This window comes from Streptomyces sp. NPDC050145, assembly GCF_044460245.1.
Lineage (GTDB): Bacteria > Actinomycetota > Actinomycetes > Streptomycetales > Streptomycetaceae > Streptomyces.
The window spans coordinates 1-52,706 of sequence record NZ_JBITJS010000031.1; the positions used below are offsets into that span (position 1 = coordinate 1).

Sequence of the window (52,706 nt, forward strand, 5' to 3'; positions counted from 1 at the left end):
CCGCTTCGCCCAACCCACCGAGCTCGACCTCAGCCCCTACACCGGCCGCCACCCGGTCGAGCTGATCGGCGGCGTCCGCTTCCCCGCCGTCGGCGAACTCCCCTACCTGCTGACCCTGGCCGGACACGGCTTCTACTGGTTCCGCCTGTGCGAGAGCGTGCCTCCGCGCCTTCCGGCGGAACCCGGGATCCGCCTGTGAAAGGACATCGCTCATGCTGATCACCGCACCGCACACCAAACCCGGCCCGCCGCCGCACCTCGCGTCCGTGGCCGGGCTGCTGGAGGGGTGGCTGCCCGAGCAGCGCTGGTTCGCGGGCAAGGGGCTGCCGCTCACCGACCTGTCGGTGGTGTCACTGACCGAGCTGTACCCGGGCTGCCTGCACCTCCTGGTGCGGGCCACGCACGCGGGCGACCACAGCGGCTGCTACCAGATCCTGCTCGGGGTGTCCGAGGGCCTGCCGGGCCGCCTCCGGCACGCCGTCATCGGCCGCCCCGCCGTCGGCCCGCTCCGTGGGCTCACCGTGTACGACGCCCTGCACGACCCCCGGGCCACGGGGACGCTGCTCGAGCGGCTGCGGGTGCCGGGCGCGGCGGGCCCGCTGCGCTTCGAGCGCGACGGACGGACCGAGGTACCGGCGGGGCTGCGCCCCCGCCTCCTGGACGGGGAGCAGTCCAACACCTCGCTGGTGTACGGCGACGCGTTCATCCTCAAGCTGTTCCGCCGCGTCCAGTACGGCGTCCACCCCGACCTGGAGGTCCCCTCCGCGCTGTCCCGGGACGGCTGCGCCCGGGTCCCGGCCCCCGTCGCCTGGTTCTGGACCACCGAGCCGCGCCGCGCGACGCTCGGCGTGCTCCAGCCGTTCCTGCGCGGGGCGACCGACGGATGGAGCCTGGCGCTCGACTCCCCCACCGGCGAGGACCTGGCCGAGACCGCGTACGAACTGGGGCGGGCCACCGCCGAAGTACATCTGGCGCTGGCGCGCGCCTTCCCCGCCGACGAGCCGGGCCGTGACCACGACCGTGACCGTGACGGCGCCGACGGGCTCGCGGCCGCGATGTCCGCCCGGCTGGACGCGACGGCGCGCCAGGTCCCGGAGCTGGCGCGGCACGTGCCCCGGCTGCGGGCCGTCTACCAGGCCGCCGCCGGGCACCACTCGCACCCGGCGGACCAGCGGATCCACGGTGATCTGCATCTCGGGCAGGTCCTGCTCGACGGGCGCCGGTGGCGGGTCATCGACTTCGAGGGCGAGCCGTCCCGCCCGCTCGCGGAGCGCCGGCGCGTGCAGTCCCCCGCGCGGGACGTCGCGGGGATGCTCCGCTCCTTCGACTACGCCGCGCACGCGCGGGGGCCGGGCCACACGGAGTGGGCCCGGCGCTGCCGCGACGCCTACCTGGCGGGGTACGCCCGGGAGGCGCCGTGGGACCCGCGCGAGCACACCGCGCTCGTCCGGGCCCACGAGACGGACCGCGCCGTGTACGAGGTGCTGTACGAGGCCAGGCACCGTCCGGACTGGCTGCCCGTTCCGATGGCCGCGATAGCGCGCCTCGCGGAGGAGTCCCGATCGTGACGCCCACCGAGCAGATGCCGAAACCGACAACGCCGCCGCCGCTCGACGCCGACACCCGCAAGCGCCTGCTGGCGGGAAGCCATCACGACCCGCACGCGGTGCTCGGCGCGCACCCGGCCCCGGGCGGCGGCGTGGTCGTCCGCGTCCTGCGCCCCTACGCACAGGCGGTGGCCCTCCTCGTGGAGGGGCGGGTCGTGGACCTGGCGGACGAGGGGGACGGGCTGTTCTCCGTCCTGCTGCCGCTCACCGCGGTTCCCGCGTACCGGCTGCGGATCACGTACGACGGGCGGGACACGGAGACCGAGGACCCCTACCGGTTCCTGCCGGCGCTCGGCGAGCTCGACCTGCATCTGATCGCCGAGGGCCGGCACGAGGAGCTGTGGACGGTGCTCGGCGCACACCCGATGACACATCAGGGCGTGGCCGGCACCCGCTTCACCGTGTGGGCACCGAACGCGCAAGGTGTGCGCGTGTGCGGGGAGTTCTGCCGCTGGGACGGCGCCGCCCACCCGATGCGTTCGCTCGGCTCGTCCGGGGTATGGGAGCTGTTCGTGCCCGAACTGGGCGAGGGCGCGCTCTACAAGTTCGACATCACCCGGCCCGACGGCACGCACACCGTGCGCGCGGACCCGATGGCCCGCCGGACCGAGGTGCCGCCCGCGACGGCCTCCGTGGTCACGCGCTCGGCGTACGTCTGGACGGACGCCGCGTGGCTGGCCCACCGCGCGGAGCAGCCCGCGCACCGGTCGCCGATGTCGGTGTACGAGGTCCATCTGCCGTCCTGGAGGCCCGGTCTGGGCTACCGCGAGCTGGCCGGGGAACTCACCGCTTACGTGAGCGACATGGGGTTCACGCACGTGGAGTTCATGCCGGTCGCCGAGCATCCCTTCGGCGGGTCCTGGGGCTACCAGGTCACCGGCTTCTACGCGCCGACGGCCCGCCTCGGCACCCCGGACGACCTGCGGTACCTGATCGACACGCTGCACCGGGCGGGCATCGGCGTGATCATGGACTGGGTGCCGGCCCACTTCCCGAAGGACGACTGGGCGCTGGCCGAGTTCGACGGCCGTCCGCTGTACGAGCCCGGGGACCCGCGGCGCGCCGAGCACCCCGACTGGGGCACCCTCACCTTCGACTACGGCCGCACGGAAGTACGTAACTTTCTCGTGGCGAACGCGAGTTACTGGTTCGAGGAGTTCCACGTCGACGGCCTGCGCGTGGACGCGGTCGCCTCGATGCTCTACCTCGACTACTCGCGTGAGGAGGGCGGCTGGACTCCGAACGAGCACGGCGGCCGCGAGAACCTCGACGCGGTCGCGTTCCTCCAGGAGATGAACGCGACCGTCTACCGGCGCTACCCGGGCATCGTGACGCTCGCCGAGGAGTCGACCGCGTGGGAGGGCGTCACACGGGCCACGCACCACACCGGCTCGGGCGGCTTCGGCGGGCTCGGTTTCGGGCTGAAGTGGAACATGGGCTGGATGCACGACTCGCTGGAGTACATCCGGCACGAGCCGGTGCACCGCCAGTACCACCACGGCGAGTTGACCTTCTCCATGATCTACGCGTACAGCGAGAACTATCTGCTGCCGATCTCGCACGACGAGGTCGTCCACGGCAAGCGTTCCCTCGTCTCGAAGATGCCCGGCGACTGGTGGCAGCAGCGCGCGAACCACCGTGCCTACCTGGCCTACATGTGGGCCCACCCCGGCAAGCAACTCCTCTTCATGGGCCAGGAGTTCGCGCAGGGCGCCGAGTGGTCGGAGGCGCACGGCCCGGACTGGTGGCTGCTCGACCCGGCGTACGGCGCGGAGCCGGACCACCGGGGCGTACGCGACCTCGTACGGGATCTCAACCTGGGCTATCGCGCGGCGCCCGCGCTGTGGGAGCAGGACACCGTCCCCGCCGGGTTCCAGTGGGTCGAGGCGGACGCGGCGCAGGACAACGTGCTGGCCTTCCTGCGTTTCGGGACCGACGGCAGGCCGCTGCTCGCGGTGAGCAACTTCTCCCCCGTGGTCCGGCACGGGTACCCGGTCGGGGTGCCCGATGCGGCGGGTTCGTGGCGGGAGGTGCTCAACACGGACGCGGCCCGGTACGGCGGCGGTGACGTCGGCAATCCCGGACCGCTGAGCGCGCTTCCCGAGCCGGTCGGGGTGTTCCCGGCCCGGCTGTGCCTGACCCTGCCACCGCTGGCCACGCTGTGGCTGCGCCCGGAGTGATGGCCCGCGCGACGGCGGGTACCCGGACGCCCTCACACAGGCCACCGACCCGAGGAGGAGCCGTGCACCAACGACGATCCGGAACGCCGGACCCCGAGAAGTCCGGGCATCCCGACGATGCCCGCGAGCCCACACCGAGGGACCTGCCGGACCAGCAGGCGGGCTCGGGCGGGCCCGAGGAGGACCCCTGGGAGCCCGACGACGCGACCGGCGAGGAAGAGCAGGCCCGGCCCGATCCCACGCTTCCCGACACGGACGAGGCGGGGACGGGACGCCGGGGCGCACCGCACGCGGCGAGCCCCAACCCGGAGCATCCCGTGCCGGACGAGCCGGCCGGCTGATCGGCGGGCCTGGACGCGGAAGCGGAGGCACGAGAGAGAGGCGGCCTCCTGACGTGGAGGCCGCCTCTTGATCCTCTGTGGGGTGATCCTTTCTGGGGGTTTCCCTGGGGGTTGCCGCCTCAGATCCTGCCGAGGCCGCCACTGCCGAAGGAGCCGCTGGCACCCGGAGTCCACTTCTTGGGGTGCTGGTCCTTGCTCCGCTTCGTGCGGGCCGGATGCAGCTGGTACGGCATGAGGCGCTCGCTCTCGTCGTGGGCCAGCGGCATCTCGTCCGGCTCACGCACCTCCCGCTCCTCGTGCACCGGCCATTCCTTGGGCAGCTTCGGCTGCTCGTCGGGCCGAGGCCGCCTCGACTCCCGCTCGACCACTCTCTTCCCGAACTTGAACGCCACGATCAGGAACCCGGCGATGAACAGGCCTCCGACGAAGGCCCCGACAGCGTTGAGCACGGTGTTCGCTGCAGCCAATTCGAAGAATGTCTCGTTCATACCCTTTTAGTACCCCCAAACGGGGTGTTACCACCCCCGAACGGGGCGATTCTCACCGCTGAGGGGCCCTGTCCTCCACATGCTCCGCGTCGTGCCGCGCCAGCACGCCGAGGAGATCCGACACGCTCAGCCCCGCCTCGGCCGGATGACGCAGGATCGTGCCGTCCGAGACGCGGTAGGTGTTCGAGCGGCCACGCCGTGTGTGCGTCAGATAGCCGTCCCTCTCCAGGTCCGAGACGATCTTCTGGACGGCGCGCTCCGTGAGCCGGCAGTACGCGGCGATGTCCCGGATGCGAATCGTCGGCTCGGCCGCGATCGCGGACAGCACGCGAGCGTGGTTGGTGAGGAAGGTCCAACCGGTGTGCGGTTCGGGCGCTGCAGTCATGTTCGCCAGATTAGGCCGTTTGATTCCGGAATTCAAAAGGACGAATTGCAATTCCGGTATCGCTTGACGTGCATACGGCTTCGGGGCGACCCTGGAGGCACGGCCGAAGACCGACCGAACTCTCTGGAGTGACCGGCATGTCAGCACCCGCATCCCTGTTGGGCGTCGAGACGAGGCATCGGGGCGACCGCACGCTCGTGGCGCTGTCCGGCCCCCTCGGCGCCGGCACCGAGCAGGCCCTCCTCGACAACCTGACGCAGTTCCTGAACAGCTCGGGAACAGGCCTGGACCTGGACCTGAGCCAGGTGGACCACTGCGACTGCGCGGGGCTCAACGTCCTGCTCAGCACCCGCCGCCGCGCACTGGACGACGGGAAGAGCGTCGTCCTGCACGCCTCCAGCCCCGCGGTGCGCGGCGTCCTCGTGGACACCGACACACTGCCCCTGTTCACGGGCGTCGGCGGCGCCGCCCGCCTCACCCCCTCCGCGGTGGGCGCGGACGACGAGGACGTACGGGCCGAGATCGGCCAGCTCCGGCAGGCCATGCAGACCCGGCCCGTCATCGACCTGGCCCGCGGGACGCTGATGGCCTCCTTCCGCCTCACGCCCGAGGACGCCTGGACGGTCCTCGTCTCCGTCTCCCAGCACACGAACACGAAGCTGCGGCAGGTCGCCCACGACCTCGTGCACGCGGTCACGGGCGAGGGCCTGACCGACGACATGCGCCGACAGCTCGCCGTGGCCGTCACCGAGGTCCGCCGGACACCCGCCGCGTCCGGATCGACGGCGGATTGACCGTCCCGCGAACCGGGAACCCGGCAGCCCATGCCCCATGACATCGACCAATCCCAGGCCCCCGTGCTCGAAGCGCTGGCCGAGCACCGCAGGCTGCACCGGCTCGGCTTCACGCCACCCGGCCACAAACAGGCCCGGGGCGCGGACCCGGCGGTGCGGGCGGTGCTCGGCGACTCCGTGTTCCAGGGTGACGTCCTCGCCTCCGGCGGCCTCGACGACCGGCGCACCCGCGGACGCGTGCTGGAGCGCGCCGAGGAGCTGATGGCCGACGCCGTGCACGCCGAGCACACGTTCTTCTCCACCTGTGGCAGCTCACTGTCGGTGAAGGCGGCGATGCTCGCCGTCGCGGGCCCGCACGAGGAACTCCTGATCGGACGCGACGCCCACAAGTCGGTGGTGTCGGGGCTGATCCTCTCCGGGATCCGGCCGGTGTGGGTCGAGCCGCGCTGGGACGCGGAGCGGCATCTCGCCCACCCACCGGGCGCCGAGGACTTCGAGCGCGCCTTCCGCGCCCACCCCGACGCGAAGGGCGCCCTGGTCACCAGCCCGACACCGTACGGGAGCTGCGCCGATCTGCGCGGCATCGCGGAGGTCTGCCACCGCCGCTCCCGGCCGCTGATCGTGGACGAGGCCTGGGGCGCGCACCTGCCGTTCCACTCCCGGCTGCCGTCCTGGGCGATGGACGCGGGCGCCGACATCTGCGTCACGAGCATCCACAAGATGGGCAGCGGTCTGGAACAGGGCTCGGTCTTCCACCTGCGGGGCGAGCTGATCGATCCCGCCGTGCTGAGCTCCCGGGCCGACCTGCTCGGCACCACCAGTCCGTCCGTGCCGATCTACGCGGGTCTGGACGGATGGCGACGGCAGATGGCCCTGCACGGCGCGGAACTGATGGGGCACGCGCTCGACCTGGCCGGCGACGTACGGACCGCGATCGAGAAGATCGAGGGGCTGCACGTGAACGACCGGGAGGACTTCTGCGGCCCGGGTCTCGCCGACGACTTCGACCCGCTGCCCGTCGTCATCGACGTCACGGGCCTGGGCACCACGGGCTACGCGGTGGCCGACCGGCTGCGCGCGCACCACTCGATCGACGCCCACCTGGCGGACCACCGCCGGATCAGCACCCAGGTCACCCACGGCGACGACCGCGACACGGCCGACGCGCTCCTGGAGGCACTGGAGGCCGTGGCCCGGTCCGGCGCGGAGCTGCGTTCCGCACCGCGGGTCGACGTGCCCGCACCGGCGGAGCTCCGCCTGGAGCAGGTCCGGTTGCCGCGCGACGCCTACTTCGGACCGTTCGAGGACGTGCCGCTCGGGCGCGCGGCGGGGCGCGTCGCGGCCGAGATGCTGACGCCGTACCCGCCCGGCATCCCGGCGGTGCTCCCCGGGGAGCGGCTCGACGCGCCCGTCCTGCGGTACCTGCGGACCGGGATCGAAGCGGGCATGCACGTGCCGGACGCGGCGGACCCCGACCTCGGCACCGTGCGCGTAACCCGGATGAAGGACGAGAACTCGCTGGTATCCGGCGGCAGTTGACGCAACCCAAGCCGGACTCAGCCGATGTGCGGCGCGCAGGTGTGTGATCGACGGCCGTGGGTACCCGGCGCCGCGTCCGAAACTTCGTACCTCCGACGCCCGCCCACCCCCTCGGCCGCCGGTCCGGCGGAAGATTGCGAGGCCTGCCATGACGCACCTGATCAGCGACGTGATGACGGAGGGCGTGATCGCGGTGCGGCCCGACACGCCCCTTACCCAGGCGGCTCAGTTGATGCGCGACGAGGACATCGGCACGGTCATGGTGACCGACGGCGGACGCCTCGTCGGACTGATCACCGACCGGGACATCGCCCTGCGCGCGGTGGCCGACGGCGCGGACCCGCGCATCGTCGAGGTCGCCGAACTGTGCACGACGGAACCCGTGTGCGTGAGCCCCGAGGAAGAGACGGACCGTGCGGTCGCCCTGATGCGGCAGCACGCGGTCCGGCGGCTGCCCGTGACGAGCGGAGGCCGGCCCGTCGGCATGGTCAGCCTCGGCGACCTGGCCGAGACGCACGACCCCGAGTCGGCGCTCGGCGAGATCAGCAAGGCCTCCCCCACCCCCGACCAGGGCTCCACCCCGCACTGAGCGTCGCCGTCCCGACCGTGAGGAGCGACCGATGACCGACCCCAAGCAGGAGCAGCGCGACGCGGCACGCGCCGAGGACCCCGCCGCCGGGCCGCTCACCACCGACCAGGGTGTGGCGGTCGACCACACCGACGACGCGCTGTCCACGGGTGACCGCGGACCGACGCTGATGGAGGACTTCCACTTCCGCGAGAAACTCACCCGGTTCGACCACGAACGGATCCCCGAGCGCGTGGTGCACGCGCGCGGGGCCGGCGCGTACGGCTGGTTCGAACCGTACGCGTCGTGCGCGGAGTTCACCCGCGCCGCGTTCCTCCAGGACCCGGCCGTGCGCACCCCGGTGTTCGTCCGCTTCTCGACCGTGCAGGGCCCGCGCGGCTCCGCCGACACGGTGCGCGACGTGCGCGGGTTCGCGACCAAGTTCTATACGTCCGAGGGCAATTACGACCTGGTGGGGAACAACTTCCCCGTCTTCTTCATCCAGGACGGCATCAAGTTCCCCGACTTCGTGCACGCGGTGAAGCCCGAGCCGGACACCGACATCCCGACCGGGGCCTCGGCGCACGACACCCTCTGGGACTTCGTGTCGCTGCAGCCCGAGACGCTGCACGCGATCATGTGGCTGATGTCGGACCGCGCGATCCCGCGCAGCTACCGGATGATGCAGGGCTTCGGAGTGCACACGTTCCGGTTCGTGGACGCGGACGGGCACGGCACGTTCGTGAAGTTCCACTGGACGCCGAAGCTGGGCGCGCACTCCCTGGTGTGGGACGAGGCGCAGGAGTGCCAGGGGCGCGATCCGGACTTCAACCGGCGTGACCTGTGGGACAGCATCGCGGCCGGCGCGTACCCGGAGTGGGAGCTGGGTGTCCAACTGATCCCGGAGGAGGACGAGTTCGCGTTCGACTTCGATCTCCTGGACGCGACGAAGGTCGTGCCGGAGGAGCAGGTGCCGGTCCGGCCGATCGGCCGGATGGTCCTCGACCGCAACCCGGACAACTTCTTCGCGGAGACGGAGCAGGTCGCCTTCCACACCGCCAACGTGGTGCCCGGCATCGACTTCACGAACGACCCGCTGCTCCAGGCCCGCAACTTCTCCTACCTGGACACGCAGCTGATCCGGCTCGGCGGGCCCAACTTCGCGCAGATCCCGGTGAACCGGCCGGTGGCGCCGGTGCGCACGAACCAGCGCGACGGCTACCACCAGGACGCGCTGCACACCGGCACGAACTACGCGCCGAACTCGCTGGGCGGTGGCTGCCCGGCGATCGCGGGCGCCGGCGGTTCCGCGTACACCCACTACGCGGAACGGGTAGACGGTGCGAAGATCCGGCTCCGCAGCCCCAGCTTCCAGGACCACTACAGCCAGCCCGCGCTGTTCTGGAACAGCATGGCGGACTGGGAGAAGGAACACATCGTCCAGGCGTTCCGCTTCGAGCTCGGCAAGGTGGGAGCGCGGCCGGTCCGTATGCGTACCGTGGAGGAACTCTCACACGTGGACCGGGAGTTGGCGTGCGAGGTGGCCCGGGGCATCGGCGTGCCGGAACCGCAGGGCGGCGCCGAGCCCGACCGGTACAAGGCCTCGTCGCCCGCGCTGAGCCTGGAGGCGCTGCGCGGTGACGGCTCCGTCCGGACCCGGCGCATCGCGGTGCTCGTGACCGACGGCGTGGACGCCACCCAGGTGGAGTCCGTGCGCGAGGTGCTCACCGCGGCGGGTGCGGTCGTGGAGGCGATCGCGCCGGCGGACGGCACGGTCGAGGCGTCGGACGGGGAGCTGTTCCCGGTCGACCGGGCGCTGCCCACCGTCGCGTCCGTGCTCTACGACGCCGTCCTCGTGCCCGGCGGCCCGGTCGGCACGCCGGAACTGGCGGACGATCCGGACGCGGTGCGCTTCGTGCGGGACGCCTACCGGCACGGCAAGCCCGTGGGCGCGCTCGGCTCCGGTGTCGGCGTGCTGGGGCGGGTCGTACCCGACGAGGTGCACCGCACCAGCGGGTCCGGGCAGGTGGTCGCCGACCGCGGGGTCGTGACGGACGCGACGCCCGGCGTGGCCCAGCCGGAGTTCCTGCGCGCGTTCGTCGGCGCGGTGGCCGCCCACCGGCACCCGGCGCGGCCGGAGGTCCGGCCATGACCGGCGCGCAAAGGTCCCCCGGCTTCCTCGGCGCCGCCTCCCCGAGTCCCCTCCGACCGAAGGCGTGATCCGCCGTGTCCGAACCCCTCACCCACGTGTCGGTGCACCCGCACCGGACCGCCACGCTCCTCCACGACGCGGTGCTGCTCAGGGACGGGCTGCACCCGCTGCCCCTGGGCCTCGAACTGCACTACACCTCGCTGGACCCCTTCGCTGTCCGCGTCACGCTGGAGGTGGAGGGGGCGCAGGTCCGCTGGATCCTGTCGCGGGAGACGCTGCTGCTCGCCCGCGACCGGCGTGCCGGGGTCGGCGAGGTGGCCGCCTGGCCCGTGCCCGGCGACGCCGGCGCGCCGGCCGCGCTGCGCATCCGGCTCGGCCCGGTCGACGGCTGCGCCGTGGTGGAGACCGAGCGCGACGTGGTGTCCGAGTGGCTGGACGTCACCGCGCGGCTGGTTCCGCCGGGCGAGGAGTCGTCGCACATCGACTGGGACGGCTTTCTCACCGGCCTCTCCGGCGACGCCTGACGCGCCTCCCGCGCCCGCCCGCCGCCGGATGGAAGAGTTCACCCACCCGTACAAGGAGCGCGACATGCCTGTTGCCCGGTACTGCCTGGTCGCCGTGGACTGTCCCGACCCCGCCGCACTCGCCGGCTTCTACGCCGCGCTGCTCGGCGGCGAGGTGCGGCAGGACGGCGAGGACTGGTACGACCTGTACGCCCCCGGCGACCACCGCATCGCCTTCCAGCGCGCCCCGGGCCACCGGCCGCCCGAGTGGCCGCGCGCCGACGACAACTCCCAGCAGCTCCATCTGGATCTGAAGGTCGACGACATGGCGGACGCCGAGTCGCAGGTCCTTGCTCTGGGCGGGATGCCGCTGGACCTGGACGACGAGGACGGCAAGCGCGGTTTCCGGGTGTACGCGGATCCGGCCGGGCACCCGTTCTGCCTGGTCCGCGCCTGAGGCGCCGATGTACGGACCGCTGCGCGCCGGCGCGGAGTTCCTGGCCTGGTGGGCGGTGCTCGTCGCGCTGTGGCTGGTGCTGGTGAGCACCGTCGACGTCCTGGAGCTGACCGTGGGCGTGTGCTGCGCCGCGGCGGGCGCCCTGGCCGCGACGGCGGCGCGGCGCGCGGCGCGCGAGGAGCCCCGGTGAACGCGTGGGCCGCGTGCGGCGCCGCGCTCCTGGCCTTCGGCATGCTGCCGGTGATCTGGCGCGTCGCGGTCGGCCCGCCGGCCGGCCGGCTGCTGGCCCAGAACGCGGGGAGCACGGTCGTCGCCCTGGCGTTCCTGCTGCTCGCGCAGGGCTACGGGCGGCCCTCGTACGTGGATCTGTCGCTGGTCCTGAGTCTGCTCGGGCCCGTCGGGACGCTGGTGTGCGTGCGGCTGCTCGACGACGACCTGACGGACGGGTCACCGCGCGGGAGCACGGCCGTGACGGTGGGGTGCGTCGCCGCCGCGGTGGCGGTGACCGCCGCCGTGTGCGCGGCCACGCCTCCCGGCCGCGCGCTGGTGAAGGCACTTCTGATCGGTGTGCTGGTGGCGGTCGGCAACGTCGTCGCGACGCGTGCCCTGTCGGTGGGCGTGGTGCGGGAGCCGGGCACGGAGCAGGAAGGCGGTGGGGCGCGGTGAGCGGCGACAACGTGCTGATCGCGGTGTGCCTCGTCCTGGTCGCGGTGTCCGCGACGGTGGCGGTCGCGGTGCGGGAGCCGGCCCGGCAGGCGCTGGTCCTGTCCGTGCTCGGCCTCGCGCTGGCCGCGCTCTTCACGGTGCTCCAGGCACCGGACGTGGCGCTGTCCCAACTGGCCGTGGGCTCCGCGCTCACACCGCTGCTGATCCTGCTGTCGGTGCGCAAGGTCCGCCGCCGCGGGCGCCGCCCGGACGGGGACGAGGGGGCACGGCGGTGAGCCACGCGCTGCGCCGGTGGATCCTCGCGCTCGGACTCGCGGGCCTTGCCGCGCTGTTCGCCGCCGCGTTCCTGGAACTCCCGGACTTCGGCCTGGGCGGGCATCCGTACGGCGACCGGTCGGTCGCGGAGTCCCTCCACCGCCGCACGGCGAACGTCGTGTCGGCGGTCAATTTCGACCAGCGGTCCTTCGACACCCTGGGCGAGGAGTCGATCCTGTTCGCCGCGGTGCTCGGCACGGTCGTCCTGCTGCGTCAGACCCGCGACGAGGACCGGCTGCCGCCCCGGCCCGTGCGGGTCGACCCCTGGGTGCGGCGCTACGCGCTCGCGCTGCTGCCGGTGGCGCTGGTGTCGGGCCTGTACGTCGTCGCCCACGGCCAGCTGAGCCCGGGCGGCGGCTTCCAGGGCGGCGTCATCGTGGCGACCGCCGTGCATCTGCTCTACATCGGCGTGGACTACCGGGCGCTCGAACGGGTCCGGCCCGTGGGCCCGTACGAGGTGGGGGACGCGGTCGGTGAGGCGGCCTATCTGCTGCTCGGCGTGGCCGGTCTCGTCGCCGGGGCCTCCTTCCTGGCGAACACGCTGCCCTACGGGACGTTCGACACGCTCGCCTCAGGCGGCACCGTGCCGCTGCTGAACGCCGCGGTCGGCATCGAGGTGGCCAGTGCCGTCGTCGTGCTGGTGAGCCGCTTCCTCGACCAGGCGGTGGAGATCACCGACGCCGACGGGTCCGGGGAGGAAGCCGCCCGATGATGCACGTCCTGCCCTATCTCGTGTCCGGCTGGATCTTCCTCGTCGGCTGCTACGGCCTCGCGACCAGCCGCCACCTCGTGCACGCCGTCGGCTGTCTCGCGGTGTGCCAGGCCGCCACGTACGTGCTGCTGCTCGCCGTCGGCTACCGCGAGGGCGGCACCGCGCCGGTCCACTCCGACCTGCGTCCGCACTCCCGGCCGCTCGTCGACCCCGTCGTCCAGGCGCTCGCCCTCACCGACGTCGTCGTGGGCGCCACCGTCACCGCGCTGCTCCTCGCGCTCGCCATCCAGGTCGCCAAGCACCACGGGACCGCCGACCCGGACGAGCTGTCGGAGCTGCGCGGATGAACCACCTGCTGCCGCTGGTCGTGGCGGGGCCGCTGCTCGGCGCCGCGTTCCTCGTCGCGTTCGGCCGGCTGCTGCCGCGGATCGCCACGGACGCGGTGGCCGCCGTCGTGGCGGCCGGCACGACGGCGCTGTGCGTCCTGCTCCTGACCCGGTCCTCGCCCGCCGCGACGGAGTGGGTCGGCGGCTGGGAGCCGGTCGCGGGGCGGAGTGTGGGCATCGTCCTCGTCGGCGACGAGCCCGGCACCGGGCTCGCCACGCTCGTCTGTCTGCTGACGGTGGCGGTACTCGTCTACTCCTGGCGCTACTTCGAGGAGGTCCCGCACAAGAACCCCGGGGCGTTCCCCGCGCTCGTGCTGCTCTTCCAGGCGGGCATGTGCGGATTCGCGCTGACCGGCGACCTGTTCGACGCGTTCGTCTTCTTCGAGCTGATGGGCGTCGCCGCGTACGCGCTGACCGGCTACCGGGTGGAGGAGTCCAAGGCCGTCCAGGGGGCCCTCACCTTCGGGGTCCTCAACTCCCTGGGCGCGTACGCGACGTTGATGGGCATCGGGCTGGTGTACGCGCGCACCGGCGAGCTGGGCATGCGGCAGATCGGGGCGCGCCTGGACGACCAAGGGCCGGCGGACGCGCTGGTCGTGACCGCGTTCGTGCTGGTGGCGAGCGGGCTGCTGGTGAAGGCGGCGGCCGTCCCGTTCCATTTCTGGCTGCCCGACGCGCACGCGGTGGCGCCGAGTCCGGTGTGCATGCTGCTGTCCGGGGTGATGGTCGAGCTGGGTGTGTACGGAGTGTGGCGCGTGCACACGTTCGTGTTCGCGGGGCCCGGCGGGGTGCCGTCGGCCGATGTGGGCCTGTGCCTGGTGGTGCTGGGCGCCGTGACCGCCGTACTGGGCGCGCTGCTGTGCTGGCAGCAGCACCACCTCAAGCGGCTGCTCGCGTACTCGACGATCGCGCACACCGGGCTGTTCCTCGCCGGGGTCGGGCTGCTGCGCCCCGAGTCGACCGCCGGGGTCGCGCTCTACATCGTCGGCCACGCGGGCGCCAAGGCCGCCCTGTTCGCCTGCACGGGGATCCTGCTCGACCGGTACGGCAGCGTCGACGAGCACGAGCTGTACGGCCGGGCGACCGGGCTGCGGCTGATCGGCGTGCTCTACACGGTCGCGGCCCTGGCGCTCGCGGGGCTGCCGCCGTTCGCCACGGCGCTCGGCAAGGGCACGGCGGAGGAGGTCTCGGGGCTCGCGGGCACGGTGCTGTTCACGGTGGTCTCCGCGCTCACCGGGGCGGCGGTGCTGCGCGTCGCGGCGCGTGTCTTCTGGGGTCTGGGGCCGCGCCCGCGCCGGGCGTCGGAGCAGGAGACGAAGGGCGGTGACGAGGAGCCCGAGACCCGCGGCCTGCTGTCGCGGGTGCCGCTGCCGATGGTCGCGGTGCCCGTGGCACTGCTGGCCGGGTCGCTCGCCGTGGGCGTCTGGCCGGGGCTCGGCGAGCGGGCCGGTGCCGGGTTCGGCGGCCCGCCGGAACTCGCCCCGCACTGGACGCTCGCCTCGGTGCTGACGGGCCTGGTGTCGGTGGCCTGCGCGGCCGCCTGCGCCGTACTGGCCCTGCGCCGGCAGACGCCTCAGGAGCCGTACGCGTGGACGGAGCCGCTGCGCCGGCTGCACTCGGGGCACATCGGGGACTACGTGGCGTGGTTCGCGCTCGGCGTCGCGCTCCTCGGCGCCCTGGCGTTCTCCGGCTCCCTGCTCTGAGCGGGGCCGCGCCTTTGCGTGACGTGAGGGTGGGTACCCGGCGGATCCCAGCGCTGCTGTCCGATCCGACGACCCGAAGACGGTGACAGTTCTCAACAACCAGGACCTGAACCAGGTGACGTGGGAGATGCGGGCCAGGTCCGGCGCGCCGCAGTTCCTGCCCTCGCGGTCGATCCCCGGCATCGGGTACGCGGACTTCGCGCGTTCGCTGGGGCTCGGCGGGCTGCGCGTGGAGAAGCCGGAGCACGTGCGGGGCGCCTGGGAGGCGGCGCTGTCCGCGAGCCGCCCCTTCGTCCTCGACTTCCGGACGGACCGGCCGTGCCGCCGATCCCGCCGCACGCGACGCTGGACCAGATCGAGGCGGCGGCCACCGCCGTCCTCAAGGGCGACAGCGACCGCGCGGCGATGGTGCGGCAGGGCTTCAAGGCCAAGGTGCAGGAGATGCTGCTGGGCCGTCACCACCGGGGCGATGGCCCTGGGGACCAGCGGTGACGGAGGTGCCGACGGTGTGCTCGGTGCGCAGGTCGAACAGGACGCCGTCACCCACCGGTCCGGGTGCTCCTGCGGTCTTCCCGCCGCACGCCCTGCACGACTACGCGTTCCTCGGCGACGGTGAGCGCGGGGCGCTGGTCGGGCCGGACGGGGCCGTCGGGGAACGTGCGCCCCGTCCTGGCACGACGACGCGGTCTTCGCGTCACTCCTCGGCGGCCACGGGGTCTACGCCCGTCACGCCGCGCGGCCCGTACGTGAGCGGCGGCTACTACGAGCACGGCAGCCCACGGCGTCTTCGACGCGTCCTCCCACCCCCCTGGCGACGGCAGCAGCGGGGGCGGCGGCTCTCGCGGTCCGATCCCTCAGACGCTGAGCGGCACCGGGTGGATCTCGTCGGCCTTGTGGCCGGCGCGTTCATGGATGCGCTGGACCGCCTCGGCCGAGGGAGCCTCGGAGAGGCAGTACACCGTGCCGGACATCGGGTCCGCCCACGCCTTCTCGAAGTGAACGCCTTCCTCCTTCTCGATGGCGAGGTCGGCCTGGTGCGCCTGCATCAACTGGTCGGCAGTGATGTCCTTCATCCCGTGGTGGACGTCCATGAACTGGGACATGGCGTCGCACCTCCTTCCGCCGTACGGGGTCGGACGTTCGGAGCCGCCGAAATGCAGCGCGGCTCCGATTCCGCTAACTCAATCCTGCGCCCATCGGCCCACGCGGTCGACCGGACGGGTCAGACGCCGATCAGACCAGCGCGTTCTTGTAGAAGATGCTGGAGCGCCGGTCGCCCTCGTAGCCCGTGGCGAAGCCGATGAAGAGGCGGGCCTCACCGGCGTCGGTGCGGTAGACGGCGAGGCCCTCGGGCTCGCGGAAGTGGAGCGTGGAGCCGGCCTTGGTGAGGACGGGGCCCTGCGTCACGGTGCCGGTGTTGATGTCGATGCTGGTGACGTACGTGTTGCCGTCCCCGGTGGGGGTGCCGTCGCCCGGGTACGCGTCACCGGTCAGGAAGTACATGTACGAGCCGTAGAGGGCGTACCCCTGCGCGGTGCCGGCGATGGCCGGCTGCTTGAAGTCGACGAGCGGCGTGCCGAAGGTCCGGTTCTGGAACGCGGAGAGCGGGTACACGGCGACGCGCTTGCCCGCGCTGGTGTGGTAGCGGACGATCATGCGCTGATAGACCGGGTCGACGGAGCAGGTGTACTCGCTGGCCCCGGAGATCGGCTGGAAGGCGGCGGAGGCGGCGGGCGAGCCCAGCGTGGTGTTCGGGGTGTAGCGGATGGGCGCGAGCGCGGTGCCGTAGCCGTTGGTGTTCGTGGCGCACTCGATCCACAGCTCCGTGCCGGAGCCGTCGGGCAGCGCGGCGAAGGCGACACCGTGGCCGAACCCGTCGAGGTGCATGTACGACAGGTAGTTCCCGTCGAAGTCCATCTTGTTGATGCACAGGTCACCGGCGGACTCGGAGCTGCCGTCCCGCTTGGTCGCCACGTACAGGAACTTGTTCACCCAGTCGAAGGCGAAGCTCTGCTGGACGCGCGGCCCGTGCGTGTCCTTGTCCCGGAACAGGTCGTACGAGGGCTGCGTGAGGTCGAACCGCTGGGTGCCGGACACGGCGGCGGAGGCGCTCGGCGCGCCCAGCCCGAGCCCGAGCGCGGCGAGCGAGGCTCCGGCACCGGTGCGTATGAGACCGCGGCGGGAGAGGGGGAGGCCGGCGGTGCGGTTCATGAGCGACTCCATAAGCGCGTGTGGAGGGAAGGGGCACGTGATGTTATCCGTGCGCGCGGCAGGTGCGGACAGCTCCATCCCCTCGTAGCCGATGGGTAGTTGGCAGGGGCGCGAGGCCCGCACCCACCCCGACCCGCAACCCACAGGTTGCACTACGCGACTTCTTGTGCAACCTTGGAGTTGCAGGTTGAACTCGTTCGCGACACCGCCACGGAGGACACCATGAGCGACACCACCTACACCGCAGCCGAACTCGACGCCCTGGACCGGATCGCCCGCCAGATCGACATCGACGCCCCGGCCGACCGCGTCTGGGAGCTGATCGCCCGACCCGGCTGGTACATCAACGACGGCGAGGTCGAGGCCGAGCCCGACCTCACGCACGAGGCGGACGGCGTGGCGGTGGTCCGCCACCCGAAGCTCGGCGAGTTCCGCTTCCGGACCGTCGAGCTCGACAAGCCCCGGTACGCGGCGTTCCGCTGGATCGGCACCCCGTACCGCGACGAGGCGAAGCCGTCCACGCTGGTCGAGTTCTGGATCGACGAGCGCGCCGGGGGCGGCGTGACCCTGCGGGTCGTCGAGAGCGGGTTCAGCGGCCTGGCCGAGGACCCGGCCGCGTGGCTCAAGGAACGCGAGGGCAACGACAAGGGCTGGCACGTGGAGCTGGACGCCGCGAAGGCCTTCGTCGAGGCGCCCGAGGCGGCCCGGCCGTGACCGCTCCCCCGCCCACGACGCTCCCCGGCCTGTGCGCGGCGCTCGGCGACCCGATGCGCTGGGAGATCCTCACCCGGCTCGGCGAGGGTCCCCTGTCGGCGTCCGCGCTGGCCAGGGAGCTGCCGGTGAGCCGGCAGGCCATCGGCAAGCACCTGGACGTGCTGCGCGAGGTCGGCCTCGTGGAGTCGGAGCAGCGCGGCCGCGAGGTCCTGCACCTCGCGGTCGGCGCCCGGCTCGGCGCCCTGGCCCGCGAGCTGGACCGCATCGGCCGCTCCTGGGAGACCCGACTGCTCCGCATCAAGGACCTGGCGGAACGCCCCGCCCCGGCCCCTGACGCGTAGCGACCTCGTCCTGATGCTCCGTCAAGGTCAGCGCAGGAGCGCTCCGTCGAGGTCAGCGCAGGAGCGCGTAGACGGCCCAGCCGACGAAGAACAGGCAGGCCAGCGCCGCCAGTCCGACGGTGACCCGACCAGGGCCCTCCCGCTCCCGCTCCTGCCGCTCCTCGTACTCCTTCATGTACGCCTTGGCGTCGGTCTCCGTGCGAGTGCGCACCCACTGGCCGTTCTGGCCCGCGTTAGGAAACATGGCTTCCCCCTTCTGCCACCGACGATCCCTAACCGGTCCGGCGGAAGGGAAACCCGGCACCTTCGCCGATGGCTGCCTAGACTCGGCTCATGGCCAGGACCGATCGCGCCAGCCGGATCATCGCGGCGCCGCAGGCAGCCGTCTACGACGCCCTCCTCCACAGGGAGGCCCTGGAGACGTGGCTGCCGCCGGACGGCATGCGCGGGCGCGTCGAGCGCTGGGACCCGCGGCCCGGCGGCGGGTTCCGCATGGTGCTCACGTACCTCGACCCCACCGACAGCCCGGGCAAGTCCTCGGCCGCCGAGGACGTCGTCGACGTGGGCTTCAGCGAGCTGGTGCGGCCCCGGCGGGTGACCCAGCAGGCGGTGTTCGAGGCCGACGACCCCGCCTACGCGGGCACGATGACGATGACCTGGGACCTCGTCCCCGTCCGCACCGGAACCGAGGTGACGGTCACCGCGACGGACGTGCCCGCGGGCATCGACCAGGCCGTCCACGAAGCGGGCATCGCCTCGTCGCTGGCCCACCTGGCCTCGTACGTCGAGGCGGGCCCCTGAGCGGAGCGCGACTGCTCAACCCCGCTGCACACCCCCGACGGCCCGCAGCACGAAGGGCAGGAAGCGGTCGGCCTCGGCGCGCGCCGCGACGGCGTCCACCCGCTCCGGCGGATCCGGGGTCAGCAGGAACCTGCTCATCACCGGGCCGACGACGATCTCGCCGAGCAGGTCGGGGTTCTCGACCGGCGGGATCTCACCCCGCTCCACGGCGCACCGCACGACCTCGGCCACCCGCCGGTACACGGGCCCCAGGAACGCGACCGTGAGCGCCCCGGCCAGCACGGAATTGCACGCCGCCTCGCCCACCAGGGCCCGCATCAGCCGGCCGCTCTCGCCGGTCATGACGGCGGCCTTGTCCCGGAGCACGACGCGCAGGTCGCCTTCGAGACTGCCGGTGCCCGGCGGCTCGCAGGGGCCCTCGGTGACCGTGGCGGCCGCGGCGACGACGAGGTCCGCCTTCGAGGACCAGCGGCGGTAGAGGGTCGCGGTGGAGACACCCGCGCGGGCAGCCACGGCGGCCGTGGTCAGCCCCCCGTACCCGCTCTCGGCGAGCACGGCCAGCGTGGCCTCAAGCAGCGCGCGGTCCCGGGCCGTGTCGCGGGGCCGCCCCCGGCGCGGCGCCGGCGAGGCCTCGGCGGGTGCGGTGCCGGCTTCTGGGCCGGCGCCCGGGCCTGTGGTGCGGGTCATTTCCGAACCGTAACAGGAAAACGAAACGAAACGCTTTCGTTTTGTTTATGCTCGACCGCATGACCGCTTCCACGATCCGGACCACAGCCGCCCCGTCGGACGACGACGCGGCAGCGACCGTCGCCCGACTGCGCGCGGCCTTCGCCGACGGCCGCACCAAGCCCCTGGAGTGGCGCAAGGAGCAACTGCGCGCGCTGCGCCGCCTGTTGGTCGAGCAGGAGGACGCCTTCGTCGCCGCGCTCCGCGCCGACCTCGGCAAGAGCGCCACGGAGGCGTTCACGACCGAGATCGGGTTCACGCTCAACGAGATCGACCACACCCTGCGTCATCTCGACCGCTGGCTGCGCCCCCGCCGCGTCTCCGTGCCGCTGGCGCTGCGCCCGGCCCAGGCCCGTACGGTGCGCGAGCCGCTCGGCACGGTGCTGGTCATCGCTCCCTGGAACTATCCGCTGCAGCTGGCCCTCGCACCGCTGGTCGGCGCGCTCGCCGCAGGCAACAGCGTGGTCGTCAAGCCGAGCGAGCTCGCTCCGGCGACCTCCGCGGCGCTCGCCCACTGGCTCCCCCGCGCGCTCGACCCGCAGGCCGTGGCCGTCGTCGAGGGCGGCGTCCCGGAGACCACCGCGCTGCTCGAGCAGCGCTTCGACCACATCTTCTACACGGGCAACGGTACGGTCGGCCGCATCGTCATGACCGCCGCGGCCCGCCATCTCACCCCGGTCACCCTGGAGTTGGGCGGCAAGAGCCCGGCGATCGTCGAGCCGGGCACGGACCTGGCCACGGCCGCCCGCCGCATCGCCTGGGGCAAGTTCATGAACGCGGGGCAGACCTGCGTCGCCCCCGACTACCTCCTCGCGATCGGCGAGGCCGCCACGGAGATCGAGCCGCACCTGACCGCCGCGATCCGCGAGATGTACGGGGCCGACCCCGCGCGGAGCGCCGACTACGGCCGGGTCGTGAACGAGCGCCACCTCGACCGCCTCACGGAGCTCCTCGACAGCGGCCGGATCGTCACCGGCGGCGCCCACGACCGCGCGGACCGCTACCTCGCCCCGACGGTGCTCGCCGATGTGGACCCGGACGCGCCGGTGATGCGCGAGGAGATCTTCGGCCCCGTGCTGCCGATCCTGCGCGTCCCGGACCTGGACGCCGCGATCGCCTTCGTCAACGAACGCGACAAGCCCCTGGCCCTGTACGCCTTCACGGACTCCGCCGTCACCAAGCGCCGTCTCACGACGGAGACCTCCTCGGGCGCTCTGTCCTTCGGCGCCCCGAACGCCCATCTCGCCGTCCCCGGCCTGCCGTTCGGCGGTGTCGGCGAGAGCGGCATCGGCGGCTATCACGGTGAGCACAGCATCGACACGTTCAGCCACACCAAGCCGGTCCTCGACAAGCCCCTTCTCGGCGACCCCCTGCGCGTGGCCTACCCCCCGTTCAACCGGGTCAAGTCCGGCCTCCTGCGCCGCTTCCTCTGACCCGGTCCGGCCGGGCTCACCGGTCGAGCAGCATCGGGAACGTGCCCACCGCGTCCAGCGCCATCGACAGCTCCGCGACGATCTTCGGGTCGTCGAGGGAGCCGCGCAGGAACTCCTCCAGGCGGTGCATCCGGTAGCGGACCGTGTTCTGGTGGCAGTACAGGGCACGGCCCGCCTCCGCCGCCGAGCCGTGCGCCTCCAGCCAGGCGCGGGCCGTCGCCAGCAGGGTCGTGCGGTCCTCCTCGGGCAGGGAGAGGACGCCGCCGAGGACGCGGCGGACCGCGCGCTGCGTCGACTCCAGGTTGTTCATGACGAGTTCGGTGAACGGGGTGTCCTCCAACTGGCGGACCGCCGGCGCGCCGACCGGCAGGGACTCGGCCGCGACCTGCGCGTACCGCAGGGCCCGGTTCGTCTGGTCGAGACGGTCGTACACGGGGCTGATCCCGACCGGGCTGGTCGCGACCGCCCGTACGGCGTCCAGGGCCTGGTCGACCGGCAGGCGCGGCGGGCAGGACAGGACGCCGGTCTCGGAGCCGCGCAGGGCCCGCCAGGCGGAGGCGATGCCCAGAATGCCCAGGCGGTGGTCGAGGCCCGGCAGGGGCGGCTCCCCGGAGCTGAGCCCCGCGGCCGTGACGACCAGGAAGGTGCCCTGGAAGGGGATGTCGAGCATCCGCGCGATCTCCCACACGGTGTCCGTGCTGAGGGAGGGCCCGTCGATCAGTTCGCCGACCAGCGCGGAGCGGCGCCGGTCGGTCTCCACCATGCGCTCGGCGCAGGCCTGCCGGTAGGCGTCGGTCAGGGCGGAGGAGTAGACGTCGGCCAGTCCCCAGATGTGCGAGGCCGCGTCGAGCAGCGCGTCGGGCGCCTCGCCTCCCACCTGCCGTGCCTCGCCGAGGAGTTGGTCCCACAGGTACTGGAAGCCGAGCCGGTACGCGCGCAGCACCTCGGGCAGCGGGGCGTTCTGCTGGGCCCGCCTGCGACCCGTCGAGGTCGGCCCGTCCAGGTCGACGGACGACGAGGCGGGGTCCGTGAGGTGCCGCAGGATGTAGCCGACGTTGAGCCGCATCGAGGCATGCAGGTCCTCGGGACCGACGACCGCCGCACGGTAGAACTCGATGTTCTCGTAGGTCGTACGGGACATCGCGGCGGCCAGGTCGTCGATCCTGCCCTCCAGGACCGTGGCCAACTCGGCGACGAGGACGCGGGAATCAGTGGTGTGCACCACGTGAGACTAAGGGAGGCGACGCGCCCGCGCGGGCGGGTCGGGCGGCCCGGTCAGGGGTGCACGAGGATCTTCACGTGGGCGTCACGGCCCGCGCCGAGCAGACTCTCGTAGCCGTCCTCGACCACCCGCTCCAGCGGGATGCGCGAGGTGATGAAGGGGGCCGCGTCGATCGTGCCGCGGGCCATCGCGGCGATGACGGACGGGAAGTCCGTGCCCGCGTAGCCGATGCTCGACGTGTACGAGGTCTCCGTCATCATGAACTGCGTCGGCGTGATCGCCGCCGGCTGCTCCCACATCGCCAGGTTGACCAGGGTGCCGCGCTTGCGGAGCGAGCCGAGCGCCGTGTCCAGGGTGACCTGGAGGCCGGACGCGTCGAAGGCCGCGTCCACGCCCAGCCCGTCCGTCAGTTCCCGTACGCGGGCGAGGACGTCGTCCCGCGTCGGGTCGAGCACGATCCCGGCACCCAGGCGCTGCGCCAACTCCTTGCGGGCCGGGCTGAGTTCGCTGACCGCGACGAGGCGGGCGCCGGTGGCGTTCAGCGCGGACAGCAGGCCCAGGCCGATCGGTCCCGCGCCGACGACGAGTGCGGCGGCGCCGGGCGGGAGCGCGGCGCGGCGGACGGCGTGCCAGGCGACGGCGAGGGGTTCGACGAGGGCGCCGAGGTCGGTGCCGACGCCGTCGGGCAGCCGGTGCACCATGCGGGGCGGCAGCACCACGTACTCGGACAGACCGCCGCCCCACCCGTTGATGCCGACGAATCCGCCCTGCTGACACAGGTTGTGGTCGCCGTGCCGGCAGTACGCGCAGGTGTCGTCGTAGATCTCCGGCTCGACGCACACGGCGTCGCCGACGGCGAGCCCGGTGACGCCCTCGCCGATCTCGGTGACATGGCCGGCGAACTCGTGGCCCATCACGGCGGGGGCCCGTTCACCGGTCAGCGGGTGCGGGTGGTCGAGGCCGAACGCGGCAGGTCCCGCCTGGTAGAGGTGCAGGTCGGAGCCGCAGATCCCGCACCAGTCGACCTTGATCTTGACGGTGCCGGGCCGCGGTTCGGGCTCGGGGATGTCCTCCAGTCGGAGGTCCTTCGGTCCGTGCAGGCGCAGTGCGCGCATGGTCGATCGGTCCTCTCCGGTCAGGGGATGGTGATCTCGCGGACGGGGTCACTGCCGTCCCAGCCGGTCGCGGCCGCCCGGATCGCGTCGAAGAAGCCGCCCCACTGCGCGGTCTCGATGACCTCGACGACGGTGCCGCCGTGCTCCTCGGTGGGCAGATAGGCGAAGCGGCTGCCGGGGCCCGAGTCTCCGTGGTGGTAGGGCTCGACGTCGGCCTCGGCGAAGCGGGCGAGGAACGCGTCGTAGGTGTCGTCGCCCTCGCCCGTGACGAAGTGTCCGACGTGGTGCAGTCCTTCGCCGCGCTCCTCGATGAAGTCGCGGTAGGCGCTGGGGGCTTCCGGGTTGAGCTGCTGGATCAGCTCGATCTGTACGTCGCCCGCCTGGGCGATGCCGACGGCGATCCGGGCCTCGGTGGGCTCGCCCAGGTAGAAGGTCCGGCCGACGGCGGCCTCGGGGAAGTAGAAGAAGGGGCCGACGCCGAGGTTCGTCGTCCAGTGCCGCATGGCGGCCTCGACGTCCTTCACGACGTAGCCGAGCTGGTCTATCGATCCGATCGAGGGGGGCACCTGTCCTCCTGAGCGAGGGTGCGAAGACGGAGGGAGAGAGCACCGGACCGGGTGCGCTCCGATGACGGGGCCGCTGCCGGTGGTTCACGGACCGGCAGCCCAGTAGGTTGCCTATGTATATGGAAGATATATCGGGGAGGCAAGACCTTGGCGAGGATCGAACTGACGGCGACCGCCTGGACCGCCCTCGGCTTCATCGCGGTGCGCCCGCGCTCCGGCTACGAGATCAAGCAGGCCTGCGCGGAGACCGTGGACGCCTTCTGGGGCGTGAGCTACGCCCAGCTGTATCCGCAGCTCAAGCGCCTCCAGGAGGACGGGCTGATCACCGGGCAGGAGTCCCCGGGCGGCCGTCGGCAGGTGATCTGGCAGGCCACCGAGTCGGGACGGCGGGCCCTCGACGAGTGGCTGGTGCAGCCGCCCGCAGCGCCGCAACTGCGCGACGAGGCACTGCTGAAGCTGCTCTTCGTGCAGTCGCTCAGTCCGGCGCACGCCCTGCCGCTGATCCGCGCCAAGCGGCGGGAGTTCGAGGCCTGGATCGCGCAGTTCACGCCCGAGGAGACGGAGGGCGCGCCGGGACCGGCCGATCTGCTCCACTCGTACGCGCTGACCATGGCGCGGGCGGGCCTGGCCTGGTGCGACACGGCGGAGGAGTCGCTGTCCGGGGCGCCCGAGAACCCGTAGCCCCCCGCCGGATCTCCCACGGTCTCCCACTGAGCGGGAAGACGGACTTGTTGGCCCACGGCCCTCGGATGGAACGTTCAGGGACTCCCGCAGGGCCAGGGAGCCAGGGCGCGTCACCGGCATCGCCGGCACGGATCGGACCGGGTCCACGCCCCGCCGCCCGAGCGCACGCCTGAAGACCCCCTCTTGCGGCGCGCGCCTCGGCCACAGCTCGGTTTCAGTGAAGGGAACAGTCACAGTGGACTGGGATCACGAGTACGACGTAGTGGTGGTCGGTTCCGGTGGAGGCGGCCTGACCGCCGCGATCACCGCGCAGCTGCACGGCATGTCCGCCCTGGTGGTGGAGAAGACCGACCGGTACGGCGGCTCGACCGCACTGTCCGGCGGCGGTCTGTGGATACCCGACAACCTGTATCTCCAGCAGGCCGGAGAGGTCGACACGTTCGACAACGCCATGGACTACCTGGACTCCACCGTGGGCGACCAGGTCAGCCGGGAGCGCAAGGCCGCCTATCTGACCCGGGGGCCGCAGATGCTGCGCTTCCTGCACGAGCGCACGGACTGGGTGCGGTTCAGGTACGTGCCCGGGTACGCGGACTACTATCCCGAGCGCAAGGGCGGCAAGCCGCGCGGCCGGACCATCGAGCCCGAGACGCTGGACCTGCGCAAGCTCGGACCGGAGCGGGAGAAGCTGCGCACCAACGAGCTGCCCACGTACGGCCTGACCATCACGCAGTACGACTTCCGCTTCCTGAACATGGCCGCCCGCACGTGGAAGGGCCGCAGGACGGCGGTGAGGATGGCGGCGGCCGCCGCCAGGAATCTCCTCGCCGGGAAGAAGATGGCGGCCCTCGGCACGGCGCTCATCGGTCGGCTGCGGCTCGCGCTCGCCGCGTCCGGCGGCGGCCTGTGGCTGGACTCGCCGTTCCGTGAGCTGGTGCTCGAGGACGGCAAGGTCGCCGGTCTGCGCGTCGAGAAGGACGGCCGCATAGTGACCGTGCGGGCGCGGCGCGGTGTCCTGTTCGCCGCCGGCGGTTTCTCGCACAGCCAGGAGCTGCGGGAGAAGTACCTGCCGCGGCCCACCTCCGCGGACTGGACGCACTCCTCGCCCGGCCAGGTCGGCGAGGTGCTCACGGCGGGCATCGAGGCGGGCGCCGCGCTCGCCCTGATGGACAAGGTGTGGGGCGCGCCGTCCACGCCGGTCCCGGGCGGCGGGCTGTTCTTCCTGGTCGCCGACCGCGCGATCCCCGGCATGGTGATCGTGAACGGCGACGGCGAGCGGTTCGTCAACGAGGCCGCGCCGTACCACGAGTTCGTGGACCGGATGTACGCGAGCCCGAGCGCGCCGGAGAACTCGTGGATCATCCTCGACTCGGTCGCCCGCAAGCGCTACCCGTTCCTCGGCCTGGTGCCCGGGCAGAAGTTCCCGAAGGCGTTCGAGGAGGAGGGCATCCTCAGGACGGCCGACTCGGTGCGCGAGCTGGCCGGAAAGATCGGTGTCCCGGCCGACCGCCTCGAGGCGACCCTCAAGCGCTTCAACTCCCTCGCGGAGCAGGGCCGTGACGCCGACTTCGGCCGCGGCGACAGCACGTACGACCGCTACTACGGCGACCCGACGCTGCCGAACCCGAACCTGCACCCGCTCACCGAGGGCCCCTACTACGCCCTGCCGGTGAAGCCCGGCGACCTCGGCACCAAGGGCGGGCTGCTCACAGACGAGCACGCGCGGGTGCTCCGCGAGGACGGCACGCCGATCGACGGCCTGTACGCCACCGGCAACTGCTCGGCGGCCGTCATGGGCGACACCTACCCGGGCCCCGGCTCCACGATCGGCCCCTCCATGACCTTCGGCTATGTCGCCGCGACCCACATGAAGGACGCCTCATGAGCTCGTTCCACACGATCAGGACCGGCGCCATGCCGGACCGCTTCGCCCGTGGCTGGCACTGTCTGGGCCTCGCGGACAGCTTCAAGGACGGCAAGCCGCACCAGATCGAGGCCTTCGGCACCAAGCTCGTGGTGTTCCAGGGCGGGAGCGGCGAGCTGCACGTCCTCAACGCGTACTGCCCGCACATGGGCGGCGACCTGAGCCAGGGCAGCGTCAAGGGCGACGCGGTCGCCTGCCCGTTCCACGACTGGCGCTGGTCGGGAGACGGCAAGTGCGCCGCGATCCCCTACGCGCGGCGCGTGCCGCGCACGGCGAAGACCCGGAGCTGGGCCACGCTGGAGGAGAACCGGCAGCTGTTCGTCTGGCACGACCCGCAGGGCAACCCGCCCATCCCCGAGCAGGCGATCCCCAAGATCGAGGGCGCGTTCAGCGACGAGTGGAGCCAGTGGACCTGGAACCAGATCCTGATCGAGGGCTCGTACCCGCGCGAGATCGTCGACAACAACTCGGACATGGCACACTTCTTCTACGTGCATTACTCCTTCCCCACGTACTTCAAGAACGTCCTCGACGGGCACACCGCGGCCCAGCAGATGAACTTCGAGTACCGCCAGGACTACGACCTCGGCATGGTCCCGCCGGGCACGGAGCCGGCGGTGAACCGCTCCGAGGCCGCGTACTACGGCCCGTCCTACATGATCGACTACCTGTGGAGCCCGGTCGGCGGCGGCCAGGAGCTGGAGGCGGTCCTGATCAACAGTCACTACCCGGTCCGCCAGGACGCGTTCATGCTGCAGTTCGGCGTGATCGTGAAGAAGCTGCCCGGCATGGACAACGAGTCGGCGAACGAGGCGGCCCGGCAGTTCGGCGCCGGCGTCGAGATCGGCTTCCGCCAGGACGCGGAGATCTGGCAGAACAAGGCCCGCGTCGACAACCCTCTCCTCACCGAGGAGGACGGCCCGATCTACCAACTCCGCCGCTGGTACCAGCAGTTCTACGTAGACGTGGAGGACATCACCCCGGAGATGACCAACCGCTTCGAGTTCGAACTGGACACCAGCCGCGCCGACAAGGTCTGGCGCGAGGAGGTCGCCGAGAACCTGGCGGCGGGCCGCACGGTCTCCCACACGAGCACCATCTCCTCCTGACCCGCACGGTCCCTCGTGGCCGCCTCGGTACGGTGGCGGCCATGAGCGACGTGCGCGTGGTGCTGATCGGCGGGACGTCCCACACGGGCAAGTCGACGGTGTCCCGCCGCGTGGCGGACCGACTCGGCTTCGTCCGCCGGTCCACCGACGGCCTCGCCCGCCATCCCGGCCGCCCCTGGCCGACGCCGGACCGGCCGGTGCCGCCGCACGTCGACGAGCACTACCGGTCGCTCACGGTGGACGAACTCGTCGAGTCGGTCCTCGGCCACTACGGACGCCTGTGGCCCCGGATCGAGGAGCTGATCGCGGAACGCGCGCCCGACGGGCTGGTCCTCGAAGGGTCGGCACTGTGGCCGGCGCAGGTGGCCCGGCTCGTTCGGCCGCGCGTCTGCGCCGTGTGGCTGAGTGCCGGCCCGCAGGTGCTGGCCGCACGCGTGCACGCCTCGAGCCGGTACGCGCACGTTCCCCCGCACGAGCGCGTGCCGATCGACCGGTTCCTCGCGCGCACGCTGCGCTACCAGGAACTCATGCTGGACTCCCTGCACCGACTCGGGCTGGACGGCGCCGTACTGGACGGCGCGCAGCCCGCCGACGACGTCGCCGAGCAGGTGCGTCGGCGGGTCTGACCGGCTCGGCGGTCAGGCCGTCGGCGCGCCCGTCGCCCCGGCCGCCGTGCGCGTGCCGCCGGCGGACTTGATGAGATCCTCGGCCACCTGTTCCGCGTCGGCGTCCGCGAGGTTCGCCGGGTACTCGGGGAGCAGGTCGTCCCAGACGGGGAGCCAGGAGCCGTACATCTGGGTCTGGCCCTCGGGGCGGGCGAAGAACCAGATGTGCAGGTGGGCGCCTCCGTCGCCGATGCGGTACACGTGGGCGCGGGAGATGTGCGGCAGGGCCTGGATGTGCCGGACGAGGTGGGTGTTCAACACGCCGAGTTCGGCGGCGAGTTCATCGGGCAGGTCCGCCATGTCGTAGTGCTCGCGCGGGTGCAGCATGAGGACCAGGGGAACGCCGACCTCTTTGACGCGGGTCAGCCGCCAGCGCTCGTTGAACCAGATCCCCTCGTCGCGGCGGCCGCACGACCCGCACTCCGCCGGGTCCTCACCGTGCCGCGGCGGCTCCGGCACGACCGGCGGGCGCAGGGGCGTGACGCGCAGGCCCTCCTGTTCGAAGGGGCTGATCTCCCAACCGGTCATCCGGGCCAGGGGGAGGCGGTGCGCGTCGTCCGTGGCGGCGAGCGCGTGCTCATAGAACTCATCAGGTGTCATGGCCATGCGCCGAAGATTAGTTCAGGCCGTCGAGCGTCTCTTCGCCCTGCCGTCGCCCTGGCCGTTCAGCGGGATCAGCGTGTCGAGGTGCGCTCCCTTCACCCAGGCGCCGAGCAGGTCGCGGTGCAGGGCGACGACGTCCTGGCGCGAGGCGAGGCCCTGCGCGGCCTTGGTGAACGTACGGCAGGTGGTGACGAACAGGGCGACGTCCGCGCCGTGTTCGGGACGGGCGGTGCCGACGAACTTCTGCATGTCCTGGGAGGACACGCTGCGTTCGGGTGCGTACTTCTTGCACTGGACGACGAGTTTGCGCCCGTCGGGGAGCCGCCCGACGACATCGGCGCCCAGGTCACCGCTCTTGCCGCTGACGAGGACCTTCGTACAGCCGTCCCGGCGGCACAGTTCGGCGACGTACTGCTCGAACTCCTGCCAGGACAGCGCGTCGACCTCCGCCATGGACCGCTCCCTGGCCTTCTCCGCCTCCTCCTCGCGCCAGATCCGGTCCTGGCCGACGGCGTTGCGGTGGGCCCGCCACAGCGCCCAGCCGGCTCCGCCCGCCACGAGGAGCCCGGCCACGGCCGCGACCGCGGGCCACACCGCGTCCCAGTTCACCGCCAGCCACACGGCGGCGATCGCGGCCACCCCGGCTCCCGCTCCCTGCACCTTGCGGCGCGTCCCCTTCGGTAACCGGCCGCGCCCTCGACGTGCTGCCATCACCGCACCACTCCCCCACTCCGCTTCCACGCACTCCGCCCCGTGGTCCGCAGTGTGAAAGGCCTGCCCGGACCCCGCAAGAGTGCCTTCCGCGCCGCGCCGGTCCCCCGGCTCCGCTCACCGCCGCCATCCCAGTGAAACTCCGGGCGGCCCCAGGCACCGTCGGCCGCCGGGATGGCGCGATCGAGCAGGATGCGGGCAGCGGGGGCCCCTCGGACGCCGGGCCTCCCGAGTCGACCTGTGGAGCTGTGATGAGGCGTATGCGCCTGGCCGTCGTGGGCACGGCCGCGTTCCTGACGATCGCCGCGATGAGCGGCTGTTCCGACGACGGCGGAGGCGGCGGCTCCTCTTACGCGTCCCCGTCGGCGTCGAAGAGCAAGAGCCCGAGCAGCGCACCGGCCGGCGCGCAGGCCGAGGTGAAGACGGCGAAGGTCGGCGACCTCGGCACCGTTCTCGTCGACGGAAAGGGCCGCACCCTCTACCTGTTCGAGGCCGACAAGTCGACGTCCTCCACCTGCAAGGGCGGCTGCGCGACGGCCTGGCCGCCGCTGCTCACGAAGGGCAAGGCGTCGGTGGGCGGCTCGGCGCAGGACAAGCTGCTCGGCACGACGAAGCGCGACGACGGCACGACCCAGGTCACCTATCACGGGCACCCGGTCTACGGATACGCGGGCGACACGAAGCCGGGTGACGCGAACGGCCAGGCGCTCAACCAGTTCGGCGCCGAGTGGTACGTGCTCGACGCCGACGGCAACAAGGTCGACAAGGACTGACCGGTGGCCACCACGACTCCGGCCCGGGCGGTCGCGGTCGCGCTCGGCGCCGTGCTGCCCGTGGCCGTCGGGGTGGCGATCTGGCTGACCGGCCGGCACCACTCCCCCGAGTACACGACCAGCCTCTTCGGCGCTCACGGCGCCGACGCGGTCACACTCAAGGCCCGCCTGGGCTCGGCCCTGTTCGGCCTGGCGATCGTCCAGGTCCTGCTGGCCCTGTGGATGTACTCCCGGCCCGGCCGCGTCCGCCTCGTGCACCGCGCCGTCGGCTGGCTGGCCTTCCTCCTGTCGGTGCCGATCGCCTTCCACTGCGTGCGCACCTACGGGGTGGAGACGTCGAGCACCCGCGTCTTCCTGCATTCGGTCGCGGGCTGCGCGCTGTACGGGGCCTTCGTCGCGAAGGTGCTGGTGGTGCGCAGCCGGCGGCTGCCGGGCTGGACCCTGCCGGTGGCGGGCGGCGCGCTGTTCGCCGCGATCGGGCTGCTCTGGTACTCGGCCGCGCTGTGGGCCCTCAACGGGTTCACCGTGCCGGGCCTTTGACAACGGCGGGCTACGCTCGCCGCATGCGGAGCGGCGATGTCACCGAGGACGACGGCACCTGGCGCGGGCTGTCCCTGGACCTGCGGGACCGCCCGCGTCCGGGGCTGTGCGTGTTCAGCGCCGGCCGCCGGCTGCTGATCTCTCAGGGGGACGAGCCCGTCCTGCTCGCCGTGGTCGAGCGGGACCGCGGGGGCGTCGACTTCTGGCGCACGGACGCGTACCGCTCCCTCGTCCCGCCGCTGCGCGCCGACACGGCGCGCGCCCTGGCGGGCAGCCCGCGACGGTGGGCGCACCGCTTCGCCCGTTTCCTGGCCGACGCGCCGGACGGCCCGCTGCACGAGGGCCGCTGGCTGCTGTCGCCCGAGGGCCGGCTCCGGGACCGTCACGCGGGGGTCCCGCTCGCGGAGCACTGGGGCGAGCTGCTGGTCGAAGGGCATCCCGACGGCTACATCGACTGGTTCATCCACAACGGGTCCTGGGAGATCCTGCCGCTGCGGCCGATGCCGGGCGCCGACGACAGCCGGGTCAAGGCGTACCGCAAGCAGGCGCGGGACGGGACGCTCCCGCCCGTCCTGACCTGGTGGGTCAGCGGCCTGGACTGCCATCTGATCCTCGACGGGCACGCACGGCTCGCCGCCGCGATCGCCGAGTCCGTGGAGCCCGCACTCCTGGAGCTGCGCCGCGTCGCACCGCACGACGACCTGGCCGCGGGAGTGGACGAGGCCGTGGACGCGTACGAGTCGGAACTCGCCCGCTTCGCCGGGCTCCGCGCCGCCCGGGGCTCCTCCGTCCCCGACGGCGCCGCCCTCATGGGCCCGATCCTCGCCCGCCGCCTCCGCGCCCTCGACACGGCGGGCCGCCCGACCTGGTCCTGGCCGCTGCCGGGCGGAGCCCCGGAGTGGGACCGCATCGCGGACGAGGTCACGAACGGCCTTGAGTGGCCGCCTGGTTGAGACCTCCGGCGGACCTGGAGTGTGGAGACGTAGGCCGGGGGCGGCCGGTCACGAGGCCACGGGCGGCGTCGCCCTCTGGTGTCGGCGAAGTTCCACCGGGTCGTGCGCGGAGAAGATCGTGATCTCGTCCCCGTCGGTGCGTGCCAGGTCCAGCAGTCGCCGCTGGTTGTGCAGCCGGGGGGACCGTTCGGTCTCCACGAGGGACTGGAACAGGCGCAGGCCGGCGGTCGAGCGGGGGTCGACCGGGTCGACCTCGCCGTGGAAGAAGTAGGCGTCGCCCGCGTGCAGCAGCCAGCCGTCGCCGCTGTCCACGGCCACGCCGGTGTGTCCCCTGGTGTGGCCGGCGAGCGGCACCAGCAGGATCTCCGGCGGCAGTCCGGTGAGCTCGCGGACCGCGTCGAAGCCGAACCAGGATTCGCCGGCCGTCTCGTAGGTCTGCCAGTCGGGGCCGTGCGACCGCTGCGCGGCGGGGTACCGCAGCCGCTCCGCACGCGTCCCGGCCGACAGCGCGGCGTCGAGCTCGGTCCGGAGCACGTGGACCTTGGCGCGGGGGAAGTCGCGCAGGCCACCGGCGTGGTCGAGGTCCAGGTGGGTGAGCACGATGTGCCGCACGTCCTCGATGTCGTAGCCGAGGGCGGCGATCTGGCGCACGGCGGTCTCGTCCGGGTCGAGCACCGGCCTGGCCACGGCCCGGAACCCGCGGCTCAGGGAGTCCGACGGCCGCTGGACGTCGTCGAGCCCGACCCCCGAGTCGACGAGCACGAGGCCCTGCTCGGTCTCGATCAGCAGGCAGTGGCAGACCATCTCCCCGGGGCCGAACGGGCTGCCCGTCCCGTTGACCAGCCGGCGGCCGAACGGTCGCATGGTGCCGCAGTTCAGGTGGTGGATCCTCATCGCACAGCCTCCGCAATGCTCAGTCGCAGGTGGGCGCCCACCGCGTGGAGCGGCGCGACGTCCCGTCGGGTCTTCGCCAGCAGGAGGCCGCCCTCGATCGAGGCGACCAGGACGACGGCCAGAGCCGCCGACCGGTCGGCGGAGACCCCGTGTCCGACGAGGTAGTCGCCGATCGTGTCGGTCCAGGACGCGTAGACGCGCTCGCACGCGGTCCTGATCGCCTCGCTGTCACCTGCGGCGTCGAGCGCGACCGTCGCGACCGGGCATCCCGCGGTGAAGTCCGATGCCTCCAGGGCGTCGGCGAGCGCCTGGAGGACGGCCCCCACGGCGGCCTCGGGCGCTTCGGCCTCGTCGAGGGCCGCCTTGATCAGGCCGCACATCTCGCCGCCGGACAGTTCCAGCGCCTCGGACGCCAACTGCTCCTTCCCGCCCGGGAAATGGAAGTAGAGCGACCCCTTCGGCGCCCCGCCCTCGGCGAGCACCTGGTTGAGGCCGGTGGCATGGTAGCCCTGCGTCTGGAACAGCGTGGCTGCGGTACGAAGTACCCGTTCTCTGGTGTCAGTTCGGCGTGGCATGACTTTTAATATACAGACTGGTCTAGTAAGAAAAAGAGGCCGTCGGACCGTCAGAAACGCCCTAGGCTCGGCGACATGAGCGATGACGTCCCGCCTTCCGCGGCCCTTCCCTCCGAGGTTCTCCGGTACGTCACCGAGGTCGCGTCCGTACTCTCCGGCGCGCGCCGCGATCTCGTCGGCGTGTACGTGCACGGCTCGGCCGTCCTGGGCGGGTTCCGGAGCGAGCGCAGCGACGTGGACGTGCTGGCCGTCGTCGCCGGACCGTCCGGTGAGGCCGAACAGCGGGCGCTGGGCGTGGCGTTGGCGGACACGGCGGTGCGATGCCCGGGTACGGGGCTGGAGTTGAGTGTCGTCACGTCGGCGACGGCGGCGGACCTCGGGCCCTGCGCCTTCGAGGTCCATGTCCGGGCGAGCGCGCGGGAGCGTGTCGTCGTGCCGGGAGCGGGCCACGCCGGAGACCACGACCTCGTCCTGCACTGCGCCGTGTGCCGCGAGCACGCCCACGCCGTCTGCGGTCCCCCGGCGTCCGAGGTGTTCGGGCGGGTGTCCGCCGAGCGGGTCGTGGCCGCGATGATGAGCGAGCTGCGATGGGGGCTCGATCAGGCCGATCCGACCTACGCGGTGCTCAACGCGTGCCGTGCGCTCCGCTTCGCCGAGGGCGGCGGGCTGTGCTCGAAGGTCGACGGCGGGCGTTGGTACCTGTCCCGGCACGGGGGCCACGCGGCCGTCGCCGCGGCCGTCGCGCATCAGCTCGGCGAGGGTGCCGCCCCCTCGATGCCCGCGGCGATCGCATTCGTGGAGGCGGCGCGCCCGCTGCTCACCGGCGCCGGGCACTGAGCACGCCGGTCACCCCGTCGGTTCACCGCCCGGCGCGAGGCAGGGGCAGAAATCAGGCGGCGGGGTCGCGCATCGAGTCGACGACGAGGCGGATGTCGTCCGGGGTCGTCGCCGGGTTCACGATCGCGAGGCGGGCGCAGGGGCGGCCCCGGTGACCGGTCGGGGTGACGAAGGCCTGCTGCGCGTCGAGCAGGGCACGGCTCCAGCGGTCGTAGTCGGCCTGCCCCCAGCCGTGGCGCTCGAAGACGAGGACGGACAGTTCGGGTTCGACGAGCAGGTCGACGTGCTCGGCGGCCCGGATCAGTTCGGCGCCGGCCCGCGCCGTGGCGAGGGTCCGCGCCGTGGCGAGGGTCCGCTCGACGGCGTCGCGGTAGGCGTCGGTGCCGTGGGCGGCGAGGGAGAACCAGAAGGGCAGGCCGCGGGTTCCACTCCGTGTCGTCGCCGGGCACCGCGCGCTGAACACACGTACGGGGGCACCGGCCACGACGGGCCGGTGCCCCCGCACCTCTCACCTCCGTGCCGGGTCCCGTACCGCTCAGTCGAAGACGAGCGGGCCGGGTGCCTGCGCGGAGGTCGCCGTACAGGTCGCCGTGATGCCGAAGACGACCACCTTCAGGGAGGTCGCCTCCAGGCTGTCGCCGGAAGCGACGGTCCCGGAGAGCGGGCCGGTCGACACGGGGCTGCCGGCCGGGATCGCGGGGTTGGAGTTGCCGGTGAACTGGACCGCGCCCGTGCCGTGGTTGGTGAGGGTGAGGGTGGACTTCACGGAGCCCGCGCCGACATTGATCGGAGCGGTGATGGCGGAGGTCGAGAGCTCGATGGTCGCGGCGGTGCCGTTCTGCGATGCGGTGAGGGTGGCGCTGCCGGAGCCCCAGGTGCCGCAGTCGAAGGAGATCGTGGCGGTCTGCGGCGCGACGGCGCCGGCCGCGGGAGCCAGCACCAGTACGCCGGCGGCGAGGCCGGCGCCGAGCGCGGCGGTCAGCCCGGCTCGCCGGGAGACGGAGAAGGAGGTACGGGGGTTTCGTCGCATGGGGGTGCCCTGTGCCCTTCGTGTGGGGGGAAGGTCGCACCGGTGGCCTGACGGTCTGTCAGCCGTGGCGAGTGGGCCCATTGAGGCACGCCCCTCTTGAGACGACAAGACACAGCCGCGCCCCCTTTGGCATGCACCGTTCAAATCGCGCCTTGGTCATCGCCTCGGCCCGGGTGGCCCGACCGCCCTGCCGGACACGGGTTTTGCTCACCGCCTGACAAATCGAGCACAGCACACAGGTCCGATCTCTGTGGCACGGTGAGCGGAATCGCAGGGCATCACGGGTTGCGGCGGCGCGGCAGAGCGACCCATTGCCATCGGCACGGGCGCCGGGGCCCGCCACCCGTGTGAGGTTCCCCCGGGACGGGTAGGCGCGGGCACGTCAAGTGTCCCTCTGCCCCCAGGAGTTCCCGTGCCGCTGCCCGCGCTCAACCGCACCACGACCACCGTCGGCGTCGCCGCCCTCGCCCTTCTCGGCGGGATCGTCATCGGCGGCGCCGGCGCGGTGAGCGCGAGTCCCCCGGCCGAACCGAAGGTGCAGAACACGTTCGACTCCCTCGGCGCCGACGTGCGCGCCGCCAAGCTCCCGTCGGGCCGCACCGCCCACTACACCGACTCGGGCCCCACCGACGGCACCCCGGTGCTCTACATCGGCGGCACCGGGACCAGCGCCCGCGCCGTCCACATGACCGACTTCCTGCGCACGACCCGGCAGAACCTGGGCCTGCGCATGATCACGGTCGAGCGCAACGGCTTCGGCGACACCGCCTACGACCCGGAACTGGGCCGCGCCGACTACGCCGAGGACGTGCTCCAGGTCCTCGACCGGCTCGGCGTACGGGAGTTCAAGGTGATCGCGATATCCGGCGGCGGCCCGTACGCCGCCGAGCTCGCGGCCCGCGCGCCAGAACGGATCAGCGCCCTGCACCTGGCGGCCGCGCTGCCGCCCTTCGGCCCGAAGCCGGCGTACTGCGCCCTGTCCGACGAGCAGCTCTCGGCGGCCGTGAAGGACCAGATCAGGGACCCGCGGGCGTGGTGGGCGTTCCCCGCCGACAGCCCGGTCCGGTCGATCCCCGGCTTCGCCGACACGGCGTACGAGGAGGGTGCGCGGACCTACAACCAGCGCGGCCAGCAGGCGGATCCGGCGTCGCAGGTGCACGAGCAGCGGCTCTACTGCGAGCGCCCGGGCCCGGATGTGTCGAAGCTGACGGCGCCCGTGTTCCTTTACCACGGGGACAAGGACACCACCGTCCCCGCGAGCACCCTGGCCACATGGCGCGAGGAGTTCGCCCCCGACCAGGTGCGCACCCGTACGTTCGCGGACTCCGGGCACGACGTCCAGTACCGCCACTGGGACCAGATCCTCGTCGACCTGGCGGGCCGGGCCGACCGGACGGTGGTCTGCCGGGACGAGCACACGCGGGCGCTGCCGGCCCGGGAAGCGGACGCGCTGGTCGCCAAGGGGCGGGCGACACTGGGAAGTTGTGCCTGGAAGGGCTGAGCCGACCGCCCCGATCGGAGAGCAGTCCGGCCCCGGTCGCACCGATGAGTGCTTCGGCCACCCGCACCCGTGCGGTACACCGACATCACCGGTGATCGGCGTCCGGGCCCGGTTCCAGCGCCGGGGCCGTGACGCCCAGGTGCGAGCGGCACTGCGGGCGCGGCGCCTCGGCCAGGCGCGGGCGCACCGTCCGGGGGCGCACGAAGACCGCGGCCAGCAGCGCGCTCAGGGCGAACAGGGCGGCGCAACCGTACGCGGCGCGGTGGAAAGACGTGTTCACTGCGTCGGGCTGGGTGTACGCCTCGCCGGACAGGCCGACGGCGAGCGGCAGTGCGGCGACGACGAGCAGCTGCGCGACGCGGGCCGCCGTGTTGTTGACGCCGCTGGCGAGCCCGGCGCGCTCGGGTTCCACGGAGGCCAGGACGGTCGCCGTCAGCGGCGCCACGAACGTGGCCATGCCGAGGCCGAGCACACCGACCGCGGGCAGCACGTCGGCCGCGTACGAGGAGTCCGGGTGGATCCGCAGCATGAGCAGGACACCGGCCGCGGCCACGAGCGGGCCGGCCACGAGCGGCACGGTCGGTCCGATGCGGCGGGCGAGGTCGCCGGAGCGGGCGGACAGGAGCAGCATCAGGACGGTGATCGGCAGGGTCGCCACCCCGGCCTCCAGCGCGTCGTAGCCGAGGGCCACCTGGAGCTGGACGGGCAGCAGGAAGAGGATGCCGCCGATGCCCGCGTAGAGGCCGAGGGTCATGGCGTTGGTGGCGCTGAAGAGGCGGGAGCGGAAGAGGGACGGCGGCAGCATCGGCGCGGCCCTGCGCCGCTCGACGAGGACGAAGGCGATCCCGGCCGCGACGCCGAGCACCGCCGCGAGCGCGGTGCCGCCGGCCGGGACGCCGCCGGACGCACCGATCAGGGCGTAGCTCACCCCGGCGAGACAGAGCGCGGCGAGCACGGCTCCGAGCTGGTCGAAGGGGGTGCCGGCCGCGTCCGGGTCGCGGCTCTCGGGCACGTGGCGCAGCGCGATGGCGAGGACGACGGCGGCGATCGGCACGTTGATGAGGAAGATCCAGCGCCAGCCGGGTCCGTCGATGAGCCAGCCGCCGAGGAAGGGCCCCAGCGCGCCGGCCACCCCGGTCAGGCCCGACCACGCGCCGACCGCCCGCGCCTGGTCGTCGGGGTGGAACACGGCTCGTACGAGGGCCAGCGAGCCCGGTGTGAGCAGGGCGCCGCCGACGCCCTGCAGGGCCCGTGCCGCGATGAGCGTCCCCTCGTCGGGGGCGAGTCCGCACAGCGCGGAGGCGACGGCGAACCAGGCGACGCCGAGGACGAGGGTGCGCCGTCGTCCGATCCGGTCGCCGAGCGCGCCGCCCCACAGGAGCAGCGCGGACAGGGTCAGCATGTACGCGTTGACGACCCACTGGAGCGCCGAGATCGAGGCGCCGAGGTCGCGGCCCATCTTGGGCAGTGCGACGTTCACGACGGTTCCGTCGAGCATGGCCATACCGGAGGCGAGCACGACGCACGCGAGGATCCAGCGTCCGCGCGCCGAGGACAGCCTGATATCCATGCCCGTCATTCTGCTCCGGACGGCAGTGCTGCGCCGGGTGGCGGCCGGGCGGGGTCCGCAATGTCACGGGCTGGCGATGAATTTCTGTACGTGCGGGAACAGGGCACCATATGTGCGCTGTCGGGGCCCCGGGTGTAACACGCCGGCAATTGAATGGCGCTGAGTGGGAGAAACGGTCAAGCGTCAGATGGGATTTCTTGTGAACGGCACCGGCCACCCCACACCCGGATACCAGTCGTACGAGCGGCCCCCGGAGCCCGACCGCTCGGGGAGCAATGCGCGTACCGCCCGCAGGACGGCCCTCACGATCTCCACGATCGCGGACGTCGCCGCCGGATTCCTGGGCCTCTGGATCGTTCTGTATCTCCTGGAGGCCAACGGGGCGAACCCGTTCGTGTCCTTCGTGCACTCCGTGGCCGACTGGCTCTCCGGGTGGGCACAGGACATTTTCACGATGGACACAGAATTCCTTCGGATCATTCTCAATTACGGTCTTCCGGCGTTGATCTATTTGGCGGTCGGCCATGGGATTGCCGCGCGGATCAATCGCGCCTGACGGTTCGGTGAAGGGAAGGAGCGACGGGGTGACACGTACGCACGGCACCGGAAACGGTCTCGCGCCCATTTATGAGGAACTCGTACGCGAGCGGGGTGACGTCGTGGCCGAGGTCCAGCGGGCGGCGGCCCATACGCGGCATCAGGAGGCGGTACTGCTCCCCCAACCGGCCCCCGCGGGTCCGCCCACGCATCCGGCGCCGGGCCGCCAGGGACCCGGACAGTAGGCGGACAGGAGACCGAGAGACTCACAGCGCATCGTTTCTGCGCCCCGCTCGTTGCACAGGACACCGCGGGTCCGGGGACGCGCACTCCCCCTCGGGCCCGCACCACACAGCCGCTGTTGTCGGCACCGTAGGTCACACCGGGCGCCGGTGTGCTGGTGCGTTCCGACGAGTGCGGGACCGGCCCCCCTCCTTCCGGTCCCGCACTCGCCTCACTGTCCCCCGAGGACACACCCGTATCTGTACGCAGCGGGGCGGCGATCAATCCCGTCCGCGCGTGGGCACAGGCGTGTGCCCCTTCCCCCGTACGGGTCAGGCCAGGTCCTCGGCGAGGCCCACGATGATGCCTTCGGGGCCGCGCACGTAGGCGAGCAGGAAGGTGTCCTCGAAGCGCTCGATCGTGCCGACGAGTTCGGCGCCGTGGGGGCGCAGGCGGGCGACGGTGTCGTGGAGGTCGTCGACGGCGAACATGATCCGGCGCAGGCCCAGTGTGTTCGACGGGGCGGCCTGCGGTTTCGGGACGACCGGGGCGGGGCGGTGGAACTTGGCGAGCTCGACGCGCCCGGGGGCGTCCGGGACGCGCAGCATGGCGACGTCCTGGCGCACGTCGTCGACGCCGATGACGCGCTCGGCCCAGCGCCCTTCGAGCGGGAACCGGCCCTCCAGTTCCATGCCGAGTTCGACGAAGAACGCGATGACGGCGTCGAGGTCCTCGACGACGATCAGGACGTTGTCCATCCGCCGGATGCTCATGCGGGGTCTCCTTCGGCCTGGGGCTGTTCCGGCAGGTGCCGGGGCGGCACCTCCAGCGGGGTCTCACCGGCGGCCAGGTGGTCCAGGACCTCGGCGAGTTCGTCGCAGGCGCTCTGCACCGAGCGGCGGGTCGCGATCTGTTCGGTGACGAGCGCGGAGAGCAGCAGGGCGGTCAGGGCGGTGGCGCCGTTGAACGCCTGCAGCTTCACCATGATCTCGACCTTGGAGAGGTTGAGGAAGGCCCCCTTGCCCGTGTTCGCGGCGTACGTGGTCAGGACGGAGGAGAACAGGGCGCACAGGGTGCTGCCGGCCAGCTGGAAGCGGAGGGCCGCCCAGATCAGGAGAGGGAAGACGAGGAAGAGCAGGCTCGTCTCGCCGAACGCGCTGAGCGGCACGATGACGAGCGCGGCCACGGCCAGGCAGGCCGCCTCCAGCCAGCGCCGGCCCCACAGGGGGCGGCCCAGGCCCGCGAGGAGGAGCAGCAGCGGGGTGACGAGGAGAACGCCCATCGCGTCGCCGACCCACCAGGACAGCCAGACGGCCCAGAACTCGCCGCGGTCGAGGTCGCCGTTGACGGCCTGGACGCCGACGCCGATCGTCGCGCTGATCAGCATGGCGCCGAGCCCGCCCAGGAAGACCAGGGCGAGCCCGTCGCGCAGCCGTGAGATGTCGAGCCGGAAGCCGATTCTGCGCAGGAAGTAGTACGCGCACAGGGGGGCGACGGTGTTGCCCGCGACGTTGACGAGCGTGGTCATCTGCGGGGTGACGATGGAGGCGATGACGAGGAAGGAGCCGAGGGCGACCCCCGGCCAGACCTGGACGCCGAACATGAGCAGGGCCGCGACGGCGACGCCGGTCGGGGGCCAGATGGGGGTGACCACGACGCCCTCGACGACGACCTGGCTCAGCAGGCCGATGCGGCCGGCCACGTAGTAGCAGGCGGCCACGATCAGGATCTTGAGGGCCGCCTCCGCGGGCGGCAGCAGTCGCCGAGTCACCACCACAGCAGTCATCAGACACCGGGCGGGCCGGATCGGCCAGGCGAAGGGGCCTGGCCGGGTCCGCGCGAGGGCCCTCCGGGTGTCCGGGGCCGGTTCGGTGCCGGGTACCAGGGCACGCCGACGTCGTGGCCGATGACGAGCACGGCGGCGTCGTCCTCGTGCCCGACCGTGTCGGCCAGTTTCATCACCCCGCCGACGAGCGCGTCGATGCCGAGACTCGCCCCCGCGGTGATCTCGGCGAGCCGTCTGACCTGGCCGAGGCCGTCGTCGATGTGCAGGGAGGGCCCTTCGACGACGCCGTCCGTGACCAGGACCAGGACGCCGCCGACGGTCAGCCGGTGGCAGGCCACGGGGTACTCGGCGCCGCGCATCACCCCCAGCGGGGGCCCGACGTCGCCGTCGTCGATGCCGGACCGGCCGTCGGCGGTGGCCCAGATGTGGGGGATGTGCCCGGCCCGCGCGCACTCCAGGACTCCGGTGGCGGGGTCCAGGCGCAGGAAGGTGCAGGTGGCGAAGAGGTCGGCCTTGAGGGAGATCAGCAGGTCGTTCGTACGGCCGAGCAGCCGGCCGGGGTCCTCGGTGACCGAGGCCAGCGCGCGCAGGGCCACCCGGACCTGGCCCATGAAGGCGGCGGCCTGCGTGTTGTGGCCCTGGACGTCGCCGATGGAGATGCCGATGCGGCCGTCGGACATGGGGAAGGCGTCGTACCAGTCGCCGCCGACGTTGAGCCCGTGGTTGGCGGGCATGTAGCCCACGGCGATCCGTACGCCCGGCGGGCTCGGCAGGTCGCGGGGCAGCATGCCGTGCTGCAGGGCCACCGCCAGCTCGACCCGGGAGCGCTGCATCTCTGCCAGCTCCCGGGCCCGGGCGGTCAGCGCGCCGAGCCGCTGAAGCAGCTCGTCACCGCCGTCGGCGGACCCACTGCGGAACATCGCTCACTCCGGTCCCACGAGATCCCCGGCTCAGTCATCTGGAACGACATAAATCGCCCCCTAACTCTGCCCAAGGTCGGGGACGACCGCACCTTGTCGGGCCCCGCGGTCCGCCGCCGGGCCGCTCCCCGGCGGGGGTCTCAGGCGCTGAGCACGCCCGTGCCGAGCAGGCCGAACAGCGCGAGGCCGATCACGATCCGGTAGACGACGAAGGCGTTGAAGGAGTGCCGGGCCACGAACTTCAGGAGCCAGGCGATCGAGGCGTAGGCGACGACGAAGGAGACGGCCGTGCCGACCACGATGGGCGCGGCGCCCGCCCCGCTGCCCACCGCGTCCTTCAGCTCGTACAGGCCGGCGCCGGTGAGGGCGGGGATGCCGAGGAAGAAGGAGAGGCGGGTCGCGGCGACCCGGTCGAGGTCGAGCAGCAGCGCGGTGGACATGGTCGCCCCGGAGCGCGAGAAGCCGGGGAAGAGCAGGGCCAGGATCTGCGAGCAGCCCACGAGCATCGCGTCCTTGAACGAGGTGTCGTCCTCGCCGCGCTTGTGGCGGCCCATCTGATCGGCCACCCACATCACGGCCGACCCGGCGATGAGCGAACCGGCGACCACCCACAGCGAGGCGAGCGGGCCCTCGATGAGCGGCTTCGCGGCGAGGCCGACGACGACGATCGGGATCGTCGCCCAGATGACCCACCAGGCGAACTTGTAGTCGTGGTGGTGGCGCTCCTCCTTGTCGCGCAGGCCGCGGCCCCACGCGGTGACGATCCGCACGATGTCCTTGAAGAAGTAGACGAGCACGGCGGCGATCGCGCCGACCTGGATGACCGCGGTGAAGCCGACCACGGCGGGGTCGTTCACCGGGATGTCCATGAGCCCCTCGGTGATCTTGAGATGGCCGGTGGAGGACACGGGCAGGAACTCGGTGACGCCCTCGACGACACCGAGGATCACCGACTGTCCGAGGCTGATGGCACTCATCTGTTTTCCGTTGTCCGTTTCTGCTCGGGCGCATGGCACACTGAGGCACACCAGCTTCTACACCGGTGTCGAACTTCTACACGACTGTAGAAGGTGGAGGAAGGAACGCCAAACCCATGGGCTCCCAGCTGCCGGACAGCGGCCCGAAGCGGCCCAACGGCGCGCGCGAGGCCGAGATCCTCGCCCTGCTGCAGGGGGCCGGTACCGCGCTGACACCGGGCGAGGTCACCGAGCGTCTCGGCGGCGAGCTGACGTACAGCAGCGTCGTGACGATCCTCGGCCGGATGCACGCCAAGGAGCTGCTGAACCGCACGCGGCGCGGCCGGGCGTACGCGTACGCGCCGGTGACGGACGACGCCGGGTTCGCCGCACGCCGGATGCACACGGTGCTGGCCGAGCGACCGGACCGGCAGACCGTCCTCGCCCGTTTCGCGGACGACCTCTCCAGCTCCGACGCCGAGCTGCTGCGACAGCTGCTCGACCAGGCCCCGTAGGAGCGCGCCGCCCGATGCACATCGCCGTCTACCTGCCGCTGCTGCTGCCGCTGCTCGCGCCGCTGTTCGCCCGGCCGCTCGCCGAGCGGTGCGAGCCGCGCCTCGCCACCTGGCTGCTCACCGCGACCTCGCTGGTCCTCGGTGCGGCGAGCACCCTCTCGCTGGGCGCACTGGCCGTCGCGGGGCTGATCCGGCTGCCGTTCCTGGCCGGGCTCGGGCACTGGTCGGCCGGTGCCGCGCAGCGCGACGACCCGATCGAGCTGTCCGTCTCCCTGGCCGCCGGGCTCCTCCTGGGCGGCGCCGTCGTCATGGCCGTCCGGATGCTCTGGCGCCGGGCCCGCACCCTCGCGGCCGCGGCGCTGGAGGCCGCCTGCATGCCGGCCCGTGACGGTGTGGTCGTGATCGAGGACGACGCGCCGGACGCGTTCGCGCTGCCCGGGATGCCGGGGCGGGTCGTCGTCTCCACGGGCATGCTCGACACCCTCGACCGGACCGAGCACGGCATCCTGCTCGCGCACGAGCGGGCCCACCTGGCCGGACACCACTACGCGTTCGTGGCCCTGGCCCAGCTCGGCGCCGCCGCCAACCCGCTCCTGCGCCCGCTCGCCCGGTCCGTGACCTACACGATCGAGCGCTGGGCCGACGAGCGCGCCGTCGCCGCGACCGGTGACCGCGGCCGGGTCGCGCGTGCCGTCGGCAAGGCGGCGCTCGCCGCCCGGCCCGCCGCTCGCCGCCCCCTGGGCGCCGCGCTCGGCATCCTCGGTCTCGCCCGCCGCACCGGGCTCGCCGCCGCGGGACCCGTGCCGCGCCGCGTCGCCGCGCTCCTCGCCCCGCCGCTCGGCCGCCACCCGCTGCTCGCCGCGGCGACCGCCGCCGTCCTGACCGCCGCGACACTCTCCAGCGCCGAGGCGGCCCACGACCTGCACCGCCTCCTGGAGGCCGTCGGCGCCTCGTAGCCGACCGGCCGAGCCCTGCCCCGGGCCGTCCCGGCTCGACCCGGGCACCCCTCCCCGCCTCACCCCCTCTCGCCCCTCACCCCACCGCGAAAAATACCCCCGGGGGTACCTGTGCTACGGTTTTCGTATACCCCGGGGGGTAATGAACGGAAGGGAACGAACCGTGTTCTTCATCGACACCATCGAGCTCGAAGGGCTCGGGAACCGGCACTACCTGGCGGGCGGGACGCAGACAGCGGTGGCTGTGGACCCGCCGCGCGACTTCGACCAGGTCCTCGCCGCGGCGGCGCGGCGCGGGGTGCGGATCACGCACGTCGTGGAGACCCACATACACAACGACTACGTGACCGGCGGCCTGGAGCTGGCCCGCGTGACGGGCGCCGCCTATCTGGTGCCGACCGGGGCGCACGTGTCCTTCGCGCGGGTGCCGGTGGCGGACGGCGACACGGTCACGATCGACACCGGACTCACCCTGCGCGCCGTCGCCACCCCCGGCCACACCCCGCACCACACCGCGTACGTGCTCCAGGAGCGGGGCACGCCCGTGGCCGCGTTCACCGGCGGGTCCCTGCTCATCGGCACGGTGGGCCGCCCCGACCTGGTCGAGCCCCGGCTGACCGAGGAGCTGGCCCGCGCCCAGCACGCCTCCGCGCACCGCCTCGCGGCCGAACTGCCGGACGAGACCTCGGTGCTGCCCACGCACGGCTTCGGCAGCTTCTGCTCCTCCGCGCAGGCCGAGGGCGACGCCACCACCATCGGCCACGAGAAGACGGTCAACGCGGCGCTCACCACCGACGTCGACACCTTCGTCGCCGGACTCCTCGACGGGCTCGACGACGTCCCCGCCTACTACGCGCACATGGGCCCGGCCAACGCGAGCGGCCCGGCCCCGCTCGACCTGACGCCCCCGGCCGTCGCGGACGCCCGCGAGATCGCCGCCCGGCTCGCGGCCGGCGAGTGGGTCGTGGACCTGCGCAACCGGGTCGCGTTCGCCGAGGGCCACGTCGCGGGCACCTTCAACTTCGAGGCGGACGGCAAGATCGCCACGTATCTGGCCTGGATGATCCCCTGGGGCAAGCCGGTGACCCTGCTCGCCGAGTCCCCCGGCCAACTCGCCGACGCGCAGCGGGAGCTGGTCCGGGTCGGCATCGACCGCCCGGCGGCCGCCGCGACCGGCACGCCCGAGGACTGGGCCGCCGACGGCGCTCTCGCCTCCTTCCCGCGCTCCACGTTCGCCGGACTCGCCGAGCGCGGCACGGACGACGTCGTCGTGCTCGACGTGCGCCGCGCGTCCGAGCGGGCCGGCGGCCACCTCGCGGGCTCGGTGCACATCCCGGTGCACGAACTGCACGGACGACTCGGCGAGGTCCCGGCCGGCACCGTGTGGGTGCACTGCGCCGGAGGCATGCGGGCGGGCATGGCCGCGTCGCTCCTCGACGCCGCGGGCCGGGACGTCGTGGCCGTCGACGACGGGTTCGACTCGGCCGCCGAGGCCGGCCTGACCGTCGTCGCCGCCTGAGCGCCGCTCCCCCTCTTCCACCTCTTCCACCTCTTTCCCCTCAACTCCCCTCGAGAGGCTGCGAGATGCTGTCCCCCTTCCCTGACGGTGCACACCGCGTCACCGTCGAAGCGGCCCACCGATGTACCGCCGGCGCCGAGGCCCCGGCCGTCCTCCTCGACGTACGCGAACAGGAGGAGTGGGACGCGGGGCACGCCCCCTGGGCCGTCCTCGCTCCGCTGTCCGCACTGGCGTCGGGGGGCGCGCTGCCCGCCGTGGCGACGGAGCGGCCGCTCGTGGTGATCTGCCGCAGCGGCAGGCGTTCGCAGCACGCCGTCGCGCTGCTGCGCGAGCGCGGGGCCGAAGCCGTGGACGTCATGGGCGGGATGCAGGACTGGGCCTCCTCGGGCCATCCCGTCGTCGACGCGCGCGGGAGCGACGGTTCCCCGGCATGACCGCTCTCCTCCTCGCCCTCGTCGCGGGGGCGGTCGTCGGCCTGGCCCTCGGCGGACTCGGCGGGGGCGGCAGCGTCCTCGCGGTGCCCGCCCTGATCTACGCGCTCGGCCTCTCCCCCACGGCGGCGATCACCACCAGCCTCGTCATCGTCACCGTCACCTCGATCACGGCCCTCGCCGGGCACGCCCGCGACGGGAACGTCGCCTGGCGCACCGGACTCCTCTTCGCGGCGGCCGGGATCGTCCCGGCGATGCTCGCGGGCGCGGTCGCGGGCCGCGTGCCGCAGACCGTGCTGACCCTCGCGTTCGCCGCGATCGCCGCCCTCGCCGCGGTACGGATGCTGCGCCCCGCCGAGACCGGGACCCCCGGCCCGGTCCACCCGGGCAAGGCGGGGGCGGCCGGTTCCGGGCTCGGCGCCGTCACCGGGTTCCTGGGGGTCGGCGGCGGATTCCTCGCCGTGCCCGTCCTGGTGGGCGTGCTGAGTCTGCCCATTCGGCGGGCCGTCGGCACCAGCCTGCTGGTCATCACGGTCAACTCCCTGGCCGCGCTCGGCGCCCGCGCCGGCAGCGGGACCCATCTGGACCTCGCCGTCATCGCCCCCTTCACGGCGGCCGCGATCCTCGGCGCGTGGGACGGCAAGCGGCTGTCCCGGAAGCTCAAGGGGCGCACCCTTCAGCGCGTCTTCGCCTACGTCCTGCTGGCGGTGGCGGCGGTCATGGCCGCCGACGCCGTGCTCTGACGGCGCCCCGGCCGCGTCCGCGCGACGACCCGGCCGCGTTCGTGCGACGACCCGGCGCGTCGACCGGGAGAGCCGTCTCGTGAAGACGGCGTGCGCAGCGCGTGAGGATGCGCGGCACAACGTCAATTCACGCCCCCTGTGCCACAACGCGCCCGATCTTGCTTCGTTGTGAGGCACGTCCGGATACGCGCGATGCGCAGCGCGGGTGACCTGCACACACCATTTCCGGACGCCGGGTTGCCCGGCCCCGCCGTTCCGCGAGCCACGGTCCGGCCGGCCGGGCAACCCCACGCCCCCTGGAGTGCCCCGGGCGCCCTGTAGCCTCCGGCCCCATGACCCGCGCCTGGATCGCCCCGTCGCTCATCGCCCTGTGCGGCGCCGCCCTCGCCACCGTGCAGGTGCTCGCGGACAGTCCGGGGGCGGCCGCCGGCATCTTCCTGCTGTTCCTGGCGCTCGCCGGCGTCGGCTCCCCGTTGGCCTTCCCGAGATCCGTCGGCGCGGCCGAGGCGCTGCGGCGCAGCGCGGCGGACGGCCGCCCCGTCGTCTACTGGCGGCCCGGCTGCGCGTACTGCCTGCGGCTGCGGGCCCGGCTCGGCCGGAGGGCGCGCCGGGTGCACTGGGTCGACATCTGGCGCGACCCGGAGGGTGCGGCGGCGGTGCGCGCGGTCAACGGCGGCGACGAGACGGTGCCGACGGTCGTCGTGGCCGGGCGCGCCCACACCAACCCCGCCCCGGAGTGGGTGCGCGAACAGATCACCGCGCAGCGCTGATCCACCTCGCCTGATCCAAGCCGCCTGATCCGCCCCGCACGCACGGTCCGTCGCGGGCGTTGAGATCCTGACTGATGTGAAAGTCAGGAACGCAACATCCCAGCTCATCAGGCAATTGTGCGCCCACGTGTTGAGTTCTTCTCAATGCGTGGTTAGGGTCGTGCCCGTGGAAACCGACGACGTCACCGGTGGCGTGCCCGCCGCCGACACCGCCGCCCGCGTCCGTGAGGTCATCACGGCCGCGGGGGTCAGCCAGCGCGAGTTCGCGCGCCGCATCGTCATGGATCCGTCCAAGCTCTCCCGGTCGCTGAGCGGCACCCGCCGCTTCACGGCCGCCGAGCTGGCACGGATCGCCGACGAGGGGCGGGTGGACGCGGGCTGGCTGCTCGGGGCGCGGCACCGGGAGCAGCACCCCGAGCCCGCGCCGGGCGCCGAGCCGGCCGCCGTGCCCGTCGACGGCGGGCGGCCGCTGCAGATCGTCCGCGAGACGGTCCGGCTGATCGCCGAGCACGGGTTCCACGCGGTGCGGGTCGCGGACATCGCCCGTGCCTGTGCCACCAGCAGCGCCGCGATCCACTACCACTTCCCCGGCCGCGCCGACCTCCTGGAGGCCTCGGTGCGCTGGTGCATGGACGAGGACACGGCGCGCCGCGCCGCCCGGCTCGCCGAGGCGGACGACGCGGCGGCGGAGCTGCGCCAGCTCATCGAACTGCAGACGCCGCGCACCGCGCAGCAGCGCCGGCAGTGGGCGGTCTGGCTCGACCTGTGGGCCGAGGCCGCCCGGTCCACAGCGGTGGGCCGGCTGCACACCGAGTACTACCGCCAGTGGCGGGAGACCGTCGCCGACGTCGTCCGCCGGGGGATCGAGCAGGGTGTGTTCCGCCCGTCGGCCGACCCCGAGGCCGCCGCGCTGACCCTGACCGCGCTCATCGACGGCCTGGCGACGCAGGTCCTGGCCGCCGGAACGGACGGCGCCGGAACCGAAGGCACCGACACGAAGAGCGTCGCCGGCGCGGACGCCATGCACGCCGCGCTCCTCGCCCACGTCCGCACGACCCTGCTGGCCTGAGCCGCTCCCCGACGCGACGGCTCCATTCCCCGCACTCCAGAACCCCCCACACCCAGTCCCCAACGGAACGGGAGGCCCCCACATGCCCCTGCACGAGAGCACCATCGTCACCTGCGCCCTCACCGGCGCAGGTGACACCGTCCGCCGCAGCCCGCACGTCCCCGTCACCCCGGAACAGATAGCCCGGAACGCGGTGGAGGCCGCGGAGGCCGGCGCCGCTGTGGTCCACATCCACGTACGCGATCCCGAGACCGGCGCCCCGTCGCGCGACCCGAAGCTGTACCGGGAGGTCGTCGAGCGGGTGAAGGAGACCGGCACCGACGTCGTCATCAACCTCACCGCCGGCATGGGCGGCGACCTGGTGATCGACCCGGACCGCCCGCTGGAGGGCTTCCCGCTGCCCGGCTCCGACCTGGTCGGCGGCCTGGACCGGCTCCCGCACGTCGAGGACCTGCTGCCCGACATCTGCACCCTGGACTGCGGTTCACTGAACTTCGGCGACGGCTCGAACCTGTACGTGTCGACGCCCGACATGCTGCGCGCCGGCGCCCGGCGCATCCAGGAGCTGGGCGTGCGGCCGGAGTTGGAGATCTTCGACACCGGCCACCTGTGGTTCGCCAAGCAGCTGCTCGCGGAGGGGCTGCTCGACGACCCGACCGTGTTCCAGCTGTGCATGGGCATCCCGTGGGGCGCGCCGGCCGACCCGGGCGTGCTCCAGTCGATGGTCAACATGCTGCCGGAGGGCGCCCGTTGGGCGAGCTTCGCGCTCGGCCGGATGCAGATGCCCTGGGTCGCGCAGTCGATCCTCCTGGGCGGCCACGTCCGCGTCGGCCTGGAGGACAACCTGTACCTCGGCAAGGGCAACAAGGCGACCAACGCCCAGCTCGTCGAGCGTGCCGTGACCATCACCGAGTCGCTCGGCGCCCGCGTCGCGACCCCCGACGAGGCTCGCGAGATCCTCGGCCTGCGCAAGAAGGGCGCCTGATCATGCGTACCGCACCCGAGAACGTCCGCCGCGTCGCCTGTGTCGGTGCCGGTGTCATCGGCGGCGGCTGGGTCGCCCACTTCCTGGCGCGTGGCTACGACGTCACGGCCTGGGACCCGGCGCCCGACGCCGAGCAGAAGCTGCGCCGCCTGGTCGACGCCGCCTGGCCCGCGCTGACCCAGCTGGGTCTCGCCGAGGGCGCGTCCGCCGATCGCCTGACGGTTGTCGCGACGCTCGAAGAGGCCGTGGCCGACGCCGAGTTCGTGCAGGAGAGCGCGCCGGAGAAGCTGGACCTGAAGCGCGACCTGCTGGCCCGGCTCGACGCGGCGGCCCCCGCCGGTGTCGTCATCGCCTCGTCCACCTCGGGCTACCCGATGACGGACATGCAGACCACGTCCGCGGACCCGTCGCGCCTGGTCGTCGGGCACCCGTTCAACCCGCCGTACCTGATCCCGCTGGTCGAGGTCGTCGGCGGCGAGAGCACCACCGAGGACGCCGTCGCGTGGGCGTCGCGCTTCTACGAGGTCGCGGGCAAGTCCGTGATCACCATGAATCGCGAGGTGCCGGGCTTCATCGCGAACCGGCTCCAAGAGGCCCTGTGGCGCGAGGCGCTGCACATGGTCGCCAACGGTGAGGCGACGGTGAAGGAGATCGACGACTCGATCACCGAAGGTCCCGGCCTGCGGTGGGCGTTCATGGGCCCGATGCTGACGTTCGCGCTGGCCGGCGGCGAGGGCGGCATGGCGCACATGCTGGACCACTTCGGCCCGTCCCTGAAGTCGCCGTGGACCCGCCTGGAGGCGCCCGAGCTGGACAAGGCGCTGTACGACGCCGTGGTCGAGGGGTGCGACGAGGCGGCCGCCGGGCGCACGATCGCCGATCTCGTGGCCGAGCGCGACCGGGGCGTCATCGACGTCCTGCGCGCGACGGGCCGCCTGCCGCAGCAGGAGGGCCCGCGATGACCGCGACGACGGCCTCCGTGCCGCTGCTGCACAGCACGGTCCGCCCGGAGTGGATCGACTACAACGGCCATATGAGCGAGGCCTTCTACGTCCTCGTCTTCGGCCACGCCACCGACGCCCTGATGATCGAGACGGGTCTGCACTCGGGCTACCGCGAGTCCACGGGCTGCTCCCTGTACACGGTCGAGTCGCATCTGCGCTATCTGCGGGACGTGCCGGAGGGCGCCCATCTCGCCGTCCGCACCCGGGTGTTGGGCGCGGCGGGCAGGAAGGCCCGCTTCACGCACGAGATGTACGTGGTCGACGACGCGGAGGGCGAGCCGGAGGCGGACGCCGAGCCCGTGGCGACGACCGAGCTGATGGCCGTGCACGTCGACCAGGCGGCGGGGCGCGCGGTGCCGCTGCCCGACGCGGTCCTCGCCCGCTTCGCCGAGTTCACCGGACCGGCCCCGCAGTGGGCGGGCCGGTCGATCGCGCCGGTGGGCTGACGCCCGTACGTCATACGCCGCCGGGCCGGGCCTCACGGATCCGTCCGTGGGGCCCGGCCCGCGTGCGCTACTCCGCGTGCGCTACTCCGCCGGCGCGGCGTGGGCCGCGACCGCCGCTTCCAGCAGGTCCCAGCCGTCGCGCTCGACGAGGCCGCGTTCCGTCGCGTCCCAGCCGGAATCGAGGGCCGCGTCGAGCAGGGCGCGCACCGCACCCGGTTCGTGCAGGTTCAGGGAACTGCCGTGGACGTAGCCCACGTCCCCAGAGCCGAGGGGCGCTCCGCCGGGGACGAAGCGGTCGGCGCCCTCGCCGAAGACGATGCGCAACGGGCCGCCCGTACCGGTCGGTTGGGGGTACAGCGTGAGGGTCTGACGGCAGTCCGCGGACCGGCCGCCGTCCAGGACCCGGTGGTGGTGACGCAGCGTCCACAGGTACACGCGGCCGTCGGCGACCAGGCGGCGTGGCTTGTTTCGATGGCGGGGCACGGGGTGAGGGTACGCGCACTGCCCCGCCCGGACCGGGCACCCCCTGCGGAGCGACACGTTCCGCCCCGACGGCGCGCCTGCCCGCGAAATCCGCCCTCATGAGGAAACGTTCCTTCTGCGAGGTGGTTCCCGGGCGGGACGCACGCGGCAGGCATGCGTGCCGCGTGCGTCTTCCGGCCCGGCCGGGTGCAGGGAGTTGTGGTGAACGCGCAGGACCGACAGGCGTCCGGCTGGCCCGAGTACCGCAAGTACCTGGACCACCTGATGGACTGCGCGGAGTGCGCGCGGCTCCCGAAGCGGTGCGCGGTCGGGGACCGGCTGCGGCGGGAGCACCGGGCGGCGGCGGGCCGGGGACCGGGCTCGTCCACCTGAGCGTCCCGGTTCCGCCGCCGGTCCGGGTCAGAACCAGTGCAGGCAGTGCGGTGCGCGGTCCGTACGGAACAGGGTGTCCGCGAGCTCGGAGGCTTCAGCGTGATGGGCCTTGATGTGGCCCGCGCGGACCAGGGTGCTCGGGGTGGTGCCGCCGAGATAGATCGAGCCGAGGTCGCTCACGTCGAGGGACAGGTCGGGCTCGCGGTCGGTGCGGACGCAGTCGGCCTTGCCGTCGTGGACCGACAGGAGGTGGCGCTCGGGCGCGCCGCCGAGGAACGGGTCGGTGACCTCCAGGACGAGGTCTCCGTCGGTGCTCCAGCCGCGCGCGGTCAGGGCCCGGGGCACGTCCAGGATCCGTACCCAGAGCCAGTCGCCGTCCGGGCCGGTCTCGGCGGCGCGGAAGTCGGCGAGCTGCCAGCGCAGCGGGTGCCCGGCCGGTACGTGCTTGATGACGATCTCGCCGACGAGGTCGTGCTCGAGCACGTGGCGGGCCAGGGCCGTGTACGCGGCGTCGTCCACGGCGATGATCTCGTCGGCCTTGAGGACGTCGGGTTCGCTGATCGCGTAGCTGACGTACCCGTCGGGAGTCCCGTGCGCGTCGCGGTGCACGGCGATGTGGCGTGGGGCCGGGGCGATCGGGGGCTGGCCCGCGCCCACCTCCCACCAGTGGTGCGGCCGGGACAGGGCGCCGGGCTGGA

Annotated in this window: 63 protein-coding genes and 1 pseudogene (1 of these 64 running past the window's edge); 42 read left to right on the forward strand and 22 right to left on the reverse strand. The window is 72.8% G+C overall.

Annotation, left to right across the window (positions count from 1 at the left end; genetic code table 11):
* From ACIBTU_RS38015 to ACIBTU_RS38030, 4 genes are all read left to right on the forward strand, one after another.
* Positions 1–199: alpha-glucosidase C-terminal domain-containing protein (locus ACIBTU_RS38015; RefSeq protein WP_399131332.1), on the forward strand; the 199-nt coding region annotated here is incomplete at its 5' end.
* Positions 200–212: 13 nt separating this feature from the next.
* Positions 213–1,568 (forward strand): maltokinase, encoded by a 1,356-nt coding sequence (locus ACIBTU_RS38020; protein ID WP_399131334.1) that lies wholly within the window; start codon positions 213–215, stop codon positions 1,566–1,568.
* Positions 1,569–1,582: 14 nt separating this feature from the next.
* A complete protein-coding gene (gene glgB / locus ACIBTU_RS38025; protein WP_399131402.1) occupies positions 1,583–3,787 on the forward strand; it encodes a 1,4-alpha-glucan branching enzyme in 2,205 nt (734 codons plus the stop codon).
* Between the two features lie 62 nt (positions 3,788–3,849).
* A complete protein-coding gene (locus ACIBTU_RS38030) occupies positions 3,850–4,128 on the forward strand; it encodes a hypothetical protein (protein WP_399131335.1) in 279 nt (92 codons plus the stop codon).
* Between the two features lie 119 nt (positions 4,129–4,247).
* Here ACIBTU_RS38030 and ACIBTU_RS38035 read toward each other — a convergent pair whose 3' ends face one another.
* Positions 4,248–4,595: a DUF6479 family protein gene (locus ACIBTU_RS38035; protein WP_399131336.1), complete on the reverse strand. Its 348-nt coding sequence runs from the start codon at positions 4,593–4,595 to the stop codon at positions 4,248–4,250.
* 73 nt (positions 4,596–4,668) lie between these two features.
* Positions 4,669–5,001: a helix-turn-helix transcriptional regulator gene (locus tag ACIBTU_RS38040; protein ID WP_399131337.1), complete on the reverse strand. Its 333-nt coding sequence runs from the start codon at positions 4,999–5,001 to the stop codon at positions 4,669–4,671.
* Positions 5,002–5,138: 137 nt separating this feature from the next.
* Between ACIBTU_RS38040 and ACIBTU_RS38045 the strand changes: the two genes are divergently transcribed.
* The 13 genes and pseudogenes from ACIBTU_RS38045 to ACIBTU_RS38105 form a co-directional block, all read left to right on the forward strand.
* The gene (locus tag ACIBTU_RS38045) at positions 5,139–5,795 is read left to right on the forward strand and encodes an ANTAR domain-containing protein (RefSeq protein WP_399131338.1); all 657 of its coding nucleotides are present in this window, start codon (positions 5,139–5,141) and stop codon (positions 5,793–5,795) included.
* A gap of 30 nt (positions 5,796–5,825) precedes the next feature.
* A complete protein-coding gene (locus ACIBTU_RS38050; RefSeq protein ID WP_399131339.1) occupies positions 5,826–7,334 on the forward strand; it encodes an aminotransferase class I/II-fold pyridoxal phosphate-dependent enzyme in 1,509 nt (502 codons plus the stop codon).
* A 148-nt stretch (positions 7,335–7,482) separates the two neighbouring features.
* Positions 7,483–7,923 (forward strand): CBS domain-containing protein, encoded by a 441-nt coding sequence (locus ACIBTU_RS38055; protein WP_399131340.1) that lies wholly within the window; start codon positions 7,483–7,485, stop codon positions 7,921–7,923.
* 31 nt (positions 7,924–7,954) lie between these two features.
* Positions 7,955–10,054 (forward strand): catalase, encoded by a 2,100-nt coding sequence (locus tag ACIBTU_RS38060; RefSeq protein WP_399131342.1) that lies wholly within the window; start codon positions 7,955–7,957, stop codon positions 10,052–10,054.
* A 74-nt stretch (positions 10,055–10,128) separates the two neighbouring features.
* Positions 10,129–10,578, forward strand: coding sequence for an SsgA family sporulation/cell division regulator (locus tag ACIBTU_RS38065; RefSeq protein ID WP_399131343.1), 450 nt, complete (start codon positions 10,129–10,131; stop codon positions 10,576–10,578).
* Positions 10,579–10,642: 64 nt separating this feature from the next.
* Positions 10,643–11,014 carry a VOC family protein gene (locus tag ACIBTU_RS38070; RefSeq protein ID WP_399131344.1) on the forward strand — a complete coding sequence of 124 codons (372 nt, stop codon included), beginning with the start codon at positions 10,643–10,645 and terminating at the stop codon, positions 11,012–11,014.
* A gap of 7 nt (positions 11,015–11,021) precedes the next feature.
* Entirely contained in the window at positions 11,022–11,204 is a 183-nt protein-coding gene (locus tag ACIBTU_RS38075) for a hypothetical protein (protein ID WP_399131345.1), read from the forward strand.
* The gene (locus ACIBTU_RS38080; protein WP_399131346.1) at positions 11,201–11,680 is read left to right on the forward strand and encodes a monovalent cation/H+ antiporter complex subunit F; all 480 of its coding nucleotides are present in this window, start codon (positions 11,201–11,203) and stop codon (positions 11,678–11,680) included. The genes ACIBTU_RS38075 and ACIBTU_RS38080 overlap by 4 nt, the downstream gene beginning before the upstream one ends.
* Positions 11,677–11,955, forward strand: a complete 279-nt coding sequence (locus tag ACIBTU_RS38085; protein WP_399131347.1) for a DUF4040 domain-containing protein — start codon at positions 11,677–11,679, stop codon at positions 11,953–11,955. Before ACIBTU_RS38080 ends, ACIBTU_RS38085 begins: the two co-directional genes overlap by 4 nt.
* On the forward strand, positions 11,952–12,707 hold the full coding sequence (locus ACIBTU_RS38090; protein ID WP_399131348.1) for an MnhB domain-containing protein: 756 nt from the start codon (positions 11,952–11,954) through the stop codon (positions 12,705–12,707). Before ACIBTU_RS38085 ends, ACIBTU_RS38090 begins: the two co-directional genes overlap by 4 nt.
* Positions 12,704–13,054, forward strand: coding sequence for a sodium:proton antiporter (locus ACIBTU_RS38095; protein WP_399131349.1), 351 nt, complete (start codon positions 12,704–12,706; stop codon positions 13,052–13,054). Before ACIBTU_RS38090 ends, ACIBTU_RS38095 begins: the two co-directional genes overlap by 4 nt.
* Complete coding sequence (locus ACIBTU_RS38100) at positions 13,051–14,796, forward strand: complex I subunit 5 family protein (protein WP_399131350.1); 1,746 nt, start codon at positions 13,051–13,053, stop codon at positions 14,794–14,796. Before ACIBTU_RS38095 ends, ACIBTU_RS38100 begins: the two co-directional genes overlap by 4 nt.
* A 67-nt stretch (positions 14,797–14,863) precedes the next feature.
* Positions 14,864–15,288 (forward strand): annotated as a pseudogene (locus ACIBTU_RS38105) (thiamine pyrophosphate-dependent enzyme); the annotation flags it as partial.
* Between the two features lie 362 nt (positions 15,289–15,650).
* Here the strand turns inward: ACIBTU_RS38105 and ACIBTU_RS38110 are convergent.
* Both ACIBTU_RS38110 and ACIBTU_RS38115 read right to left on the reverse strand, forming a co-directional pair.
* A complete protein-coding gene (locus ACIBTU_RS38110) occupies positions 15,651–15,899 on the reverse strand; it encodes an SCO4226 family nickel-binding protein (protein ID WP_399131351.1) in 249 nt (82 codons plus the stop codon).
* Positions 15,900–16,029: 130 nt separating this feature from the next.
* Entirely contained in the window at positions 16,030–17,007 is a 978-nt protein-coding gene (locus ACIBTU_RS38115) for a teichoic acid biosynthesis protein C (RefSeq protein ID WP_399131352.1), read from the reverse strand.
* Between the two features lie 222 nt (positions 17,008–17,229).
* Between ACIBTU_RS38115 and ACIBTU_RS38120 the strand changes: the two genes are divergently transcribed.
* Both ACIBTU_RS38120 and ACIBTU_RS38125 read left to right on the forward strand, forming a co-directional pair.
* Positions 17,230–17,721, forward strand: coding sequence for an ATPase (locus tag ACIBTU_RS38120; protein WP_399131353.1), 492 nt, complete (start codon positions 17,230–17,232; stop codon positions 17,719–17,721).
* The gene (locus tag ACIBTU_RS38125; protein WP_399131355.1) at positions 17,718–18,062 is read left to right on the forward strand and encodes an ArsR/SmtB family transcription factor; all 345 of its coding nucleotides are present in this window, start codon (positions 17,718–17,720) and stop codon (positions 18,060–18,062) included. Before ACIBTU_RS38120 ends, ACIBTU_RS38125 begins: the two co-directional genes overlap by 4 nt.
* Before the next feature lie 52 nt (positions 18,063–18,114).
* Here ACIBTU_RS38125 and ACIBTU_RS38130 read toward each other — a convergent pair whose 3' ends face one another.
* Entirely contained in the window at positions 18,115–18,306 is a 192-nt protein-coding gene (locus ACIBTU_RS38130) for a hypothetical protein (RefSeq protein WP_399131356.1), read from the reverse strand.
* Positions 18,307–18,395: 89 nt separating this feature from the next.
* On the opposite strand from ACIBTU_RS38130, the gene ACIBTU_RS38135 reads away from it, so the two are divergent.
* Positions 18,396–18,863, forward strand: a complete 468-nt coding sequence (locus tag ACIBTU_RS38135) for an SRPBCC family protein (RefSeq protein WP_399131357.1) — start codon at positions 18,396–18,398, stop codon at positions 18,861–18,863.
* 15 nt (positions 18,864–18,878) lie between these two features.
* Here the strand turns inward: ACIBTU_RS38135 and ACIBTU_RS38140 are convergent, their stop codons facing one another.
* Positions 18,879–19,550 carry a TetR/AcrR family transcriptional regulator gene (locus tag ACIBTU_RS38140; protein ID WP_399131358.1) on the reverse strand — a complete coding sequence of 224 codons (672 nt, stop codon included), beginning with the start codon at positions 19,548–19,550 and terminating at the stop codon, positions 18,879–18,881.
* 59 nt (positions 19,551–19,609) lie between these two features.
* On the opposite strand from ACIBTU_RS38140, the gene ACIBTU_RS38145 reads away from it, so the two are divergent.
* Entirely contained in the window at positions 19,610–21,022 is a 1,413-nt protein-coding gene (locus tag ACIBTU_RS38145; RefSeq protein ID WP_399131359.1) for an aldehyde dehydrogenase family protein, read from the forward strand.
* Positions 21,023–21,038: 16 nt separating this feature from the next.
* Here ACIBTU_RS38145 and ACIBTU_RS38150 read toward each other — a convergent pair whose 3' ends face one another.
* Genes ACIBTU_RS38150 through ACIBTU_RS38160 form a run of 3 tightly spaced genes read right to left on the reverse strand, consistent with a single transcriptional unit; the run spans position 21,039 to position 23,925 of the window.
* Positions 21,039–22,244, reverse strand: a complete 1,206-nt coding sequence (locus ACIBTU_RS38150) for a PucR family transcriptional regulator (RefSeq protein ID WP_399131360.1) — start codon at positions 22,242–22,244, stop codon at positions 21,039–21,041.
* Positions 22,245–22,297: 53 nt separating this feature from the next.
* A complete protein-coding gene (locus ACIBTU_RS38155; protein WP_399131361.1) occupies positions 22,298–23,359 on the reverse strand; it encodes a 2,3-butanediol dehydrogenase in 1,062 nt (353 codons plus the stop codon).
* A gap of 20 nt (positions 23,360–23,379) precedes the next feature.
* Entirely contained in the window at positions 23,380–23,925 is a 546-nt protein-coding gene (locus ACIBTU_RS38160) for a VOC family protein (RefSeq protein ID WP_399131362.1), read from the reverse strand.
* Between the two features lie 147 nt (positions 23,926–24,072).
* Between ACIBTU_RS38160 and ACIBTU_RS38165 the strand changes: the two genes are divergently transcribed.
* From ACIBTU_RS38165 to ACIBTU_RS38180, 4 genes are all read left to right on the forward strand, one after another.
* Positions 24,073–24,606, forward strand: a complete 534-nt coding sequence (locus ACIBTU_RS38165; protein ID WP_399131363.1) for a PadR family transcriptional regulator — start codon at positions 24,073–24,075, stop codon at positions 24,604–24,606.
* Positions 24,607–24,844: 238 nt separating this feature from the next.
* A complete protein-coding gene (locus ACIBTU_RS38170) occupies positions 24,845–26,494 on the forward strand; it encodes an FAD-dependent oxidoreductase (protein ID WP_399131364.1) in 1,650 nt (549 codons plus the stop codon).
* Complete coding sequence (locus ACIBTU_RS38175; RefSeq protein WP_399131365.1) at positions 26,491–27,642, forward strand: Rieske 2Fe-2S domain-containing protein; 1,152 nt, start codon at positions 26,491–26,493, stop codon at positions 27,640–27,642. Before ACIBTU_RS38170 ends, ACIBTU_RS38175 begins: the two co-directional genes overlap by 4 nt.
* Before the next feature lie 41 nt (positions 27,643–27,683).
* The gene (locus ACIBTU_RS38180) at positions 27,684–28,268 is read left to right on the forward strand and encodes a hypothetical protein (RefSeq protein ID WP_399131366.1); all 585 of its coding nucleotides are present in this window, start codon (positions 27,684–27,686) and stop codon (positions 28,266–28,268) included.
* A 12-nt stretch (positions 28,269–28,280) separates the two neighbouring features.
* Here the strand turns inward: ACIBTU_RS38180 and ACIBTU_RS38185 are convergent, their stop codons facing one another.
* Together ACIBTU_RS38185 and ACIBTU_RS38190 are read right to left on the reverse strand one after the other, a co-directional pair.
* The gene (locus ACIBTU_RS38185) at positions 28,281–28,913 is read right to left on the reverse strand and encodes a hypothetical protein (RefSeq protein WP_399131367.1); all 633 of its coding nucleotides are present in this window, start codon (positions 28,911–28,913) and stop codon (positions 28,281–28,283) included.
* A gap of 15 nt (positions 28,914–28,928) precedes the next feature.
* Complete coding sequence (locus tag ACIBTU_RS38190) at positions 28,929–29,549, reverse strand: restriction endonuclease (protein ID WP_399131368.1); 621 nt, start codon at positions 29,547–29,549, stop codon at positions 28,929–28,931.
* Between the two features lie 323 nt (positions 29,550–29,872).
* Here ACIBTU_RS38190 and ACIBTU_RS38195 point away from each other — a divergent pair, with 323 nt between their 5' ends.
* From ACIBTU_RS38195 to ACIBTU_RS38205, 3 genes are read left to right on the forward strand one after another with little or no spacing between them, the layout of a single operon-like run.
* Positions 29,873–30,394, forward strand: a complete 522-nt coding sequence (locus tag ACIBTU_RS38195) for a hypothetical protein (RefSeq protein ID WP_399131369.1) — start codon at positions 29,873–29,875, stop codon at positions 30,392–30,394.
* A gap of 3 nt (positions 30,395–30,397) precedes the next feature.
* Complete coding sequence (locus tag ACIBTU_RS38200; protein WP_399131370.1) at positions 30,398–30,934, forward strand: DUF6529 family protein; 537 nt, start codon at positions 30,398–30,400, stop codon at positions 30,932–30,934.
* A 23-nt stretch (positions 30,935–30,957) separates the two neighbouring features.
* On the forward strand, positions 30,958–31,887 hold the full coding sequence (locus ACIBTU_RS38205; RefSeq protein WP_399131371.1) for a hypothetical protein: 930 nt from the start codon (positions 30,958–30,960) through the stop codon (positions 31,885–31,887).
* A 48-nt stretch (positions 31,888–31,935) separates the two neighbouring features.
* Here the strand turns inward: ACIBTU_RS38205 and ACIBTU_RS38210 are convergent, their stop codons facing one another.
* Positions 31,936–32,781 carry an MBL fold metallo-hydrolase gene (locus ACIBTU_RS38210; protein WP_399131372.1) on the reverse strand — a complete coding sequence of 282 codons (846 nt, stop codon included), beginning with the start codon at positions 32,779–32,781 and terminating at the stop codon, positions 31,936–31,938.
* Positions 32,778–33,356, reverse strand: a complete 579-nt coding sequence (locus ACIBTU_RS38215) for a TetR/AcrR family transcriptional regulator (protein ID WP_399131373.1) — start codon at positions 33,354–33,356, stop codon at positions 32,778–32,780. Before ACIBTU_RS38215 ends, ACIBTU_RS38210 begins: the two co-directional genes overlap by 4 nt.
* Before the next feature lie 75 nt (positions 33,357–33,431).
* Between ACIBTU_RS38215 and ACIBTU_RS38220 the strand changes: the two genes are divergently transcribed.
* Positions 33,432–34,193 carry an aminoglycoside adenylyltransferase domain-containing protein gene (locus tag ACIBTU_RS38220; RefSeq protein WP_399131374.1) on the forward strand — a complete coding sequence of 254 codons (762 nt, stop codon included), beginning with the start codon at positions 33,432–33,434 and terminating at the stop codon, positions 34,191–34,193.
* A 52-nt stretch (positions 34,194–34,245) separates the two neighbouring features.
* Here ACIBTU_RS38220 and ACIBTU_RS38225 read toward each other — a convergent pair whose 3' ends face one another.
* The gene (locus ACIBTU_RS38225) at positions 34,246–34,698 is read right to left on the reverse strand and encodes a hypothetical protein (protein ID WP_399131375.1); all 453 of its coding nucleotides are present in this window, start codon (positions 34,696–34,698) and stop codon (positions 34,246–34,248) included.
* A gap of 30 nt (positions 34,699–34,728) precedes the next feature.
* On the reverse strand, positions 34,729–35,223 hold the full coding sequence (locus ACIBTU_RS38230) for a hypothetical protein (protein ID WP_399131376.1): 495 nt from the start codon (positions 35,221–35,223) through the stop codon (positions 34,729–34,731).
* A gap of 412 nt (positions 35,224–35,635) precedes the next feature.
* On the opposite strand from ACIBTU_RS38230, the gene ACIBTU_RS38235 reads away from it, so the two are divergent.
* A complete protein-coding gene (locus tag ACIBTU_RS38235; protein WP_399131377.1) occupies positions 35,636–36,724 on the forward strand; it encodes an alpha/beta fold hydrolase in 1,089 nt (362 codons plus the stop codon).
* Between the two features lie 85 nt (positions 36,725–36,809).
* Here ACIBTU_RS38235 and ACIBTU_RS38240 read toward each other — a convergent pair whose 3' ends face one another.
* Positions 36,810–38,303, reverse strand: a complete 1,494-nt coding sequence (locus ACIBTU_RS38240) for an MFS transporter (RefSeq protein ID WP_399131378.1) — start codon at positions 38,301–38,303, stop codon at positions 36,810–36,812.
* A 178-nt stretch (positions 38,304–38,481) separates the two neighbouring features.
* Between ACIBTU_RS38240 and ACIBTU_RS38245 the strand changes: the two genes are divergently transcribed.
* Complete coding sequence (locus ACIBTU_RS38245; RefSeq protein WP_399131404.1) at positions 38,482–38,850, forward strand: hypothetical protein; 369 nt, start codon at positions 38,482–38,484, stop codon at positions 38,848–38,850.
* Positions 38,851–39,385: 535 nt separating this feature from the next.
* On the opposite strand, the gene ACIBTU_RS38250 is transcribed toward ACIBTU_RS38245, so the two are convergent.
* The 4 genes from ACIBTU_RS38250 to ACIBTU_RS38265 all read right to left on the reverse strand — a co-directional run bounded on the left by ACIBTU_RS38250 (position 39,386) and on the right by ACIBTU_RS38265 (position 42,736).
* Complete coding sequence (locus ACIBTU_RS38250) at positions 39,386–39,826, reverse strand: VOC family protein (protein ID WP_399131379.1); 441 nt, start codon at positions 39,824–39,826, stop codon at positions 39,386–39,388.
* A complete protein-coding gene (locus ACIBTU_RS38255) occupies positions 39,823–40,827 on the reverse strand; it encodes an MASE1 domain-containing protein (protein ID WP_399131380.1) in 1,005 nt (334 codons plus the stop codon). The genes ACIBTU_RS38250 and ACIBTU_RS38255 overlap by 4 nt, the downstream gene beginning before the upstream one ends.
* Positions 40,828–40,838: 11 nt before the next feature.
* Positions 40,839–41,759, reverse strand: coding sequence for a PP2C family protein-serine/threonine phosphatase (locus tag ACIBTU_RS38260; protein ID WP_399131381.1), 921 nt, complete (start codon positions 41,757–41,759; stop codon positions 40,839–40,841).
* Between the two features lie 140 nt (positions 41,760–41,899).
* Positions 41,900–42,736: an undecaprenyl-diphosphate phosphatase gene (locus ACIBTU_RS38265; RefSeq protein ID WP_399131382.1), complete on the reverse strand. Its 837-nt coding sequence runs from the start codon at positions 42,734–42,736 to the stop codon at positions 41,900–41,902.
* Between the two features lie 116 nt (positions 42,737–42,852).
* Between ACIBTU_RS38265 and ACIBTU_RS38270 the strand changes: the two genes are divergently transcribed.
* From ACIBTU_RS38270 to ACIBTU_RS38315, 10 genes are all read left to right on the forward strand, one after another.
* A complete protein-coding gene (locus ACIBTU_RS38270) occupies positions 42,853–43,230 on the forward strand; it encodes a BlaI/MecI/CopY family transcriptional regulator (protein WP_399131383.1) in 378 nt (125 codons plus the stop codon).
* A 14-nt stretch (positions 43,231–43,244) separates the two neighbouring features.
* Positions 43,245–44,186: a M56 family metallopeptidase gene (locus ACIBTU_RS38275; protein WP_399131384.1), complete on the forward strand. Its 942-nt coding sequence runs from the start codon at positions 43,245–43,247 to the stop codon at positions 44,184–44,186.
* Positions 44,187–44,349: 163 nt separating this feature from the next.
* On the forward strand, positions 44,350–45,705 hold the full coding sequence (locus ACIBTU_RS38280) for a rhodanese-like domain-containing protein (protein ID WP_399131385.1): 1,356 nt from the start codon (positions 44,350–44,352) through the stop codon (positions 45,703–45,705).
* Positions 45,706–45,770: 65 nt separating this feature from the next.
* On the forward strand, positions 45,771–46,139 hold the full coding sequence (locus tag ACIBTU_RS38285) for a rhodanese-like domain-containing protein (protein WP_399131386.1): 369 nt from the start codon (positions 45,771–45,773) through the stop codon (positions 46,137–46,139).
* Positions 46,136–46,879 (forward strand): sulfite exporter TauE/SafE family protein, encoded by a 744-nt coding sequence (locus ACIBTU_RS38290; protein WP_399131387.1) that lies wholly within the window; start codon positions 46,136–46,138, stop codon positions 46,877–46,879. The genes ACIBTU_RS38285 and ACIBTU_RS38290 overlap by 4 nt, the downstream gene beginning before the upstream one ends.
* Before the next feature lie 332 nt (positions 46,880–47,211).
* Positions 47,212–47,649, forward strand: coding sequence for a glutaredoxin domain-containing protein (locus ACIBTU_RS38295; RefSeq protein ID WP_399131388.1), 438 nt, complete (start codon positions 47,212–47,214; stop codon positions 47,647–47,649).
* Between the two features lie 166 nt (positions 47,650–47,815).
* Entirely contained in the window at positions 47,816–48,718 is a 903-nt protein-coding gene (locus tag ACIBTU_RS38300; protein ID WP_399131389.1) for a TetR family transcriptional regulator C-terminal domain-containing protein, read from the forward strand.
* A gap of 82 nt (positions 48,719–48,800) precedes the next feature.
* A complete protein-coding gene (locus ACIBTU_RS38305; RefSeq protein WP_399131390.1) occupies positions 48,801–49,703 on the forward strand; it encodes a 3-keto-5-aminohexanoate cleavage protein in 903 nt (300 codons plus the stop codon).
* A 2-nt stretch (positions 49,704–49,705) separates the two neighbouring features.
* Positions 49,706–50,665 carry a 3-hydroxyacyl-CoA dehydrogenase NAD-binding domain-containing protein gene (locus ACIBTU_RS38310; protein WP_399131391.1) on the forward strand — a complete coding sequence of 320 codons (960 nt, stop codon included), beginning with the start codon at positions 49,706–49,708 and terminating at the stop codon, positions 50,663–50,665.
* Entirely contained in the window at positions 50,662–51,153 is a 492-nt protein-coding gene (locus ACIBTU_RS38315) for a thioesterase family protein (protein ID WP_399131392.1), read from the forward strand. Before ACIBTU_RS38310 ends, ACIBTU_RS38315 begins: the two co-directional genes overlap by 4 nt.
* A gap of 81 nt (positions 51,154–51,234) precedes the next feature.
* Here the strand turns inward: ACIBTU_RS38315 and ACIBTU_RS38320 are convergent, their stop codons facing one another.
* A complete protein-coding gene (locus ACIBTU_RS38320) occupies positions 51,235–51,636 on the reverse strand; it encodes a hypothetical protein (protein ID WP_399131393.1) in 402 nt (133 codons plus the stop codon).
* Between the two features lie 201 nt (positions 51,637–51,837).
* Between ACIBTU_RS38320 and ACIBTU_RS38325 the strand changes: the two genes are divergently transcribed.
* Positions 51,838–52,008, forward strand: coding sequence for a hypothetical protein (locus tag ACIBTU_RS38325; RefSeq protein WP_399131394.1), 171 nt, complete (start codon positions 51,838–51,840; stop codon positions 52,006–52,008).
* A gap of 27 nt (positions 52,009–52,035) precedes the next feature.
* Here ACIBTU_RS38325 and ACIBTU_RS38330 read toward each other — a convergent pair whose 3' ends face one another.
* Positions 52,036–52,706, reverse strand: partial view of a GNAT family N-acetyltransferase gene (locus ACIBTU_RS38330; RefSeq protein WP_399131395.1) — the 3' portion only. The gene runs 562 nt beyond the window's last position; the window shows 671 of its 1,233 coding nt (coding positions 563–1,233); its start codon lies beyond the right edge, outside the window; it ends in the stop codon at positions 52,036–52,038.

What these genes read in the sequence shown, in the direction of transcription:
- ACIBTU_RS38020 (WP_399131334.1), top strand. Translation starts at nt 213, where the DNA reads ATGCTGATCACCGCACCGCACACCAAACCCGGCCCGCCGCCGCACCTC.
- glgB (WP_399131402.1), top strand. Translation starts at nt 1,583, where the DNA reads ATGCCGAAACCGACAACGCCGCCGCCGCTCGACGCCGACACCCGCAAG.
- ACIBTU_RS38040 (WP_399131337.1), bottom strand. Translation starts at nt 5,001, where the DNA reads ATGACTGCAGCGCCCGAACCGCACACCGGTTGGACCTTCCTCACCAAC.
- ACIBTU_RS38045 (WP_399131338.1), top strand. Translation starts at nt 5,139, where the DNA reads ATGTCAGCACCCGCATCCCTGTTGGGCGTCGAGACGAGGCATCGGGGC.
- ACIBTU_RS38050 (WP_399131339.1), top strand. Translation starts at nt 5,826, where the DNA reads ATGCCCCATGACATCGACCAATCCCAGGCCCCCGTGCTCGAAGCGCTG.
- ACIBTU_RS38055 (WP_399131340.1), top strand. Translation starts at nt 7,483, where the DNA reads ATGACGCACCTGATCAGCGACGTGATGACGGAGGGCGTGATCGCGGTG.
- ACIBTU_RS38060 (WP_399131342.1), top strand. Translation starts at nt 7,955, where the DNA reads ATGACCGACCCCAAGCAGGAGCAGCGCGACGCGGCACGCGCCGAGGAC.
- ACIBTU_RS38070 (WP_399131344.1), top strand. Translation starts at nt 10,643, where the DNA reads ATGCCTGTTGCCCGGTACTGCCTGGTCGCCGTGGACTGTCCCGACCCC.
- ACIBTU_RS38075 (WP_399131345.1), top strand. Translation starts at nt 11,022, where the DNA reads ATGTACGGACCGCTGCGCGCCGGCGCGGAGTTCCTGGCCTGGTGGGCG.
- ACIBTU_RS38095 (WP_399131349.1), top strand. Translation starts at nt 12,704, where the DNA reads ATGATGCACGTCCTGCCCTATCTCGTGTCCGGCTGGATCTTCCTCGTC.
- ACIBTU_RS38100 (WP_399131350.1), top strand. Translation starts at nt 13,051, where the DNA reads ATGAACCACCTGCTGCCGCTGGTCGTGGCGGGGCCGCTGCTCGGCGCC.
- ACIBTU_RS38110 (WP_399131351.1), bottom strand. Translation starts at nt 15,899, where the DNA reads ATGTCCCAGTTCATGGACGTCCACCACGGGATGAAGGACATCACTGCC.
- ACIBTU_RS38115 (WP_399131352.1), bottom strand. Translation starts at nt 17,007, where the DNA reads ATGAACCGCACCGCCGGCCTCCCCCTCTCCCGCCGCGGTCTCATACGC.
- ACIBTU_RS38120 (WP_399131353.1), top strand. Translation starts at nt 17,230, where the DNA reads ATGAGCGACACCACCTACACCGCAGCCGAACTCGACGCCCTGGACCGG.
- ACIBTU_RS38130 (WP_399131356.1), bottom strand. Translation starts at nt 18,306, where the DNA reads ATGTTTCCTAACGCGGGCCAGAACGGCCAGTGGGTGCGCACTCGCACG.
- ACIBTU_RS38135 (WP_399131357.1), top strand. Translation starts at nt 18,396, where the DNA reads ATGGCCAGGACCGATCGCGCCAGCCGGATCATCGCGGCGCCGCAGGCA.
- ACIBTU_RS38140 (WP_399131358.1), bottom strand. Translation starts at nt 19,550, where the DNA reads ATGACCCGCACCACAGGCCCGGGCGCCGGCCCAGAAGCCGGCACCGCA.
- ACIBTU_RS38145 (WP_399131359.1), top strand. Translation starts at nt 19,610, where the DNA reads ATGACCGCTTCCACGATCCGGACCACAGCCGCCCCGTCGGACGACGAC.
- ACIBTU_RS38155 (WP_399131361.1), bottom strand. Translation starts at nt 23,359, where the DNA reads ATGCGCGCACTGCGCCTGCACGGACCGAAGGACCTCCGACTGGAGGAC.
- ACIBTU_RS38175 (WP_399131365.1), top strand. Translation starts at nt 26,491, where the DNA reads ATGAGCTCGTTCCACACGATCAGGACCGGCGCCATGCCGGACCGCTTC.
- ACIBTU_RS38180 (WP_399131366.1), top strand. Translation starts at nt 27,684, where the DNA reads ATGAGCGACGTGCGCGTGGTGCTGATCGGCGGGACGTCCCACACGGGC.
- ACIBTU_RS38185 (WP_399131367.1), bottom strand. Translation starts at nt 28,913, where the DNA reads ATGGCCATGACACCTGATGAGTTCTATGAGCACGCGCTCGCCGCCACG.
- ACIBTU_RS38195 (WP_399131369.1), top strand. Translation starts at nt 29,873, where the DNA reads ATGAGGCGTATGCGCCTGGCCGTCGTGGGCACGGCCGCGTTCCTGACG.
- ACIBTU_RS38205 (WP_399131371.1), top strand. Translation starts at nt 30,958, where the DNA reads ATGCGGAGCGGCGATGTCACCGAGGACGACGGCACCTGGCGCGGGCTG.
- ACIBTU_RS38210 (WP_399131372.1), bottom strand. Translation starts at nt 32,781, where the DNA reads ATGAGGATCCACCACCTGAACTGCGGCACCATGCGACCGTTCGGCCGC.
- ACIBTU_RS38215 (WP_399131373.1), bottom strand. Translation starts at nt 33,356, where the DNA reads ATGCCACGCCGAACTGACACCAGAGAACGGGTACTTCGTACCGCAGCC.
- ACIBTU_RS38220 (WP_399131374.1), top strand. Translation starts at nt 33,432, where the DNA reads ATGAGCGATGACGTCCCGCCTTCCGCGGCCCTTCCCTCCGAGGTTCTC.
- ACIBTU_RS38230 (WP_399131376.1), bottom strand. Translation starts at nt 35,223, where the DNA reads ATGCGACGAAACCCCCGTACCTCCTTCTCCGTCTCCCGGCGAGCCGGG.
- ACIBTU_RS38240 (WP_399131378.1), bottom strand. Translation starts at nt 38,303, where the DNA reads ATGACGGGCATGGATATCAGGCTGTCCTCGGCGCGCGGACGCTGGATC.
- ACIBTU_RS38245 (WP_399131404.1), top strand. Translation starts at nt 38,482, where the DNA reads ATGGGATTTCTTGTGAACGGCACCGGCCACCCCACACCCGGATACCAG.
- ACIBTU_RS38250 (WP_399131379.1), bottom strand. Translation starts at nt 39,826, where the DNA reads ATGAGCATCCGGCGGATGGACAACGTCCTGATCGTCGTCGAGGACCTC.
- ACIBTU_RS38260 (WP_399131381.1), bottom strand. Translation starts at nt 41,759, where the DNA reads ATGTTCCGCAGTGGGTCCGCCGACGGCGGTGACGAGCTGCTTCAGCGG.
- ACIBTU_RS38265 (WP_399131382.1), bottom strand. Translation starts at nt 42,736, where the DNA reads ATGAGTGCCATCAGCCTCGGACAGTCGGTGATCCTCGGTGTCGTCGAG.
- ACIBTU_RS38270 (WP_399131383.1), top strand. Translation starts at nt 42,853, where the DNA reads ATGGGCTCCCAGCTGCCGGACAGCGGCCCGAAGCGGCCCAACGGCGCG.
- ACIBTU_RS38275 (WP_399131384.1), top strand. Translation starts at nt 43,245, where the DNA reads ATGCACATCGCCGTCTACCTGCCGCTGCTGCTGCCGCTGCTCGCGCCG.
- ACIBTU_RS38285 (WP_399131386.1), top strand. Translation starts at nt 45,771, where the DNA reads ATGCTGTCCCCCTTCCCTGACGGTGCACACCGCGTCACCGTCGAAGCG.
- ACIBTU_RS38290 (WP_399131387.1), top strand. Translation starts at nt 46,136, where the DNA reads ATGACCGCTCTCCTCCTCGCCCTCGTCGCGGGGGCGGTCGTCGGCCTG.
- ACIBTU_RS38295 (WP_399131388.1), top strand. Translation starts at nt 47,212, where the DNA reads ATGACCCGCGCCTGGATCGCCCCGTCGCTCATCGCCCTGTGCGGCGCC.
- ACIBTU_RS38305 (WP_399131390.1), top strand. Translation starts at nt 48,801, where the DNA reads ATGCCCCTGCACGAGAGCACCATCGTCACCTGCGCCCTCACCGGCGCA.
- ACIBTU_RS38310 (WP_399131391.1), top strand. Translation starts at nt 49,706, where the DNA reads ATGCGTACCGCACCCGAGAACGTCCGCCGCGTCGCCTGTGTCGGTGCC.
- ACIBTU_RS38315 (WP_399131392.1), top strand. Translation starts at nt 50,662, where the DNA reads ATGACCGCGACGACGGCCTCCGTGCCGCTGCTGCACAGCACGGTCCGC.